The organism is Amycolatopsis sp. A133 (genome assembly GCF_031082405.1).
Classification (GTDB): Bacteria; Actinomycetota; Actinomycetes; order Mycobacteriales; family Pseudonocardiaceae; genus Amycolatopsis.
In genome coordinates this window covers 228755-286425 of record NZ_JAVHJU010000057.1, presented here as the reverse complement: position 1 = coordinate 286425, position 57671 = coordinate 228755, and the positions used below count along the sequence as shown (strand labels likewise).

Annotated in this window: 38 protein-coding genes (2 of these 38 running past the window's edge); 21 read left to right on the top strand and 17 right to left on the bottom strand. The window is 74.1% G+C overall.

Annotation, left to right across the window (positions count from 1 at the left end):
* The 8 genes in view from Q5425_RS33765 to Q5425_RS33730 are tightly spaced (at most 34 nt apart) and all read left to right on the top strand, a layout consistent with a single transcriptional unit that may run on beyond the window.
* A protein-coding gene (locus tag Q5425_RS33765) for a type I polyketide synthase (protein ID WP_308676408.1) crosses the window boundary here: on the top strand, positions 1-6758 show its 3' portion. The gene continues 1237 nt to the left of window position 1, outside the view; 6758 of the gene's 7995 nt are visible here — the last part of the coding sequence; the start codon falls outside the window, past its left edge; its stop codon occupies positions 6756-6758.
* A gap of 28 nt (positions 6759-6786) precedes the next feature.
* A complete protein-coding gene (locus Q5425_RS33760; RefSeq protein WP_308676407.1) occupies positions 6787-11421 on the top strand; it encodes an SDR family NAD(P)-dependent oxidoreductase in 4635 nt (1544 codons plus the stop codon).
* Between the two features lie 7 nt (positions 11422-11428).
* Positions 11429-20452 (top strand): SDR family NAD(P)-dependent oxidoreductase, encoded by a 9024-nt coding sequence (locus Q5425_RS33755; RefSeq protein WP_308676406.1) that lies wholly within the window; start codon positions 11429-11431, stop codon positions 20450-20452.
* A 34-nt stretch (positions 20453-20486) separates the two neighbouring features.
* On the top strand, positions 20487-21329 hold the full coding sequence (locus tag Q5425_RS33750) for a 3-hydroxyacyl-CoA dehydrogenase NAD-binding domain-containing protein (protein WP_308676405.1): 843 nt from the start codon (positions 20487-20489) through the stop codon (positions 21327-21329).
* A 30-nt stretch (positions 21330-21359) separates the two neighbouring features.
* The gene (locus Q5425_RS33745; protein WP_043787964.1) at positions 21360-21611 is read left to right on the top strand and encodes an acyl carrier protein; all 252 of its coding nucleotides are present in this window, start codon (positions 21360-21362) and stop codon (positions 21609-21611) included.
* A 3-nt stretch (positions 21612-21614) separates the two neighbouring features.
* The gene (locus tag Q5425_RS33740; RefSeq protein WP_308676404.1) at positions 21615-22757 is read left to right on the top strand and encodes an acyl-CoA dehydrogenase family protein; all 1143 of its coding nucleotides are present in this window, start codon (positions 21615-21617) and stop codon (positions 22755-22757) included.
* Entirely contained in the window at positions 22754-23827 is a 1074-nt protein-coding gene (locus Q5425_RS33735) for an HAD-IIIC family phosphatase (protein WP_308676403.1), read from the top strand. The genes Q5425_RS33740 and Q5425_RS33735 overlap by 4 nt, the downstream gene beginning before the upstream one ends.
* Positions 23824-24570, top strand: a complete 747-nt coding sequence (locus Q5425_RS33730) for an alpha/beta fold hydrolase (RefSeq protein WP_308676402.1) — start codon at positions 23824-23826, stop codon at positions 24568-24570. Before Q5425_RS33735 ends, Q5425_RS33730 begins: the two co-directional genes overlap by 4 nt.
* A 127-nt stretch (positions 24571-24697) precedes the next feature.
* On the opposite strand, the gene Q5425_RS33725 is transcribed toward Q5425_RS33730, so the two are convergent.
* Entirely contained in the window at positions 24698-25276 is a 579-nt protein-coding gene (locus Q5425_RS33725) for a hypothetical protein (RefSeq protein WP_308676401.1), read from the bottom strand.
* A 199-nt stretch (positions 25277-25475) separates the two neighbouring features.
* Here Q5425_RS33725 and Q5425_RS33720 point away from each other — a divergent pair, with 199 nt between their 5' ends.
* From Q5425_RS33720 to Q5425_RS33710, 3 genes are read left to right on the top strand one after another with little or no spacing between them, the layout of a single operon-like run.
* Positions 25476-25898, top strand: a complete 423-nt coding sequence (locus Q5425_RS33720) for a helix-turn-helix transcriptional regulator (RefSeq protein WP_308676400.1) — start codon at positions 25476-25478, stop codon at positions 25896-25898.
* Complete coding sequence (locus Q5425_RS33715; protein ID WP_308676399.1) at positions 25895-26455, top strand: ImmA/IrrE family metallo-endopeptidase; 561 nt, start codon at positions 25895-25897, stop codon at positions 26453-26455. The genes Q5425_RS33720 and Q5425_RS33715 overlap by 4 nt, the downstream gene beginning before the upstream one ends.
* Positions 26452-27630 (top strand): MAB_1171c family putative transporter, encoded by a 1179-nt coding sequence (locus tag Q5425_RS33710; RefSeq protein ID WP_308676398.1) that lies wholly within the window; start codon positions 26452-26454, stop codon positions 27628-27630. The genes Q5425_RS33715 and Q5425_RS33710 overlap by 4 nt, the downstream gene beginning before the upstream one ends.
* Before the next feature lie 14 nt (positions 27631-27644).
* Here Q5425_RS33710 and Q5425_RS33705 read toward each other — a convergent pair whose 3' ends face one another.
* From Q5425_RS33705 to Q5425_RS33685, 5 genes are all read right to left on the bottom strand, one after another.
* On the bottom strand, positions 27645-30638 hold the full coding sequence (locus Q5425_RS33705) for a beta-ketoacyl synthase N-terminal-like domain-containing protein (protein WP_308676397.1): 2994 nt from the start codon (positions 30636-30638) through the stop codon (positions 27645-27647).
* A 29-nt stretch (positions 30639-30667) separates the two neighbouring features.
* The gene (locus Q5425_RS33700; RefSeq protein ID WP_308676396.1) at positions 30668-31429 is read right to left on the bottom strand and encodes an ABC transporter permease; all 762 of its coding nucleotides are present in this window, start codon (positions 31427-31429) and stop codon (positions 30668-30670) included.
* Entirely contained in the window at positions 31413-32252 is an 840-nt protein-coding gene (locus Q5425_RS33695) for an ABC transporter ATP-binding protein (protein ID WP_308676395.1), read from the bottom strand. Before Q5425_RS33695 ends, Q5425_RS33700 begins: the two co-directional genes overlap by 17 nt.
* An 88-nt stretch (positions 32253-32340) precedes the next feature.
* Positions 32341-33891, bottom strand: coding sequence for an acyl-CoA ligase (AMP-forming), exosortase A system-associated (locus tag Q5425_RS33690; RefSeq protein ID WP_308676394.1), 1551 nt, complete (start codon positions 33889-33891; stop codon positions 32341-32343).
* On the bottom strand, positions 33884-34156 hold the full coding sequence (locus Q5425_RS33685; protein ID WP_308676393.1) for a phosphopantetheine-binding protein: 273 nt from the start codon (positions 34154-34156) through the stop codon (positions 33884-33886). Before Q5425_RS33685 ends, Q5425_RS33690 begins: the two co-directional genes overlap by 8 nt.
* Before the next feature lie 188 nt (positions 34157-34344).
* Here Q5425_RS33685 and Q5425_RS33680 point away from each other — a divergent pair, with 188 nt between their 5' ends.
* Positions 34345-35340: a LuxR C-terminal-related transcriptional regulator gene (locus Q5425_RS33680; protein ID WP_308676392.1), complete on the top strand. Its 996-nt coding sequence runs from the start codon at positions 34345-34347 to the stop codon at positions 35338-35340.
* 171 nt (positions 35341-35511) lie between these two features.
* On the opposite strand, the gene acpS is transcribed toward Q5425_RS33680, so the two are convergent.
* The 11 genes from acpS to Q5425_RS33625 are packed head-to-tail and all read right to left on the bottom strand — an operon-like array spanning position 35512 to position 45935.
* Positions 35512-36171 (bottom strand): holo-ACP synthase, encoded by a 660-nt coding sequence (gene acpS / locus Q5425_RS33675; protein ID WP_308676391.1) that lies wholly within the window; start codon positions 36169-36171, stop codon positions 35512-35514.
* The gene (locus Q5425_RS33670) at positions 36168-36929 is read right to left on the bottom strand and encodes a hypothetical protein (protein WP_308676390.1); all 762 of its coding nucleotides are present in this window, start codon (positions 36927-36929) and stop codon (positions 36168-36170) included. The genes acpS and Q5425_RS33670 overlap by 4 nt, the downstream gene beginning before the upstream one ends.
* The gene (locus Q5425_RS33665; RefSeq protein ID WP_308676389.1) at positions 36922-38061 is read right to left on the bottom strand and encodes an acyl-CoA dehydrogenase; all 1140 of its coding nucleotides are present in this window, start codon (positions 38059-38061) and stop codon (positions 36922-36924) included. The genes Q5425_RS33670 and Q5425_RS33665 overlap by 8 nt, the downstream gene beginning before the upstream one ends.
* On the bottom strand, positions 38058-38666 hold the full coding sequence (locus Q5425_RS33660; RefSeq protein ID WP_308676388.1) for an acyl-CoA dehydrogenase family protein: 609 nt from the start codon (positions 38664-38666) through the stop codon (positions 38058-38060). The genes Q5425_RS33665 and Q5425_RS33660 overlap by 4 nt, the downstream gene beginning before the upstream one ends.
* Complete coding sequence (locus tag Q5425_RS33655; RefSeq protein WP_308676387.1) at positions 38663-39610, bottom strand: 3-oxoacyl-[acyl-carrier-protein] synthase III C-terminal domain-containing protein; 948 nt, start codon at positions 39608-39610, stop codon at positions 38663-38665. Before Q5425_RS33655 ends, Q5425_RS33660 begins: the two co-directional genes overlap by 4 nt.
* Positions 39610-40473, bottom strand: coding sequence for a hypothetical protein (locus Q5425_RS33650; protein ID WP_308676386.1), 864 nt, complete (start codon positions 40471-40473; stop codon positions 39610-39612). The genes Q5425_RS33655 and Q5425_RS33650 overlap by 1 nt, the downstream gene beginning before the upstream one ends.
* Before the next feature lie 3 nt (positions 40474-40476).
* Positions 40477-40743 (bottom strand): acyl carrier protein, encoded by a 267-nt coding sequence (locus Q5425_RS33645; RefSeq protein WP_003100549.1) that lies wholly within the window; start codon positions 40741-40743, stop codon positions 40477-40479.
* Positions 40740-42041 (bottom strand): type III PLP-dependent enzyme, encoded by a 1302-nt coding sequence (locus Q5425_RS33640; RefSeq protein WP_308676385.1) that lies wholly within the window; start codon positions 42039-42041, stop codon positions 40740-40742. Before Q5425_RS33640 ends, Q5425_RS33645 begins: the two co-directional genes overlap by 4 nt.
* On the bottom strand, positions 42038-43381 hold the full coding sequence (locus Q5425_RS33635) for an ATP-grasp domain-containing protein (protein WP_308676384.1): 1344 nt from the start codon (positions 43379-43381) through the stop codon (positions 42038-42040). Before Q5425_RS33635 ends, Q5425_RS33640 begins: the two co-directional genes overlap by 4 nt.
* Positions 43378-44337, bottom strand: coding sequence for a ketoacyl-ACP synthase III family protein (locus Q5425_RS33630; RefSeq protein WP_308676383.1), 960 nt, complete (start codon positions 44335-44337; stop codon positions 43378-43380). The genes Q5425_RS33635 and Q5425_RS33630 overlap by 4 nt, the downstream gene beginning before the upstream one ends.
* Positions 44338-44357: 20 nt before the next feature.
* Positions 44358-45935: a condensation domain-containing protein gene (locus tag Q5425_RS33625; RefSeq protein WP_308676382.1), complete on the bottom strand. Its 1578-nt coding sequence runs from the start codon at positions 45933-45935 to the stop codon at positions 44358-44360.
* Between the two features lie 602 nt (positions 45936-46537).
* Here Q5425_RS33625 and Q5425_RS33620 point away from each other — a divergent pair.
* The 9 genes from Q5425_RS33620 to Q5425_RS33580 form a co-directional block, all read left to right on the top strand.
* Positions 46538-47059 (top strand): hypothetical protein, encoded by a 522-nt coding sequence (locus Q5425_RS33620; RefSeq protein ID WP_308676381.1) that lies wholly within the window; start codon positions 46538-46540, stop codon positions 47057-47059.
* A complete protein-coding gene (locus Q5425_RS33615) occupies positions 47056-47511 on the top strand; it encodes a hypothetical protein (protein ID WP_308676380.1) in 456 nt (151 codons plus the stop codon). Before Q5425_RS33620 ends, Q5425_RS33615 begins: the two co-directional genes overlap by 4 nt.
* Positions 47504-47950 carry a hypothetical protein gene (locus Q5425_RS33610; RefSeq protein ID WP_308676379.1) on the top strand — a complete coding sequence of 149 codons (447 nt, stop codon included), beginning with the start codon at positions 47504-47506 and terminating at the stop codon, positions 47948-47950. The genes Q5425_RS33615 and Q5425_RS33610 overlap by 8 nt, the downstream gene beginning before the upstream one ends.
* Complete coding sequence (locus tag Q5425_RS33605; protein ID WP_308676378.1) at positions 47938-48519, top strand: hypothetical protein; 582 nt, start codon at positions 47938-47940, stop codon at positions 48517-48519. Before Q5425_RS33610 ends, Q5425_RS33605 begins: the two co-directional genes overlap by 13 nt.
* The gene (locus Q5425_RS33600) at positions 48516-51683 is read left to right on the top strand and encodes a S41 family peptidase (RefSeq protein ID WP_308676377.1); all 3168 of its coding nucleotides are present in this window, start codon (positions 48516-48518) and stop codon (positions 51681-51683) included. Before Q5425_RS33605 ends, Q5425_RS33600 begins: the two co-directional genes overlap by 4 nt.
* Positions 51680-52393, top strand: coding sequence for a 4'-phosphopantetheinyl transferase superfamily protein (locus tag Q5425_RS33595; RefSeq protein ID WP_308676376.1), 714 nt, complete (start codon positions 51680-51682; stop codon positions 52391-52393). The genes Q5425_RS33600 and Q5425_RS33595 overlap by 4 nt, the downstream gene beginning before the upstream one ends.
* A gap of 107 nt (positions 52394-52500) precedes the next feature.
* A complete protein-coding gene (locus Q5425_RS33590; RefSeq protein WP_308676375.1) occupies positions 52501-55344 on the top strand; it encodes a type 2 lanthipeptide synthetase LanM family protein in 2844 nt (947 codons plus the stop codon).
* 30 nt (positions 55345-55374) lie between these two features.
* A complete protein-coding gene (locus Q5425_RS33585; protein ID WP_308676374.1) occupies positions 55375-55596 on the top strand; it encodes a hypothetical protein in 222 nt (73 codons plus the stop codon).
* Positions 55597-55707: 111 nt separating this feature from the next.
* Positions 55708-57671 carry the 5' portion of an AAA family ATPase gene (locus tag Q5425_RS33580; protein WP_308676373.1) on the top strand. It continues 967 nt past the right edge of the window, so only the first 1964 of its 2931 coding nucleotides appear in the window; it begins with the start codon at positions 55708-55710; its stop codon lies beyond the right edge, outside the window.

The window sequence follows — 57671 nt, the reverse complement described above, 5'->3', positions numbered from 1 at the left end:
TGGTGGCCGAAGCCCCGGTGGTCCCGCTGCCCGGCGACGTCGCCGCCGGGGACGTCCCCTTGGTGCTGTCGGCCCGTTCCGCCGCTGCCTTGCCCGCGCAGGCCCGCGCGCTCGCCGGCCACCTCGCGGAGCACACCCACGGCGACGTCGCCCGGTCGCTGCTGCGCACCCGCGAGCTCTTCGAGCACCGCGCGGTCGTGTTCGACGACCTCGCGTCGCTGGCCGCGGGCACTCCGTCGGAGAACGTCGTGACCGGGCGGACCGTCGACGGCGCTGACGTCCTCGTGTTCCCCGGGCAGGGTTCGCAGTGGCCCGAAATGGCCCGCGCGCTGCTGCGCGACTCGCCCGTGTTCGCCCGCCGGCTGGCGGAGTGCTCGGCGGCTCTCACCGAGTTCGTGGACTACGACCTGCTCGGCGATCTGCGCGACGGCACCGCCGACCTCGACCGCGTCGACGTCGTCCAGCCCGCGCTGTGGGCGGTGATGGTGTCGCTGGCGGAGCTCTGGCGCGACGCGGGCCTCACGCCCTCGGTCGTGGTCGGGCACTCGCAGGGCGAGATCGCCGCCGCCACCGCGATCGGCGCGCTCTCGCTGGCCGACGGCGCCCGGGTGGTGGCCTTGCGCAGCCGCGCGATCGCCGGGATGCCGCGCGGCGGCGGGATGCTGTCGGTCGGCGCGGCCGAGGACACCGTCCGCCCGCTGCTGCCCGCCGGGGTGTCGGTCGCCGCGGTGAACGGGACGCGGTCCGTGGTGCTGTCCGGCCCGGCCGGGGCGCTGGCGGAGCTGCACACGACGCTCACCGGGGACGGGTACCGCGCGAAAATCCTGCCGGTCGGCTACGCGTCGCACTCCGCGGCGGTGGACCCGCTGCGGGAGGAGATCCTGCGGCTCCTCGCCCCGGTGCGGCCGGTGCCGGCTTCGGTCACGTTCGTCTCCGCCCTCACCGGCAAGCCGTTCGACACCACGGGGCTCGACGCCGGGTACTGGTTCGAAAGCCTGCGCCGCCCGGTCCGGTTCGCCGAGGCGACCGCGGGAGCGCTGGCCGCCGGCGGCGCGCGGTTCATCGAGTGCAGCCCGCACCCGGTGCTGCTGGGCAGCGTCGAGGAGACGGCCGAAGCGCACGACCGGCCCGTCGCCGTCGTCGGCACGCTCCGCCGCGACGACGGCGGGGGCGACCGCCTGCGCCGCAGCTTCGCCGAGGCGTTCGTCGCCGGGGCCGGGGTGCGCTGGAAGGTCCCCGGCGACCGTCTGGTGGACCTGCCGACGTACGCGTTCCAGCGGACGCGCCACTGGCTTGGCGAAGAAGCCGCCACCGCGCCGGTCGCCGTCGATCCGGCGCAGGTGACGGACCTGGTGCTCGCCACAGCCGCGGCCGTGCTCGGCCACGCCGACACCGCCGGCATCGATCCCGCGTGCACGTTCAAGGACCTCGGCTTCGACTCGGTGAGCGTGGTCGAGCTGCGCACCCGGCTGCAGGCCGCCACCGGGCGCAAGCTGCCGACCACGCTGCTGTTCGACTTCCCGACGCCGGGCCACCTCGCCGCGCACCTGCGCGGCCGGTCGGAGGACGCCGGAACCGCGCCGGAGGCGGCGCCGCGGCCGGGCGACCCGATCGCGATCGTCGCCATGGGCTGCCGTTTCCCGGGCGGCGTCACCTCCCCCGCCGAGCTGTGGGACCTGGTCTCCGCCGGCGGCGAGGCCGTCACCGAGCTGCCCGCGAACCGCGGCTGGGACCTCGACACGCTCCTCGGCGACAGCGCGGGGCCCGGTTCGTGCGCCACCCGCTTCGGCGGGTTCCTCCACGACGCCGACCGGTTCGACCCCGCGTTCTTCGGCTTGAGCCCCCGTGAGGCTCTGGCCATGGACCCGCAGCAGCGGGTGCTCCTGGAAATCACCCAGGAGGCGATCGAGCGCGCCGGGGTCGAGCCGGGCGCCCTCGCCGGCACCGACACCGGCGTGTTCGTCGGCGCGATGGCCATGGACTACGGCCCGCGGCTGCACGAGCCGACCGGGCGGGTCGACGGCCACCGCCTCACCGGCACCTCGCCGAGCGTCGCGTCGGGCCGGATCGCCTACACCTACGGGCTGCGCGGGCCCGCGCTCACGGTGGACACCGCGTGCTCGTCGTCGCTGGTCGCGATCCAGCTGGCCGCCGACGCGCTGCACCGGGGCGACTGCTCGCTCGCCCTCGCCGGCGGTGTCACCGTGATGGCCGCCCCCGGCAACCTCGTGGACTTCACCCGCCAGAACGGCCTTTCGGCCGACGGCCGCGCGAAGGCGTTCTCCGCGAACGCCGACGGCACCGCCTTCGCCGAGGGCGCGGGCATGCTCGTGCTGGAGCGGCTGTCCGACGCCCGCCGCCACGGCCACCCGGTGCTGGCGCTGCTGCGCGGCGGCGCGACCGGCTCCGACGGTGCCAGCAACGGCCTGACCGCCCCGAACGGCCAGGCGCAGCAACAGGTCATCCGCCGCGCGCTGGGTGTCGCCGGACTGTCTGCCCGGGACGTCGACGTCGTCGAGGCGCACGGAACCGGGACCGCGCTGGGCGACCCCATCGAGGCGCACGCGCTGCTGGCCACCTACGGGCAGGACCGCGAAACGCCGCTGTGGCTCGGTTCCCTCAAGTCCAACATCGGCCACACGCAGGCCGCGGCCGGCGTCGCCGGGGTGATCAAGATGGTCGAGGCGCTGCGCCACGACACCATCCCCCGCACCCTGCACGCCGACGAGCCGAGCCGGCACGTGGACTGGGCGAGCGGCCGGGTCGAGGTGCTGTCGGCGGCTCAGGTCTGGCCCGACCACGGCCGTCCGCGGCGGGCTGCGGTGTCGAGCTTCGGCATCAGCGGGACCAACGCGCACGTGGTGCTGGAAGCCGCGCCTGCTGAAGAGCCGCCGACGCCAGCCCCTTCCAGCGCCGAGCTGGGAGGTCAGGCCGCCGACATCCCCACCGCGCCGGCGCCCGCCGGGCCGGTGCCCGCCCAGTCCGAGACCGAAGCCGCGCCCGCCGCAGCGCCGACCCCGGCGGCCGCCGGGCTGCTGGTCTGGCCCCTGCACGCCCACACCGACACCGCCCTCCGCACCCAAGCCGCCCGAATGCGTGCCTACGCCGAAACCGCGGCCGACAACGACCTTGCCGCCACCGCGGCCTTGCTCGCCCGTCGCCGTCCGGGCGCCTGCCGCGCGGTCGTCGTCGCCGACGGCCGGGCCGAGCTGCTGGCGGCCCTCGCCGCCCTCGCCGAGGGTGCGCCGCACCCCGCACTGGTTGCGGGCACCGCCGCGGGCGACGTCCGGCCCGTGTTCGTCTTCCCCGGCCAGGGCGCGCAGTGGCCGGGGATGGCCGCCGAGCTGCTCGCCGCGGACGCGGAGTTCGCGCGGCTGCTCACCGACGCCGCCGAGGCGCTGCGCCCGCACACGGGCTGGTCGGTGCTCGACGTGCTCACCGGCGCCGCGGGCGCGCCGGACCTGGAGGGGACCGAGGTCGTGCAGCCGGTGCTGTTCGCCGTGATGGTCGCCCTCGCCGGACTGTGGCGGGCCGCCGGGGTCGAACCGGCCGCGGTGGTCGGCCACTCCCAAGGCGAGCTGGCCGCGGCGGTCGCCGCCGGGGCGCTGCCGCTCGCCGACGCCGCCCGGATCATCGCCGTGCGCAGCAGGCTCCTGACCGCCGAGCTGGACGGCACCGGCGGGATCCTCGCCGTCGGCCTGCCCGTGGCGCAGGTGCGGGAGCGGCTCGCGCCGTGGACCGGGCGCCTGTGGGCGGCCGTGGACAACGGTCCGGCCGGCACCGTGGTCGGCGGCGAACTGGCCGCGATCGAGGAGTTCGCGGCCGCCTGCGCGGACGTCCAGATCCGGCGCACGCCGGTGGCGTACGCGGCGCACACCCCGCACGTCGAGGCGGTCCGCGACGCCCTGCTCGCCGCGATCGGCGAGCTCGCACCCGCCGACACCACGACCACGATCTGCTCCTCCTGCACCGGCGGCTTCCTGCCGGGTTCGCAGCTGACCGCGGGCTACTGGTACCGCAACCTGGCCGAGCCGGTCCGCTTCGACGCCGCCGTGCGCGCCTTCGCCGGGTACCGGCGGCCGCTGTTCGTCGAGGTCAGCCCGCACCCCATCCTCGCCGGCGCGGTGCAGGAGATCCTCGCCGACGCGGCCATCGACGGCACCGCCGTGGGCACGCTGCGCCGCGGGGAAGGCGGGCCACGGCGGTTCTTGCTCTCCCTCGCCGCGGCCCACGTGCGGGGCGCCACCGTGGACTGGGCGCGGCTGCTCGGGCCGGTCACCCGCCACCCGGACGTGCCGACCTCGGCGTTCGACCGCCGGCGCTACTGGCTCACCGACCGTCCCGGCGGCCTGCTCACCACCCCCACCCCGGTCGCCGACGGCGACGGCCTGGTCGCCACCGGGCGGCTCTCGCTCACCTCGCTGCCGTGGCTGGCCGGGCACGCGGTCCGCGGCACGGTCCTGTTCCCCGGCACCGGGTTCGCCGAGCTGGCCCTCGAAGCGGCGGACGGCCGCGGGAGCATCGAGGACCTGACGCTGGAAGCGCCGCTGGTGCTGCCCGCGTCGGGCGCGGTCGAGGTCCAGGCCGGTCTCGGCGGCGCGGACGAGCGCGGCCGCCGTCCGCTGACCGTCCACTCGCGACTAGGCGATGGGCCGTGGACGCGGCACGCGACCGGCACGATGAGCCCGGAGCAGGCTCCCGTCGCTCCCCTGCCGGTCTGGCCGCCCCTCGGAGCGGAGCCGGTCGACCTCGAAGGCGCGTACGCGCGACTGGCCGAACGCGGTTACGAGTACGGGCCGCCGTTCCAGGGGCTCACTGCGCTGTGGCGTGCCGGCGACGACCGGTACGTCGAGGTGGAACTGGCCGCCGAAGGCGAGTTCACCGCCCACCCCGCGGTGCTCGACGCCGTGCTGCACGCGCTTGTCCTCGACGGCACCGAGCTGCTGCTGCCGTTCTCCTTCGGCGGCCTGCGGATCACCTCGCCGCTGCCGGGTTCGGTGCGGGCCCGGCTGTCCGGCTCGGCCGCGACCGGTGTCGAAGTCACCCTCTACGACACCACCGGCACCCCGCTCGGCGGCGTCGAGTCGCTGCTGCTGCGGCCCGCTTCCCAGGCCGCCACCACCGCGGAGCTCTACCGCGTCGAATGGACGCCGGCGTCGGTGGGCGACGGTACCGACCGGGAGTGGACCGTGATCGGCACGGAACTGCCCGAGGTCGTCCCGCCCGTCGTGCTCACCACGGCGCACGAACTGCCCGCCGTGCTGGACCTCGTCCAGCGCTGGCTGCTCGACCCGCGCTGCGACGGCTCGAAACTGGTGTTCCTGCAGGACCCGGGCTCGCCCGAAGGCGCGCCGGTGTGGGGCTTGGTGCGCTCGGCGATCGCCGAGCACCCCGGCCGCTTCGCCCTCGCGGGCGCCCGGCCCGGCGCCGCGCTTTCGGCGGCGCTCGAGGCCGGTGAGCCGCAGTTCGCCGTGCGCGACGGCGTGGTGCTCGTGCCGCGGCTGGCGCGGTACGCCGCCGACTCGTCCACAGCAGACTTCGGGGCCGGCACCGTGCTGGTGACTGGCGGCACGGGCGGGCTCGGCGCCCTGATCGCCGAGCGGCTGGTGACCACGCACGGCGTCCGTGACCTGCTGCTGGTGTCGCGCCGCGGCGGCGACGTCCCGGCGCGGCTGGCCGGGCTGGACGCCCGCGTCCGGGTGGTGGCGGCCGACGTCGCCGACCGGGCCGCCTTGGCGGCCGTGCTGACGGGCGAAACGCTCACCGGGGTGGTCCACGCGGCCGGCGTCCTCGACGACTCCACCCTCACCGGGCTCACGAAGGCGCAGCTCGAGACGGTGGTGCGCCCCAAGCGCGAGGCCGCGTGGCTGCTGCACGAGCTGACCGCGGAGCAGCCCCTTGCCGCGTTCGTGCTTTTCTCTTCGATCGCCGGCGTGCTCGGCAACCGCGGCCAGGCCAACTACGCCGCCGCCAACGCCTCGCTCGACGCGCTGGCGGAGCACCGGGCGGCGCGCGGGCTGCCGGGCGTGTCGATCGCGTGGGGGCTGTGGGACACCGCCACCGGCATGACGGCCACGATGACCGCCACGGACCGCGCGCGGCTCACCGGCGTCCGGCCGATCACCGAGGCACAGGGGCTGGCCGCGTTCGACGCCGCGCTCGGGCTGTCCGGCACGGTGGTGGCGTCCGCTTGGGACACCGCGGCGCTGCGCGCGGCCGGCGAAATCCCCGCTGTGGTGCGGAGTCTCGTGCCGGTGCGGCGCTCCCCCGTCGTCGTCGAGGCCGGGCCGGCGTCCGGGTTGGCGGGACAGCTCGCCGGGCTGGAGCGCGAAACCGCAGCCGCGACCGTGACCGGCTTCGTCCGCATGGAGGTCGCGACGGCACTCGGGCACCGGTCACCGGCGTCGGTCGACGTCGCGAAGCCGTTCAGCGAGCTGGGGATCGACTCGCTGACGTCGGTGGAGCTGCGCAACCGCATCGCGGCCGGCACCGGCTTGCGGCTGCCCGCGTCGCTGCTGTTCAACCACCCGACCGTCGAGCTGCTGGCCGCGCACCTGCTCGGCGAGCTGCTCCCGCCGCCGCCGGACCCTTCGCAGCGGCTGCGCGAGGTCCTCGGCGAAGTCCTGCCGGACGCGGGCGCCGAGGAGCGCGCCCGGCTGGCGGACGTGCTGCGGGAGGCGCTCGACGGGCTCGGCGTGTCGCCGGCTCTCGACCTGGCCTCCGACGACGAGCTCTTCGCCTTCATCGACAAGCAGTGACCTTTTGCGAACGGATAGGGGTTCGGTTATGACCGGCGAAGACAAGCTTCGCGACTACCTGAAGCGGGCGACGGCCGAGCTCGCGGGCGCGCGCAAGCGGCTCGCCGAGTACGAGGCCCGCGAGAGCGAGCCCATCGCCGTCATCGGCATGTCGTGCCGGTTCCCCGGCGCCCCGGACGTCGACGCGTATTGGAAGCTGCTGCGCGAGGGCCGCGCCGCCGAAGTCGGCGACGTGCCCGCCGGCCGGTTCGACCACCTGCCCGACACCCGCCGCCGTGGCGCCTTCTTGTCCGAAGTGGACGGCTGGGACGCCGGCTTCTTCGGCTACGCGCCGCAGGAGGCACTGCGGCTGGACCCGCAGCAGCGGCTGCTCATGGAGCTGGCGTGGGAGGCGATGGACGACGCGGGCACGCCGGCGCCGCGGCTGGCGGGCAGCCGCACCGGCGTGCTCCTCGGGTTTTCCGACGCCTTCCAGTACGGCCAGGTCGAGGCGGAGCGCGAAGGCACCGGCGTGTACGCCGACCCGTACATGGGCCAGGGCAGCCTCGCCAGCGTCGTCGCCGGGCGGCTGGCCTACCACTTCGACCTGCGCGGCCCGGCGTTCTCCCTGGACACGGCGTGTTCGTCGACGCTGGTCGCGGTGCACCTGGCGGCCCGGGCGCTGCGGGCGGGCGAATGCGACTACGCGCTGGCGGGCGGCGGATTCCTGGCCTTGCACCCGTTCCTGTACGTGTACAGCAGCCGCAACGCACTGCTGTCGCCGACCGACCGCTGCCACACGTTCGACAGCAGCGCCGACGGTTACATGATGGGCGAGGGCGGCGGGATGGTGGTGCTCGCCCGGCTGTCCGACGCCCTGCGCGACGGCCACCGCATCCGCGCGGTGATCCGCGGCTCGGCGGTCAACCAGGACGGCCGCAGCAACGGGCTGACGGCCCCCAACCGCGGCGCCCAGGTGGAGGTGATCCGCCGGGCTCTTTCCGACGCCGGTGCCGCACCGGACGACGTGGACTTCCTGGAGGCGCACGGCTCGGGTACGCCGCTCGGCGACGAGATCGAGCTGGGCGCGCTCGGCGACGTGTTCGGCGGCCGTCCGGCCGGCCGGCCGCTCACCGTGGGGGCGGTGAAGACCAACATCGGCCACACCCACACCGCGGCGGGGATCGCCGGGCTGATCAAGACGGTGCTGGTGCTGGAGAACGGCGAGCTGCCGCCGAACCTGCACATGACCGACCCGGCGGAGCAGGTGCTGGCGAACTCGGCGGTGCGACCCGCGACGGAGCTGGCCCCGCTGCCGGACCACGGGCGTCCGGCGGTGGCGGGGGTGAGTTCGTTCGGCTGGTCGGGGACGAACGCCCACCTGGTCCTGGAGGCCGCACCCCCTGCTGAGGCGCGGCCGGCTCAGGCGCGGCCGGAGAGTGTGGAGCCGGTCGCCGAGCTGATCCCGGTCTCGGCCGCCTCGGCAGCCGCACTGCGCGCGCAACTCACCCGCCTCGCCCAGCTCGCGGCTGATGCCCCGCCAATCACGAGTGATGCCCCGCCAATCACGCGAGATGCCCCTCCCGTCACGCGAGATGCCCCTGCAATCACGAGTGATGCCTCTCCAGCCACGAGTGATGCCCGTTCAGACACGCGAGATGCCCCTGCAATCACGAGTGATGCCGCTCCAGCCACGCGAACCGACCGTTCAGACACGCGAACCGACACCGCAGACCCGCAAACCGACCGTCCGGGTACGCAAACCGACCGTCCGGGCACCTCGGCGGCCCCGGCCACGAACCCGACCCTGGCCGACCTCGCTCACACCTTGCGCGAAGGCCGCGCCCACCTGGATCACCGCCGGGCCGTCGTCGCCACCGGTGTCGAAGATGCCGCCCGGCAGCTGGCCTCCGTCGCCTCTGTTCCCGGCGTGCACCGCAAGCCCGGCCAACCGAAGGTCGCATTCCTGCTGCCCGGTGTCGGGGACCAGTACCGCGGCCTGGCCACGCAGCTCTACCGCGACGAGCCCGTCTTCGCCGCCGCCGTCAACGACTGCTGCGCCATCGCCGCCGACCGGTGCGGGGTCGACCTCCGCGCCGCCTTCTTCGCGGAGCCACTCGCCGCCGAAGCGTCGTTCTTCGGGGCCGGGCCCGTCGATGAGCTCCTCGACCACGCCGAGGTTGCCCACCCCCTCCTCTTCACCGTCGAATACGCGCTCGCGCAGCTGCTCGCCGACCGAGGTGTCAAGCCCGGCCTGCTCGTCGGCTACAGCCTCGGCGAGTACGTCGCCGCCTGTCTTGCCGGGGTCTTCACCCTGGCCGACGCCCTGTACGTGGTCACCGGACGGGCCCGGCTGATCGGGCGTGCGCCGGCCGGGCGGATGCTCGCCGTCGCCGCCTCCGCCGGCCAGGTCGCCGCAGCGCTCGGTGAGACGAACGTCGACGTCGCCGCGCTCAACGGTCCGCAGATGACCGTCCTCAGTGGAGCACCCGAAGCGGTCGAAACCGCCGCCGGGCAACTGAAAGAAGCCGGGCTCGCCGCGCGTGCCCTGCGCTCGGCTCACCCGTTCCACTCCAAACTGCTCGAACCCGCCCGCCACGAGCTGGCCGAACTGGTCGCCTCCGTGCCCCGGCAGGCACCGCGGATCCCGATCGTCTCGAACGCGACCGGCACCGTCCTCACCGACGCCGAAGCCATCGACCCGCAGTACTGGGCCGGGCACCTCTGCCGCCCGGTGCGGTTCGCCGACGGCGTCCGGCACTGCGCCGGCGAAGACGTCGACGCCTACGTCGAGCTCGGCCCGGGCCAGACCCTCGGCGGCCTGGTCCGCCAGAACCAGGCCGACGCCCGCCCCACCGTCCTCGGCACGCTGCCCGCGCCTTGGCCCGTCGAGAACCGCCCCGCCGAACGCACCGCGCTCCTCGACACCCTCGCCCGGCTGTGGGAACTCGGCGTCGCCGTCGACTTCACGGCCCTGCGACGGGGCGGCCGGACCGTCAGCCTGCCCGGCTACCCCTTCCAGCGCACCAAGTTCTGGCCGCCGGCCACCCGCACGCAAGCCGGCCCCGTCGAAGACGCCGAAGACGCCGGCCGGATCTACACGCCGGTGTGGCGCCTCGACCCGACCCGGCCCGCGGCCACCCCGCAAGGCTCGCTGATCACGACGAACGCCGAGCTGGCCACGCTGGCCGGTGCAGCGGGCATGACCGTCGGCACCGACCCGGCGACGCTGCCCCAGCCGGTGCACGTGGTGCACGAAGGCGGCTTCGACGACCTCCTGCGGACCGTCCAGGCCCTGGACGGCCACGACGTCCGGCTGCTGACCGTCACCACCGGCGCGGCCGAGATCACCGGCGGCGACCTGACCGACCCGGACGCCGCGCTGGTGCACGGCCTCGGCCGCGGTGTCCGCGCCGAGTACCCGGGCCTGCGGTGGCGTGGCGTCGACGTCGAACCCGGCACCCCGGCCGAGCACCTCCTGGACGAACTGGCCCGGCCGTGGCCCGAAGACACCGCGACAGCACCGGTGCTCGCGGGCCGGCGCGGCGGACGCCGCCGTCTCCAGGAGTACACCGAGATCACCCTCGACGAGGTCACCCCGGACTGGGGCGGCACGCACGTGATCACCGGCGGCACCCGGGGCCTCGGCATGATCGTGGCCAAGCACCTCGTCCGCCACGGCGCCCGCAAACTCGCCCTCGTCAGCCGCACCGGCGACGCGTCACCGGGCGACCTCGCGGAACTGCAGAACGCCGAAGTGCTGACCATCAAGGCCGACGTGGGTGTCCCGGAGCAGCTGCGGGCCGCGCTGGCCGAAGCCAAGGCGCAGTTCGGCGAGTTCGACTCCATCGTGCACGCCGCGGGCCTGCCGGGCGGCGGGCTCGCGCAGCGCCGGACCGCCGAGGACATGCACCGGACGCTCGCCCCGAAGGTCCAAGCGGTCGGGCCGCTCCTGGAAGCGCGGCCCCGGCGCCTGGTCCTGTTCTCCTCGATCGTCACGGTCGTCGGGGGGATCGGCGAAGCCGACTACTGCGCGGCCAACAGCGTCCTCGACGCCCACGGCGCCGCACTGTCCACGGCGGACACGCAGGTGGTCACCGTAGCCTGGGGGCACTGGCAGCACGACGCTTGGGCCGACGCGGCCACCGGGGAAGCCCGCCTCGCCTACCGCCGCCGTTACGGCTTCACCGCGGAAGCCGGGTGCGCGCTGCTCGACAAACTGGCCGGCCACGGCGTCCGGGGCACCGTCGTGGCCCTGCGCCAGGACCTGCCGGCGGCCCGCCGCGAGCTGGCCGCGCTCAACGACCTCGGCGGGCTGCTCGAAGCGGCCCCGGCGCCGGCCACGCGGTACCCGCGGCCGCCGCTGCGCACCGAGTACGCCGCCCCGCGCGGCGAGCTCGAGACGGACATCGCCGGCGTCTGGGGCGAGTTCCTCGGCATCGACGCCGTCGGTGTGCACGACCCGTTCTTCGACCTCGGCGGCAACTCGCTGGTCGGCATGGCCATGGTGGCCGCGCTCGAGAAGCGCCTCGGCTTACCGATCGCCCCCGCCGTCCTCTTCGGCCACCCCACCGTGGCCGCCTTCGCCGCCGCACTGACCGACACCGACTCCCCCGCCCCGCGGGCGGCCACCACCGGATCCGCGCGCGGCCGCCGCCGCCGCCTGGCCGGCACCCGGAAATGAGGACACCGTGACCGACACCAGCAGCGAGTTCTCCCCCACGGACATCGCCGTGGTCGGGATGGCCGGCCGTTTCCCGGGCGCCGACGACGTCGGCGCGCTCTGGGAGACCGTCCGCGCCGGCCGCTCCGGCATCACCCGCTTCACCGACGACGAACTCCGGAAAGCGGGCGTGCCCGCCGACCGGCTCGGCGATCCGGCCTACGTCAAGGCGGGCGCCGTCGTCACCGGCGTCGAGGAGTTCGACGCGGGCTTCTTCGGGATCAACCCGAAGGAGGCCCAGATCCTCGACCCGCAGCACCGGCTCTTCCTGGAGCACAGCCAGCACGCCCTGGAGGACGCGGCGTGCGACCCGGCGCGGTTCGACGGCGCGATCGGGGTGTTCGCGGGCTGCGCGTGGAGCACATACCTGACCCACAACCTCACCCCGGCGAACGCGGCCCGCGAAATGGGCGAAATCGCGATCGCCCTGGGCAACGACAAGGACACCCTGGCCACCCGGGTGTCGCACACGCTCGGCCTGTCCGGCCCGGCGTTCAGCGTGCAGAGCGCGTGCTCGACGTCGCTGGTCGCGGTGTGCGTCGCGGCGAGCAGCCTGGCGAACTTCGAATGCGACGTCGCCCTCGCGGGCGGGGTGTCGATCGGCGTGCCGCACCGCGTCGGTTACCTCTACCAGCAGGGCGGCATCGCGCCGCCGGACGGCGAGTGCCGCGCGTTCGACGCCGCGGGCCTGGGCGCCCCGCTCGGCGGCGGCGTCGGCGTGGTCGCGCTGCGCCGGCTGGAAGACGCGCTCGCCGACGGCGACCGCGTGTACGCGGTGCTGCGCGGCTGGGCGGTCAACAACGACGCCGGCCGCAAGGTCGGCTTCACCGCGCCCGGCGTCGAGGGCCAGGCCACGGTGATCGCCGAGGCGCTCGCCGCCGCCGGGCTGGAGCCCGCGGACATCGGGTACGTCGAGGCGCACGGCACCGGCACCGCCCTCGGCGACGCCGCCGAGATCGCCGCGCTGCAGCAGGTCTTCGCGGGCGAGTCGCTGCGGATCGGCTCGGTGAAGACGAACGTCGGGCACCTCGACCGCGCCGCCGGCGTGACGAACCTGATCAAGGCCGCCCTCGCGCTGCACCACGAGGAGATCCCGCCGACGCGCAACCTCGGCACGCCCAACCCGCAGCTCACCGGGGGTGGCGCCGAGCTGACCGTGGTCACCGAGCGCACGCCGTGGCCGCGCACCGACACCCCTCGCCGCGCCGGGGTCAGCGCGTTCGGCATCGGTGGCACGAACGCCCACGTCGTGCTGGAGGAGGCGCCGCTGCCCGTGCCCGCCGCGGCCCCGGCCGGGCCGGAACTGCTGGTGTGGTCGGCCCGCTCGGCCGCCGCCGCCGACGCGGCCACGGCGAACCTGGCCGCACACCTGGAAAGCTCCGGCGACGCGCTCGCCGACGTCGCTCACACGCTCCAGAGTGGACGGACGACGTTCGGGCACCGGCGGGTGCTGGTCGCCGGTTCGGCGGCCGAGGCGGCCCGGCTGCTGGCTTCGGGAGCGGTGTCCGCTTCGAGCGACGCCGGAACCGGCCGCCGCGTCGGGTTCCTCATCGCGGGCACCGGCGAGCAGTACCCGGGCCTGGCCGCGGAGCTGTACAAGACGGCGCCGGTGTTCCGGGCCGAGCTGGACCGCTGCCGCGCGCTGCTGGACACGTCCGTTTTGGACAAAATGCTCGGCGAGCGGGAAGGCTCCGGCGGGTTGGCCGCGTTGCTGGGCCGAGCGGACGGCGGCGAGCGCGCGGGCGACCGCACCGAGGTGCTGCACCCGGCGCTGTTCGCCGTCGAGTACGCGCTGGCGCAGCTCGTGCGTTCGTGGGGCGTCGAGCCGTCGGTGCTGGTCGGTTACAGCCTCGGTGAGTACGTGGCCGCGTGCCTGGCCGGGGTGCTTTCGCTCGAGGACGCCTTGGCGTTGGTGACGCACCGCGCGAAGCTGATCGCGGCGCTGCCCGGCGGGGCGATGGCGGCCGTGCCGCTGCCTTTTGCCGAGGTGCGTGCCCGGATCGCGGGCACCGGCCTCGACATCGCGGCGCTGAACGGGCCGCAGCTGACCGTCGTGTCGGGTACCGCCGAGGCGATCTCCGGGCTCGGTGCGTCGCTGGCCGCCTCGGGCGTGCCGTGCCGGCCGCTGGCCACCACGCACGCTTTCCACTCCCGTCAGCTCGCCCCGCTGCGGGACGAGCTGACCGCGTGGGTGGCCGCTCACATCACGCTTTCCGCGCCCACGATCCCGTATGTCTCCAATGTGACCGGTGAGCTGGTCACCGACGCGCCCGAGCCGGCCTACTGGGCCGAGCACATGTGCGCCCCGGTCCGCTTCGACGACGCGCTGGCCACCGTGCTGGCCGACGAGGACACGGTGCTGCTGGAGCTCGGCCCGGGCCGGTCGCTGGGTGCGATGGTGCGCGGGCACCGGGCGTGCGCGCCGAAGCGCTGGGCCTCGGTGATCCCGACGCTCCCCGGCGCCGACGACCCCGCCACGGCCACCACCGCGCTCGCCGAAGCAGCCGGGCGGCTGTGGCTGGCCGGGGTGGACCTCGACTGGACCGGCGTCCGCGGCGGTCGTGCCGCGCGGCGCGTGGGCCTGCCGGGGTACCCGTTCCAGCGCTCGCGCTACTGGATCGACGCGCCGGGCACGGTGACCCCGGAGGTCCCGCGCCTCACCGCCGAACCCGACGGGCACGTGCAGCTGCTGACGCCGTCGTGGCGGCCGGAACCGGCGCCCGCCTCCGGGACCACGGGCCGGGTCGCGATCCTGCCGGACTCCGGCGGCGTCGCCGCGGCGCTCACCACGCTGCTCGGCGAGGTGGTCGACGTGGCCGAGGCGGACACGGTGGTCGACCTGTCGGTGCTCGACCTCGACGACGACGTGGCCGCGGTCCACGCGGTCTCGCGCACCCTCGCCGCGGCGGCGGGCGACGGATCACGCTCGGTCCGGGTGCTGGTCGCCACCCGAGCGGGACAGGCGGCCGAGGCCGGCTCGGGGCACCCGCCGGGCCGATCCGGCATCGCCGCAGGAGCCGGGGGCCGAAGGGAAATCGCCGAAGCCGGCTCGTCCACGCCGGACCCGGCCCGACCCGCGGCAGCCGAACCACGCCCGTCCACGCCGCGCCCGGCCCAGGCGGCCGTGGCCGTGCTCCCGGTCGTCGCCAACCAGGAGTACCTGAACCTCGACGCCGGCACCGTCGACCTCGACCCCAGCTACCACCCCGCCGAAGCCGCCGCCCTCCTCGCCGCCGAACTCCGCTCCGCCGCCACCCCGCTCGTGGCCTACCGCGGCGACCAGCGGCTCGTCCCCGGCTACCGTCCCGCCGCACCCTCCGCCCCACCGGCGATCCGCCGGGGCGGCAGTTACCTCATCACCGGCGGGCTCGGCGGCGTCGGGCTCACCGTGGCCGAGCACCTCGTCACCCGCGGCGCCCGCCGTCTTGTGCTCGCCAGCCGCAGCGGGGGCACCGATGCCGCCGTGGCTCGGCTGCGCGCGCTGGGCGCCGACGTGCACGCCCCTCGCGTGGACGTCGGCGACCCGGCCGCGGTGCGGGCTTTGCTCACCGAAAGGTTCGACGGCATCGTCCACGCCGCCGCGGACTCCGATCCGGCCGGCTTCGCGCCGCTGTCCGAAGTGGACGAGGCCGGGATCGCCCGGCACTTCGCCGCCAAGGTCGGCGGGGCCCGGGTGCTGGCCGCGGCCCTCGACGAGCTCCGGGAAGCCGACCGTCCCGAGTGGACACTGTTGTTCTCGTCCACCTCGGCACTGCTCGGCGGGGTCACCTTCGGCAGCTACGCCGCCGCCAACGCCGCGCTGCTGGCCGAAGCCCACGGCCGTCCCGGGTGGGTCGCTGCCGCTTGGGACACCTGGCCCGGCACCCTCGAACGGCTCGACGCCAGGTTCGGCGCCTCCATGGCCAAGCACGCCATGACCCGCGCGCAGGCCCTGACCGCGTTCGACCACCTCACCGCCCACGCCGGCCCGGCCGTGATCGTCGCCGCCGGGGGGCTCGACGAGCGTCTTCCCGGCACCGCAAAACCCGCGGCACAGCCGACCGCCGACCGGTTCCCGCGGCCCGACCTGCCCCAGCCCTACACCCCGCCGATGACCGCCACCGAACGCGGCCTCGCCGAGGTCTGGTCGTCCGTGCTGGGCGTGGAACCCGTCGGCACCCGGGACAACTTCTTCGACCTCAACGGCAACTCGCTGCTCGCCCTGCAGATGCTCGCCCTGGTCAAGGAGCGCTTCGGCGTCGCCATCCCCACCGTCACCCTGTTCGAGCTGCCGACCGTCCAGGCGCTCGCCGCCACCCTCGACGACCAAGCACCCGCGCCGGTCAAAGCCCCGGTGGTCGTCGCGGACCCGGACGACGACGAGCTGGACCGGCACATCGCCATCGTCGGCATGGCCGGGCGGTTCCCCGGGGCGGGGACCGTGGACGAGTTCTGGCGCAACCTGTGCGACGGCGTCGAGTCGATCACCTTCTTCAGCCCCGACGAGCTCATCGCCGCCGGTGTCGACCCGGCGCAGGTCCGCGACCCGGCCTACGTGCCGGCGCGGCCCGTGCTCGACGACGTCACCGGGTTCGACGCCGCGTTCTTCGGCCTCAGCCCCCGCATGGCCGCGTTGACCGACCCACAGCAGCGGCTGTTCCTCGAGGTCTGCTGGGAAGCCCTGGAGCAGGCCGGGTACGCGAGGCCCGGCGACCGCGGCCGGGTCGGCGTCTTCGGCGGCTGCAACCTCTCCACGTACCTGCTCGGCATCGCCGGGCAGTTCACCTCCGACGCCGACGCCAGCATCTACGAGCTGGTGATGGGCAACGACAAGGACGCGCTCACCACGACCGTGTCGTACCTGTTCGACCTGCGCGGCCCGAGCATGGCGGTGCAGACCTTCTGCTCGACGTCGCTGGTCGCCGTGCACACCGCGATGCGCAGCATCCGGGCCGGCGACTGCGAAATGGCGCTGGCCGGCGGCGTCTCGGTCCGCGTGCCCGACCGCATCGGGCACCTGCACTCCCCCGGCGGCCAGGAGTCACCCGACGGGCACGTGCGCACCTTCGACGCCCAGGCCCACGGCAGCATGTTCGGCGACGGCGCCACCGTCGTCGTGCTGAAGAAGCTCGGCGCGGCCCTGCGCGACGGCGACCACATCTGGTCGGTGATCCGCGGGTCGGCGATGAACAACGACGGTGCCCTCAAGGTCGGCTACACCGCGCCGAGCGTGGGCGGCCAATCGCGGGTCATCGCCGACGCGATGGCCGACGCCCGCGTCGCCGCCGAAGACGTCGGCTACGTCGAGGCCCACGGCACGGCGACCGAGCTGGGCGACCCGATCGAGGTCGCCGCGCTGACCCGCGCGTTCGGGGACACCGCCGAGAAGCAGTACTGCGCCCTGGGCTCGGTGAAGCCGAACGTCGGGCACCTCGACCGCGCCGCGGGCACGGCCGGGCTGATCAAGGCGTCGCTGGTCGTCCGCGAGGGCCTCATCCCGCCGACGCTGCACTACACCGCCCCGAACCCGGAGATCGACTTCGCGCACAGCCCGTTCCGGGTGGCCGCCGAGCTCGCGCCGTGGACCACCGACGGCGGCCGTCCGCGGATCGCCGGGCTCAACTCGCTGGGCATGGGAGGCACCAACGTGCACGTCGTCGTCGAACAGCCGCCCGACCGGCCCGCCGCGGTACCAGGCGACCCGGACACCGAACGCCGCTACCAGGTGCTGCCGGTGTCGGCCCGTACCGCCGAGGCCGCGGACACGGCCGCCCGGCGCCTCGGCGAGCACCTGGCCGGCACCCCGGACGCGCGGCTGGCCGACGTCGCCTTCACGCTCCAGGAGGGGCGCAAGACGTTCGAACACCGGCGCACCGTCGTCGCGTCCGATGTGGACAGCGCGGCGGCGGCCCTGACCGGCGCCCCCGCAGCCCGCGTCGAACCGGTGCAGGACCGGCCGGTGGCGTTCCTCTTCGCCGGTGTCGGCGAGCAGTACCCCGGCTTGGTGGGCGAGCTGTACCGGCGCGAGCCGGTGTTCCGCGCCCACCTCGACGAGTGCCTGGTCCACCTCGACGCCGACGGCGACCTCGTCACCGGCGCCCGGGGCGGCGGCCCCGGCCTGGCCGCGCTGCTCGGCCGCGCCGGTGACGAAGACCCGCGCGCCGGACGGCTGCAGCAGACCGAACTCGCGCAACCGCTCATGTTCGCCGTGGACTACGCCCTGGCGCGGACGCTCATGGACTGGGGACTGCGGCCCGCCGCGATGCTCGGCTACAGCCTCGGCGAGTACGTCGCCGCGTGCCTGGCCGGGGTGCTCTCGCTCGAGGACGCCCTGGCGCTGGTCGCCAAGCGCGCGGAGCTGATCGCCGCGCTGCCGGGCGGGTCGATGGCTGCCGTGCCGCTGTCGGTCACCGAACTGGAGGCGCGTTTCGACCTCGCGGGCATCGACATCGCCGCCGTGAACGGCCCCGAGCTGGTCGTGGTGGCCGGGGAGACCGCCGCCGTCGAGCAGCTCGCGCAGGACCTGCGAGCCGCCGACGTCCCGTGCCGTCCCCTGCGCACCAGCCACGCGTTCCACTCGCGGATGCTGGCGCCGGCCGCGGCCGAGCTGACCGCGTGGATCACCGCGAACGTCACGCTCAACGCGCCCGAGCTGCCCTACCTGTCCAACGTGACCGGCGACCACGCAACCGCCGAACTCGTCACCGACCCCGCCTACTGGGCCCGGCACATGGGCGAGACCGTCCGGTTCACCGACGCGGCCGCCGAGCTCCTGGCCGACGAGCACCTGGCCGTCGTCGAGATCGGCCCCGGCCCGTCGCTCGGCGCGCTGCTGCGCGGGCTCAGCCCGGCGAGCCGCTGGCCGATGATCACCGCCACGCTGCCCGCCGCCGACGACCCGCGGCCGGCCGACGAGGTCCTCACCGACGGCCTCGCCCGGCTGTGGCTGCTCGGCGCGGACTTCGACTGGTCCGCCTACCACGGCCGCGGCACGGCGACACCGGTCTACCGCGGGACCGCCCCGGGCCGGGTGCCGCTGCCGACCTACCCCTTCCAGCGGCAGCGCTACTGGATCGAGGCGGCCCCCGTCTCGGGTGCCACCCGGATCGAAACGCCCGCGGAGGGCCCGCTGGAGGAGTTCGACCGGATCCCGCTGCTGCCCGAGGAGCAGTGGATCAACCTGCCCACGTGGCGCCAGACCTCGGCCGCGCCCGCCGCGCCGCAGCCCGCGTCCTGGCTGGTGTTCGCCCGTGCCGGCCGCGCCGAGGACGTCCTCGACGGGATCCGCCGCACCGGCGACCCGGTGACCGTGGTCCGGCCGGGCGCGGGGTACCGGCCGGGCCCGGACGCCACCGTCCGCCCCGGCGACGTCGGCGACCTGCTGGCCCTGCTGCGCGACCTCAAGCGCGGCGGGACCCGCCTGGATCGCGTCGTCCACCTGTGGAACCTCGACGACGACTCCCTGTTGCTCGGCCTGCACACGCTCGTCGCGCTGGCCCGCGCCGCCGGGGAGCTCGGCCTCGGCGGCTGGACGCTCGACCTCGCCGCCACCGGCACCCAGCGCGTCCTGCACGACGGCGAGCTCCGGCCCGACGCGGCCACGCTCACCGGCCCGAACCTGGTCATCCCGATGGAGTACCCGGGCGTGCAGACGCGGCTGATCGACGTCGACGCGGCCGCCGGCGCCGCCGCGGTGGTCGCCGAGCTCCATCGACCCGCCCCCGGCCGCACGGTCGCGCTGCGCGGTTCCCGGCGCTGGGTGCCCGGCTACGAGGTCCTGGCGCCGCAACCGATCGACCAGGCGAAGGACGTGCTGCGCGAGCACGGCGTCTACCTGATCACCGGCGGCCTCGGCGGGATCGGGCTGGCGATGGCCGAGCGGCTGGCCCGCGACAGCCACGCGAAACTGGTGCTGTTCGGCCGCCGCGGCCTCCCGCCGCGCGAGCGCTGGGCCGGGATCGCCGACGGCACCGACGAGGTGCCCGGCACGATCCGCGACCGCGTCAACCGCGTCCTGGAAGTCGAGACGCTCGGCGGGCAGGTGGTCGTCGTCGAGGGTGACGTCGCCGAGGAGGCCGACGTGCGGCGCGCGGTCGCCGTGGCCCTCGGGGAATTCGGGGCGCTGCACGGCATCCTGCACACCGCGGGCGTGCCGGGCACCGGGCTGATGCAGTTCAAGGAGCCCGGCGACGCCGACCAGGTCTTCGCCCCGAAGCTGCCCGGCTCCCGGGCGCTCAGCGCGGCCACCGCCGACCTGGACCTCGACTTCGTCGCGCTGTTCTCCTCGATCACGTCGGTCACCGGCGGTGGTCCCGGCCAGGTCGACTACTGCGCCGGCAACGCGTGGCTCGACGCCTACGCCGCCTGCCACGACGGCCGCACGGTGTCGATTTCGTGGGGCGAATGGACCTGGAACGCCTGGGACGAGGGGCTTTCCGGGTACGAGGAAGACATCCAGACCTACTTCCGCGAGCACCGGGCCAAGTTCGGCATCGACTTCGAGCAGGGCTGGCGCACGCTGCTGCGCGCGCTGGCCTCGGGCGAACCGCACGTCGTGGTGTCCACCCAGGACCTCCCGGCGGTGACGGCGGTAGCGGCCCGGTTCAGCGTCGACGCGGTCACCTCGGCCGCGCACGGCGGCTCGACGGCCGACCGGCACCCGCGGCCGGAGCTCGTCACGCCGTTCCAAGAGCCCGAAGGCGACGCCGAACGCGCGGTGGCCGCGGCGTGGTGCGACTCGCTGCGCCTGGACCGGGTCGGCGCGTCGGACAACTTCTTCGAGCTCGGCGGCACGTCCCTGCTCGGCATTTCGCTGCTGGCGACGCTGCGCACGGCGTTCCCGGACGCGGAACTGCCGCCGCACATCATCCACGAGGCCCCGACCGTCGCCGCGCTCGCGAAGATCGCGGCCGGCGGCCCGGCGGCCATCGAACCCGCACCCGACAGCCAGGCGCAGGGACAGCTGCGCCGCTCCGGCATCAAGGCCGCGGCCGCCCGACGGCGCCGGGCCTGAAACCCGAAGTCCTCACACCAGAAAGGGAACAATCATGGCAGTCACGGGAGTGGTGGGCGCCGGCGTCATGGGCATCGGCGTCGCCCAGGACTTCGCCGCCGCGGGCCACGAGGTCGTGCTGGTCGACACCGGCGAGCGCATCCTCGACGAGGCCCGGGCCGCGATCACGCGCAACTGCCGGCTCAGCCGGCTCATGGGCGGGCCCGCGCTCGACGCGGACGAGATCCTCGCCCGGATCACCACCGCGGTCGGCCTGGCCGCGCTGGACAAGACCGAGATCCTCGTCGAGAACGTGACCGAGGACTGGGCCATCAAGGCCGCCGTGCACGCCGAGCTCGACGAGGTCTGCGGCCCGGACACGGTGATCATCGCCAACACCTCGGCCGTCCCGATCACCCGGATCGCGTCGGTCGGCAAGAACCCGGGCCGCGTCATCGGCGTGCACTTCATGAACCCGGTGCCGCAGAAGCCCGTCGTCGAACTGATCCCCGGCTTCCACACCACGCCGGAGACGATCCTGCGCACCCGCGCGCTGCTGACCAGCATCGGCAAGCGCTGGGTCGATGTGAAGGACGCGTCGGGCTTCGTGTCCAACCGCGTGCTGATGCTGACGGTCAACGAGGCCGCCTACCTCGTCCATGAGGGCGTCGCCACGGCGGAGTCGGTCGACGAGGTCTTCCGCGGCTGCTTCGGCCACCCGATGGGTCCGCTGGAGACGGCCGACCTGATCGGCGTCGACACGATCCTCTACAGCGTCGAGGTGCTCTACGAGCACTACGCCGACTCCAAGTACCGCCCCTGCCCGCTGCTCAAGCAGATGACCGACGCCGGCCTGCACGGCCGCAAGAGCGGCCGCGGCTTCTACACCTACAGCTGAACCCCTGAACCCACCGAAGGAGAACCTGCCATGTCCGAGACCACCGGCGACATCCTCGCCTTCATCACCGGCCGCTTCCCGCAGGCCGCGATCACCGAAACCGAGGACATCTTCTCGCTCGGCTACATCAACTCCCTGTTCGCCATGGAGCTGGTGATGCACCTGGAGAAGACGTTCGGCGTCACCATCCCCAACGACGAGCTGCGGATCGACAACTTCCGCACCGCGGCGGCGATGACCGAGCTGGTCGGCCGCCTGCGCCCGGCCGCGACGGTGGGCTGAGCCGTGCCGGAGGTACTGACCGCCCCGGTCCGCGCGCCCGGCCGCGGGTCCGCGCGGGCCTTCGTGGACGAGCACGTCGTGCCCTTCGCCGACGCGTGGGACAAGGCCGGGCGGATCCCCGAGGACCTGCTGGACAAGCTGGCCGAAGCCGGGCTGTGGGCGCCGTTCCTGCCGCCCGCGCTCGGCGGCGCCGGCACGGACATGGTCACGCTCGGGGAGATCCACGAGGAGGTCGGCCGCGGCTGCTCGTCGGTCCGCAGCCTGCTGACCGTGCACACCATGCTCTCCTGGGCGTTGCTGCGCTTCGGCACCGAGGCGCAGCAACACCGCTGGGGACCGGACCTGGCGAGCGGACGCGTCCTCGGCGCGTTTTGCCTGTCGGAGCCCGGCGCGGGCAGCGACACGGCCGCGATCACCACCACCGCCACCCCCGACGGCGACGGCTGGCGGCTCGACGGCCTCAAGAAGTGGACCACCAACGGGCAGCGCGCGGACCTGTTCCTCGTCTTCGCGAAGGGCCCGGCCAGCACGGTCGCGCTGCTCGTGCCGCGTGACACGCCCGGCGTCACGGTCACCCCGATCGACGACATCCTCGGGACCCGCTCGTCGATGCTGGCTTCCATCGGCTTCGACGGCGTCCGGCTGGGCGCCGACGCACTGCTCGGGCCGAGCGGGTTCGCTTCCGGCATGGTCCTCACCGGCACGCTCGACCTCGGCCGCTACAGCGTCGCGGCCGGGTCGGTGGGCATCATCCAGGCCTGCGCCGACGCGTGCGCGGACTACACGACCCGCCGCACCGTCGGCGGCACGCCGCTCAAGGACCTGCCGCTGATCCAGGCGAAGCTGTCGGACATGGTCACCGACGTCCGCGCGGCCCGGCTGCTGCTGGCCGAGGCCGGGCGGCTCAAGGACCGCGGCGACTCGGCGACGATCATGGCGACCTGGGTGGCGAAGTACTTCGCCTCCACCGCGGCCGCGAAGCACGCGTCAGAAGCTGTGCAGGTGCACGGCGCGAACGGCTGCAGCGGGGACTACCCCGTCGCCCGGTTCTACCGGGACTCGAAGGTCATGGAGATCATCGAGGGCAGCACCGAGATCCAGCGGATGACCATCGCCGCCGAGGCCTACCGGAAGCAGGTACCGTGACCAGTCTCATCGAGCCGGCTACCGTCTCCGGCACGAAGCCGGTGCAGGGCAAGATCAAGTGTGTGGTGTGGGACCTCGACAACACCGTCTGGGACGGGGTCTTGCTCGAGGACGGCGACGTCCGGCTGCGGCCCTGGGTGGTCGAGCACGTCAAGCGGCTCGACGCGATGGGCGTGCTGCACTCGGTCGCCAGCAAGAACGACCACGAAGCCGCCATGGCGAAGCTGCGCGAGTTCGGCCTCGACGAGTACTTCTTGTTCCCGCGCATCTCGTGGAACGCGAAGTCGGTGTCGATCGGCCAGCTCGCGCAGAAGCTCAACCTCGGGCTGGACGCGTTCGCGTTCGTCGACGACCAGGAGTTCGAGCGCGCCGAGGTGGCGTTCGCGCTGCCCCAGGTGACCACTGTGGACGTTCTCGAAGCCGACGAGGTGCTGCGGCGCCCGGAGTTCGCGCCGCGGTTCGTCACCGACGAGTCGGCGCAGCGGCGCGGGATGTACTTCAGCCAGCTCGCGCGCGACGACGTCGAGGCGGATTTCGCGGGCACTGGGGAGGACTTCCTCGCGAGCTTGGACCTGCGGTTCAGCATCGCGCCGGCCCGGCGGGAGGACCTGCAGCGGGCGGAGGAGCTGACGGTCCGCACCAACCAGCTCAACTCGACCGGGCGGACCTACTCCTACGACGAGCTGGACGCGTTGCGCTCGTCTCCGGAGCACGTGCTGCTCGTCGCGTCGCTGACCGACAAGTTCGGCTCCTACGGCAAGATCGGCCTGGCGCTGCTGGAGAAGGGGTCGCCGGACTGGCGGCTCAACATGATGCTGATGTCGTGCCGCGTGATGTCCCGCGGGGTCGGCACGGTGCTGCTGGGCCACGTGATGCGCCTGGCCCGCGCCGCGGGCGCCGGGCTGCGCGCGGATTTCGTCGAGACCGGCCGCAACCGGATGATGCAGATCACGTACGCGTTCAGCGGGTTCCGCGAGGTTTCCCGCGACGGCGCGCACGTGGTGCTGGCCGCGGACCTGGACGCGATCCAGGAGCCGCCGGCGTACGTGACGCTCGAGGTGGAGTCGTGACGACGGCCGTGGCGAGCCGCTGGCTGCCGTTCCCCGTGACCGCGGGGAACGTGCGGCTGTACTGCTTGCCGCACGCGGGCGGCTCGGCGTCGGCGTTCCGCTCGTGGATCGGCCGGCTGCCCGGGGTGACGGTGTGCCCGGTGCAGCCGGCCGGCCGCGAGACGCGGCAGAAGGACACCCCGCACACGTCGATGCCTGCGCTCGTCGCCGACCTGGCGGATTTTGTGCTGTCGGACGACTCGCCGTACGCGGTCTACGGCCACAGCCTGGGTGCGCTGGTCGGGTTCGAGCTGGTGCGGGAGATCGCCCGCCGCGGCGCTTCTCTCCCGGTGCACCTGGTGGTGTCGGGCTGCCCGGCCCCGCAGTGGCTGACCCCGGACGACCCGATCGTCGCGGGCATGGGCGACGCGGAGATCGTGGCGCTGCTGCGCAGCCTGGGCGGGACGCCGGAGGTGTTCCTGAACGACCCGCGGGTGCTGCGGCTCATCCTGCCGCCGATCCGGGCGGACCTGACGGTGAAGAACACGTACGCGTATGTGGGTGGTCCGCCGTTGGAGCTTCCGGTGACGGCGCTGGCGAGCACGGCCGACGTGCGCGCGAGTGTCGAGTCGGTGCTGGCGTGGCGGGAGCAGACGGTCCGGCCGTTCCGCGGCCACGTCCTGGAGGGTGGGCACTTCGCGGTGCTGGAGCAGGAGGACGTGACCCTGGCCCACTTGGCCGCCGCCCTCCGCCCGTGGTCGTAGCGCCCCAATGTGGCGTTGGTTGCGTTCAACGCACCCAATGTGGCGCTTGAGACCTGACCCCCCTGAACGTGGTGGGCCCGCCGCCAATACCCCTGGCGACGGGCCCATCACCTCTGCCGGAGACCCGTCAGCACGACCAGGCGTCGTTCTCCACCAGGTAGATCCGGAACCCCTCCCACAGGTCGGGGGCCGTGGCACGGGCGCGGAGCGTGCCGTCGCCGCCGATGTCGGCCGAGACGTACCGGTCGTTCACCGCGGACGTGATGTTGATGTTGCTGTTGTGGGAGTCGACATCGTAGTAGCTGTAGATGTGGAACTTCTCCCACGAGTCCACCCACGGGGCTCGCGCGTACAGGGTCCCGTCGCCTCCCGTGTCGGCGGAGACGTACTTGCCTTCGGACGACAGGAGGGTGTAGTCGTAGCCGACGCCGCGAAGGGTGAACCTCTCCCAGGTTCCCAGCCCGTTGTCGCCATTGGTCCGAGCGCGCAGCCTCCGGTTGTCATTCCCGAATTCCGCGGCGACCCAATAGAAGCTCGCGTTCGAGCGCAGGTACACCGTCCGGCAGTTCGATGCGGACGCGTGCCACTGGGTGCCCGTGACCCGCACGGACGACTGCGCGGCCGCGGAGGCCGGTTGCGCGAGTGACAGCACGGTCAGCAGGCTGAGTGCCACCGCCGCAGCGATCCGCGATCTTTTCCCAGACATCAAAAATTCACTCCTGTTCTGTGGGTTACAGGGGAGAATCCAACCGGGAAGCGCGCGTCGAGAGCGGACGCGCTCCCCCACGCGCCCGCAGACCCCCCTCGGCTCCAGGGCACCGGACCGGCACCCGAGGAGCGATGTCCGGAATACTAGGGATCGACCGGAAGACGCGTCAAGTAAAGTTTACTGAACAGGTTGGACGATGGCCGAACCGCACCCGCAGCGCACTCTGGACCAGGCGCTGACCACCCTGATCGCCAAGAAGGCGGCTCGCGACGGCGAGCACACCGTCACCGACCAGGCCATCGGCGAGCACATCGGGAAGTCGCGCACCACGGTGTGGAAGCTGCGCACCGGCCAGGAGCGGAACCCGAAGATCGAGACGCTCGAAGCGCTCGCCCGGTTCTTCGGCGTGAAGGTGACCTACTTCCTCGACGACGACAAGGCCGCGGTCGCCGACGAGCAGCTCGAGTCACTGGCCGCCGCGCAGCGCCTGCAGGAAGCCGCCGATCGTGGCGGCGTCACGGGCATCAACGCCCGGCTCGGCAGCCTGTCCCCGGAAAGCCTGCTCGCGGTCGCCCGGCTCATCGAACAACTGGACGAACCGGACGCTCCCGCCTCATGACGGATCCCCTCCGGGACGCGGGGGCGAGCCTGTCCGCCGTGCGGCGCGCGATCGAGTGCGTGCTGGACGAACTGACCTGGCCGGCCCCGTTCGACCTGAACGCACTGCTGGAGCAGATCGCCGGCCGGGGCGGCAAGCGCGTCGCGCTGCTGGCCACCGCGCTGCCCCGAGACGGGGCGGGCGGCTTGGTCATCGAGCGCGCCCGGGACCTGGTGATCGTGGTCGACGAGACCCTGCCACCCCTGCAGCGGGAGCACGTGATCATGCACGAAGCGGCCCACATCCTGTTCGGGCACCGCGGGACCTCGGTCGGCGACCTGACGCAGGAGGAACTGGACGAGCTGGATCCGGAAGCGGTGCGCGGTGCGCAGCGGTTCGCCAAGCGCGAGGGCTACTCGGCCATCGACGAAAAGGTGGCCGAGATCGCGGCGGCGCTGATGTCCTCGCGAGCCGCCGCCGTCCGGCGCCGGGGCGGCCGGCCGCTCCGCTCCGACGCCGTCGCCGAAGCCAACAAGCGGTTCGAGGAAGCCCTTCTCGCCCGGCGGCCCCGCTCGTGATCTTCCTCGACAGCACCGTCCTCGCCGCGACGGGCGCGACGGCCGCCTGGTTGCTCTTCCTCCGTGCCGTGCTGCGCAATCCCCGCAACGACGCGCTGCTCTGCGCGTGGCTGTGCGCGCTGCTCGTGGCGTTCGGCCTCTACCTCGGCCTGCTCGAATACGGCGCGGAAGCCACCCGTCCGCTTCCCCTCTGGGCTCGGATTTCGGCAACCACACAACACGTCTGCACCGTCGTGGGGCTGTATTCCGGCTACTGCGCCTACGCCTTCCTGGTCCACGAGCACCGGGAAGCCGTGCGCCACACCGTCCGGCAGGCCTGGGTGCTCGCGGCGACCCTCACGCTCATGGTGCTCCCGGCGGTGCTCGCGGACCCCGGCGACTTCACGGCCGCGCACCTGGGGCACTACGGCGAAAGCTCGCTCGCCGGCGGCTACCTGGTGGTGTTCACGATCTACGCCGGGATCATCGTGGGTGCACTGGCGAAGACGTCCTGGACGTGGTCGCGCCGGGCCGACGACCGCTGGATCCGCCGCGGGCTGCTGGCGGGCACCGCGGGATTGCTCGCCGGCGTGCTCTACTTCCTGCTCCGCGCCGGGTACCTGGCGCTCGCGGTCACCGGTCACCAGCCCGCGGCGAAGGAAGGCTCGCTCATCGGCTGGCTGCTCGCGGTCGCCGTGCCCCTTTCCCTGTGCGGGCTGACCGCACCGGTCTGGGGACCGCGGTTGTCGCAGGTCAGAGGCTGGTGGTGGGCCTATCACGCGCACCGCCGCCTGCGCCCGTTGTGGGCCGAGCTCACCGGCGCCTTCCCCCACGTTCGCCTGTCCCTCCCGCCGTCGCGGCCCGGGTGGTCGCCGCTGCACCGTCACGTCGACCTGCGGCTGCATCTGCGGGTCATGCAGATCTGGGACGCCCGGCGCGCCCTGCTCGGCTACTGCCGGGACGCCGACTACCGACGCGCGCTGAGCGAGTCGACGCTGCCCGAGCCACGCAGGGCGGCCCACGCCGAAGCCGCGATGCTCGCCGCCGGGCTGCGCCGGTTCCGCACCGGCCAGTCCCCCGGCGAGCCGGGCGGAAACCACGCCGAGCCCCGCGTCCGGGACGCCGACCTCACGGCGGATGTGGCCTGGCTGGTGCAGGTCTCCAGGTCACTACCCGTCACCGGACCGGCTGATTGACGGTCAGGCATCAGTCAGCCCAGCTCGGCGATACCGGCAGCGAGCAGCCGGACCGTGGGGAGTTCCATGACCGCCGTCGCGGGGAGGTTCCAGCAGGCGGCGATGCGGACCGCGCCGGCGGACCGGCCGCCCAGCTCGAAGAAGTTGTCGTCCGCGCCGATCTCGTCGTAGCCCAGCGCGGCGGCCCAGCGGGCCGCCACCTCCTGCTCGAGGCCCGGCTCCGGCTCGACGAATGGCGTGCCCAGCGCCGGCCGCGGCCGGACCGAAGCCGACGTCTGCACCGACTCACCGGCCTGGATCGGCCGAACCAGCGGAACGCCGGAGAGCACGACCTCCGTCAGGTGGTCGGCGGCGGCCACCGCGGCGAGGACCTCCGGTCCGGGGTCCGAAGTGGACACGACCGTGGTCCACCGGCCACGCCCCGCGAGCCGGGCCACGCGGGCCTGGGCCGCCAGCGCGCGTCCGGCGGCATCCGGCCGGACGACGAGGATCCCCCGCCGGCCGCCCAGGTCCGGGACGTCGTGGTGCACCTCGGCTTCGGCGTGCCCGGTCAGCTCGCACGGCTCGTGGTGCAGGCGCCACGACTGGTCGCCGCGCACCGCCAGCGAAGTCTCCCGGTGCAGCACCGCCGCGAGGACCTGGTCGACATCCGCAGCCGCGCCGACGTCGACGTGCCGTGCGGTCAGCGCCGTGAGCGACGCGTGTTCGGGGGTGGTCAAGTCGGGGCCGAGGACGCCGACCGCGCCGGACGTCAGGGTGACCATCCCCGGCCACAACCCGGCCGCCACCTCGACGTCCCCGGGTGAACCGCCCAGGGCGAAGCCGTGCACCACCGTTCGCGGGACCACGACCAGCGAACGCAGCAGCGCAGGCAAGTCGCCCGGGCCCACGACGAAGTCACCGGTGTCGAGCGCGGCGAATCGAGGACCCGGCCGCACGGTGGTCACTTCGGAACCGGCCAGCGTGATCCGCTCGGCCAGCGCCTCGCCGACCGGATCGGCGGCGAACACCAGCCACGGCCCCGCCGCCCGCACCCGCCGCTCCAGGCCGGTCACCGGCTGCGGGTCGAGCCGCCACGAAGGAACGTACGCAGCCGAACGCGGGGCCGAAGCCGGATCGACCCAGAACCGCTTGCGCTGGAACGGGTACGGCGGCAGCTCGACCCGGCGGCCCGCACCGCGGTGCAGGGCCGGCCAATCCACCGCGCAGCCCGCGAGCCACAACCGGGCCAAAGTCGCGAGGACCCACTCGTCGGCCGAGCCGCCCTCGACGTCGATCGTGTCACGGGCGCTCTCGTCCAGCCGGATCCCCAGCCGGGTCAGCCCGGCCGTCAAGGCCGACAGCGCACCGGCGCGCGTGGGGGCCGGCGCGGGCACGTCGTCCCCGGCGAGAAGGCGGTGCACGGAAGCGGCCGTCGCGGCCCAGCCCGAGCCGGTGCCCGCGACCAGGCGGAACCGCGGGTCCCGGCGGCGCGTCTCGCCGTCGATCCAGCGGCCGGGGTCGGCCAGCGCCACCACGGCGTCCGGAACGTCCCGGCACACCACGGCCCGGCGGAGCGCGAAGTGCCCGCGCGAGACCTGAAGGGTGAAAGCGACGTCGGCGAGGTTCGAGTCCGGATGCGAGGCCAGGTGGGCGCGCAGCCGCGAGGTCACCTCGTCGAGCGCGGCAGCGTCACCGGCGGAAAAAGCCAGCAAGCAAAGGCCGCTCGAAGGCCGGGGTTCCCGGGACGGTGGCTGTTCGAGGACGACGTGCGCGTTCGTCCCGCCGACGCCGAACGAGCTGACACCGGCGCGCCGCGGCGTGCCGTCCGCGGGCCACGGGCGGTCGGCGGGCAGCACGGTGAAGCGGTCGCCGAGCGCCGGGTTGGGGGTGCGGAACCCGGCGGTGCCCGGCAGGACGCCGTCGCGCAGGTTCAGCGCCGCCCTGATGAGCGAGGTGACGCCGGAGGCGCGGTCGAGGTGCCCGATGCTGGGCTTGACCGAGCTCAGCACGCACGGCGCCGCGCGGCCGGCCCCGAAGACCCGGTTCAGCGCGGCCAGCTCGATCGAGTCGCCCAGCGGCGTGCCGACGGCGTGGCACTCGACGTACCCGACCGTCTCGGGTTTCACCCCGGCCACGGCGAGCGCGGTGTCGACCACCGCGGCCTGCCCGGCGACCCCGGGCGCGGGGTACCCCGCGCGGTCACGGCCGTCGTTGTTGACCGCGGAGCCGAGGATCACCGCGTGCACGACGTCACCGTCGGCGAGGGCGTCCTCCAGGCGTTTCAGCGCGACGACGGCGGCGCCCGACCCCATCACGGTGCCGTTCGCGGCGGCGTCGAGGGCACGCACCCGGCCGTCCGGCGAAAGGATGTCGCCGTCCGAGTGAACGTGGCCGCCGGTCTGCGGCAGCGGCAGCGCCGCACCGCCGGCCAGGGCCAGGTCGCACTCGTAGGTCAGCAGGCTCTGGCACGCCAGGTGCACCGCGACCAGCGAGGTGGAGCAGTAGGTCTGCACGGTGATCGCCGGGCCGCGCAGGCCCAGCTTGTACGACACGAGCGACGTGAGCGAATCCCGCTCCACGCCCGCGGAAAGCAGGGGCTTGCCACCCGGTTCCGCGGCGAGGCCGGGAAGGTTGTGCGTCAAGTAGTCGGGGTACGCACAGCCGGCGAACAACCCGACGGGCACGCCGGGATCGGTCGGCCGGTACCCGGCCCGCTCCAGCGCTTCCCACGAACATTCCAGCAGCAGCCGGTGGTGCGGCTCCAGGGTCTCCGCCTCACGCGCGCTCAGCCCGAAGGCGGCGGCGTCGAACGTCTCGACGCCGCCGGCCACCGGCCCGCCGACGCGGACGTGGCCCGGGGTGCCCGGGTCCACGCCCGCGTCGGCGAGTTCGGCGTCGGTCAGCTCCCGCAGGCCGGGCACCCCGGCCGCGAGGTTGCGGCGCAGCTGCTCGACGTCGGCGGCGCCGGGGAACCGGCCCGCCATCCCGACGAGCGCCACGGCCGATTCGTGTGCCGGTTCCGTCACAGCAGGTCCTTTCTCGGGGAGCCGCCAGGTCAGAGCAGGTGGCTGCGGCCCCAGCCGTGGGCGAGGCGGTAGGTGGCGAACGCGCCGGTGGCGATCCCGATCCCGAGCACGATCAGGCCCGGGCGCAGCATCGCTTCGGCGTTGCCCGCCACGGCCGCGCGGATGAGCGACAACCCCCAGTAGCCCGGGGAGAACGGCGCGATCGCCTGCGCCCACGACGGCATCAGCGACACCGGCAGCAGCGAGCCGCCGAGCGAGCTGATGGTGATCGCGCCGAGGTCGACGGCCACGATCAGGTCACCGCGGCTGCGGACCACAGTGGACAGTGCGGCCCCCATGGCCAGCAGCATGAAGCCCCACAGGCACATCGCCCCGAACACGAGGCCGGGCGACACCGGGAACGGCATGCCGACCACGAGCCAGCCGTAGATGATCAGCACGCCCTGCTGGATCAGCAGCACGACGAACACCGGGACGGCCTTGCCGATCAGCAGTTCCGCACGGGCGGCGCGGCTGGCGCGCAGCCGGTCCCACGTGCGCCACTCGCGTTCGACGAAGATCGCGTTGCCCACGATCGCCATGGCGAACACGGAGAACATGACCAGCTGCCCGGTCACGGCTTCGACGGCACCGGTGCCCAGCGCCTTCACGTACAGCGGCTGGAAAAGCACCATGAAGATCATCGGCGTGATCAGGTAGCTGATCAGCTGCGAGGGGTCGCGCAGGCGCAGGGTCGCGTTGTAGCGGACGAGGGCGCCGGCCCGGTAGAGGGAGTCAGTGCGCGTCGACATCGGTCACCGCCAGGGAGTGGTAGAGGTCGTCCAGGCTGGGGTTGCGCAGCTCGACGGATTCGACCGGTCGCGACACGGTGGGCAGCAGCTCCAGCAGCGTGCCCGTCGGGTCGGTGGTCGAGACGGTCAGCTGGTCGTCGGCGGTGCGCACGCGGACCTCGCCGGGCAGGCCGGACAGCAGCTCGTCGGCGCCGCCGCGCGCGATCACCCGGCCCTCGGCCGCCACCGCGATCGTGGCCTGCAGGTCGGTCAGTTCGGTCAGGTAGTGGGTGGTGTAGACCACTGCGGCTCCCTCGCCTGCTCGTTGCTTGACCACGTCGAGCAGCGCCTGACGGGTCTCGGGGTCGGCACCGGCGGTCGGCTCGTCCAGCAGCAGCAGCGCCGGCCGGTGCACCAGCGCCGTCGCGGCCTGCGCCCGCCGCTGCTGGCCACCCGAGAGCAGACCGCAGGTGCGGTTCAGGAAACCCTCCAGCCGCAGCGCGGCCGTGAGGTCGTCGATCGCCGTGCGCAGCGCGGCCCGGCGCAGGCCGGCGAGGCGGCCGTACAGCTCCAGGTGCTCGCGCACGGTCAGCGGGCGGTACAGCGCGATGTGCTGCGGGGAGATGCCGATGCGGCCACGGGCGCGCGTCGGCGACTCGCCGTCGACGAGCACCGTTCCGCTGTCCGGGCGCAGCAGCCCGGACACCATCTCGACGAAAGTGGTCTTGCCGGCGCCGTTGTGGCCGACCAGCCCGACGATCTCGCCCGCGGCGACCTCGAGGCTGAAGCCGTCGAGGGCCTGCACTTCGTCGTAGCGTTTCCGGAGGTCTATTGCTTGCAACATAGGGATCGCTCCTTGCGATTCACGGCTTTCGGACTGTCGCACGGGGACGGCGGGAGCGGTGGGCTCCCGCGGTGGCAGGAAACTGCCGTCATTCGCGGCCGGCGGGCACCGCGCTCAGCGCGTCGCGCAGGGCGACGCGGTCGAACTTGCCGTTGACCGACCGGGGCAGCCGCGGGAGCACCTCGATCCGGCGCGGCAGCATGTACACCGGCAGTTCCTTCTCCAGCGCGCCGGTGATCGCGTCGGCCGTCGGTTCCGGTCCCCCGGTGCCGGCGACCGCCAGCACGATCCGGTGGCCCAGCACCGGGTCCGGCACACCGAACGCGGCCGCCTCCCCCACCAGGCCAGTCGCGTACGCGGCCTCTTCGACCTCGGCGGGACTGACGCGGTAACCCGACGTCTTGATCATCTCGTCGGTCCGGCCGACGAAGTACAGGAACCCGTCTTCGTCGCGGTAGACGGTGTCGCCCGACCAGACGGCGATCTCCTGGCGCACCAGGCCGTCCGGGCCCGGGACCGGACGGAAGCGCTCCGCCGTGCGCGCGGGGTCGTTCCAGTAGCCGAGCGCCACGAGCGCGCCGCGGTGCACCAGCTCGCCGTGCTCGCCGGGGTGGCAGGGCGAGCCGTCGGGGCGCAGCACGAGGACTTCGGCGTTGGGGATGGCCTTCCCGATCGAACCGGGACGGCGGCCGGCCTCGGCCGGGTCGAGGTAGGTCGAGCGGAACGCCTCGGTGAGGCCGTACATCAGGAACGGCTGCGCCGCCGGGAAGAGCTCGCGCAGCCGCGTCAGCGTGGCGCCGGGCATGCGGCCGCCGGTGTTGGCGAAGTAGCGCAGCCGGGCGGTCGCCTCGGCGGGCCACTGCTGGGTCACCAGCTGCAGCCACAACGGCGGCACGCACGTCAGGCCCGTGACGCCGTGGCGGGCGCACAGCCGCACGATCTCCCGGGGCAGCAGGTAGTTCACCAGCACCACGTGCGCACCGGCGGCGAACGCCGTGGTGAGCTGGCTGAACCCGGCGTCGAAGCTCAGCGGCAGCGCGGCGAGCACGACGTCGTCGCGCGTGTGGCCGAGGTAGCCCGCCACGCTCTCGGCACCGGCGAGCAGATTGCGGTGGGAGAGCACGACACCCTTGGGGCCGCCGGTGCTGCCGGAGGTGTACATGATGGCGGCCGGGTCGTGGTCGATCACCTCGGCGGCACCCGGGACCGCGACCGGCTCGGCCGCGGCCAGCTCGTCCCACGCGGCCGAGCCGAACACGACGACCGGGGTGCGCTCCGGGACCGCCTCGCGGACCGTCGCCAGCCGCTGGGCGGTCGTCAGCACCACCACCGGCGCGCAGTCGGCGGCCACGTGGGTGACGTGCCGGGCCTTGAACAGCGGGTTCAGCGGCACCAGGACCGCGCCCGCGGCGGCGGCCGCGAACAGCGCGACCACGGTCTCGAGGCGCTTCTCCGCGTACACCGCCACCCGGTCCCCGCGGCGCACGCCGAGGCGGTGCAGACCGGTGGCGACCCGCGCGACGGCGTCGGCGAGCTCGGCGTAGGTCAGCGTCCGGTCCTGGTAGGTCAGGGCCGGGTCGCCGTCCGCGCCGCGGGCGAGGAGCCGGTCGAGCCGCACCGGGGCGGCCGCCTCAGACATCGGCGGGCTCCGGCACGACGTACTCCGCGACGGCGGCCCACAGGCTCCCCGCGGTGGCGAAGGTGTCCTCGGTGAGCAGCTCGTCCGGCAGCTCGAACCCGAAGGTCTCCTCCAGGTCGGTGACGAGCTGCACGACGCCCATCGAGTCGAGCCCGAGCGCGGCGAGGTCGTCGTCCTCGTCGATCCCGTCCCCGAGCGCGTAGGGCAGGTGCGCGATCAGGACCTGGAGGAACCCTGGCGGGATGGGGAGTGTGGGGTCAGGCATTTCGTCACCCTGTTTCGCTTTCGGCGGTCAACCGTGTCCTCCCGAGGACACCACCGGGCGAGCTCACCCGGCCATCACCGCGCTCTCATCGGGCCACCGCCCGGCGAGAGCGGCGTGAGAGTGCCCCGAGAAGAGCGGCTGCGACGGTGGAAACCGCAGCAGCCCAGCGGATCCGCCTTGGAGGCACGATGTCGACGGCCACTCTCCCGCCGCCCGGGGCGTTCTCCCTGCCCGAGCCCGACCCGGAAGCCGAGCTGTACCGGTACGCGGCGCGCTGCGGCCGGATCCCGTCCGTCGCCACCGCCGCGGCGCACCTCGGCCTGCCCGCCGACACGGTGCACGCGGCCGCGGTGCGGCTGGTGGAGCTGCACCTGCTGCGCACCGAAGCCGACGGCGGCCTCGTCCCGCGCGAACCGGAAGCGGCCGCGGAGCTGGTCGTCACCCCGCTGGAACGCGCGATGTACGAGCGGCGCGAGATGGCCGACCGGCTCCGCGAACGCATCGACGGCATCACCCGCGCCCCGGCCGGCGTCACCGGCCACGCGGGCGCGCTCGACCGGCTGGAAGGCATCGCCGAGATCCGCGGCCTGGTCAAGCTGGCGGCCGAGGTGTGCCGGGACGAGCTGGTGGTCCTGCACCCGGGCGAGGCGGCCGACGACCTGGTCGACGAGCTGCTGGACGCCTGCTACTCGGTGCTGGGCGACGGCGTCGGCGTCCGGGTGGTGTGCCCGCACCGCAGCCGCGCCGGCTACGCGGCCCGCGCCCGCCTGACGCAGCTCGCCGGCCGCGGAGCCCGCATCCGCACGCTCAGCCGCGTCCCGCAGGCGGCGGTGGTCTTCGACCGGTCCCTGGCGGTGACGGTGGACGTCACCGAGCTCTCGGCCCGCCGGGTGCGCGACCAGGGGATGGTGCGCTTCCTGCTCGGCCTGTTCGACCAGCTGTGGGACGGCGCAACGCCGTTCGCGGCCGAGGACCAGGGCTACAGCGGCGAGATCGCCCATGACCTGCAGCAGACGATCGCCCGGCTGATGGCCCAGGGGCTGACCGACGAGGTGGTGGCGCGGCGGCTGGGGATGTCCGTGCGCACGTGCCGCCGTCACATCGCCGCGATGCTGCAGAACCTGGACGCGGTGTCGCGGTTCCAGGCGGGAGTCCAAGCGGCTTCCCGGTTCACCCTCGCCTGACCCACCGAGCGCCCCAAGTGCCCCGAGCGCCCCAATGTGGCGTTGGTTGCGTCCAACGCACCGAACGCCACATTGGGTGCGCTGGACGCACCGAACGCCACATTGGGGCGCTTTGCCCGGTACACGAAGAGGGGCCTTCCGAAGCCGGAAGGCCCCTCCTCTCTGCCCGCCCTACCAGCCGGCCGCCGCGGCGACCACACCGTAGGTGCGCCGGAGATCGGTCATCCGGTAGATGCCGGCCTCCGGGATCCGGACGCCGTACCGGTGCTCGATCCGGGCGAGCAGCTCGATCACCACCACCGACGTGACCCCCAGGTCGCCCGCGAACGATGCCGCAGCGGCCACTTCGGTGGCGGGAACCGAGAACAGGTCGGCGGCCAGTGCCGCCAGTTCGTCGAAGCGGGCCGGGACAACGGACACCGCAGGCGAGGCCGCGCGCCGGAACGGGCGCGGCGGGCGGGCGCACCCCGCCGCCGCGACCGCGACCACCAGGTCGGCCTGGTGGCTCAACGTCACCACGATCTCCTCCAGGCCCGCTTCCTCCGCGATTTCCGCCGCGCCGCCGCCGAGGGTCACCAGCGGCGCTCCCCAGTCGTCGTTGGTGACCTCGATGTCACGCCAGCGCAGCCCCTGGCCGAACCCCCGGCCCAGCATCTTGCAGGTGGCCTCCTTGACGGAAAACCGCCCGGCCAGCCGTTCCAGGGACCGTTCGGCACCCATCCGGGCGGCTTGCTCGAGCTCCACCGGGGTGAAGACCAGCGTCCGGTACCGGTGGTGCGCCGCGACCTCCGCGAACCGCGGGATCGACATCAGGTCCACGCCGATCCTCATCCACTCCGCCCCCCGAGCAAACTCGCCGTGGGCGCCACCGACGCGGGGACCAGCCGCAGCGCGGCGACGTCCACCGCGAGCAGCGACAGCCAGCCCTCGCGCAGCGGGCCGCGCGTGTGCAGCAGGACGCGTTCGCCGTCGGTGACCACGCCTTCGGCCAGCGCCGCGCAAAAGGCCAGCCACGCGTCGCACGGGCCGCGGCCGGTGAACCGGTGGTCACCCGTCAGCGCGGGTTTGCCTTCGCCGCAACCGGAAACCGCCAGCGGGGAACCAGCGCCGCGCCGCAGCCGGACGCCGACCGCGGCGAACCGCGGGTGGCCGGCCGCCTCGTCGGCGAACAGCGGCTCGTCGCAGACGACCGCCGTCGCCTCGGTTTCGACCGCCCACTCCAGCAGCCCGAAGACGGCGGTGCCGCCGAGCTCGTCGAGGTGTGTGAGGCCGACGTCCTCGCCCGCCCAGCCGCTGCGGTGCACCAGCCCGGCCAGCGCCGCCACGTTCGGGTCGCGAAGCGGCCCCGACCGGACGAAGAACAACGGCTGCGGCAGCGCGGGCGGCCCCAGTGCGGCGAGCACCTGCGCCGCGACGTCGACGTCGTCGTCCTCCGGGATCCGGACCATCAGGCGGGACAGCGGGATGCCGGCGGCGGCCAGCCGCTCCGGCGGCACCAGGTCGGCGGCTCCGGGCAGCGCCGCGAGCGGCACGTACTCCTCGCGGCGGGCGGCGGCGAACGCGATCGTGTCGATCCCGAGGTCAGGCATCGGCGTCTCCCGCCTGGTACCCGCGCGCCACGTGGAGGCGGTGGATGTTGCTCGTGCCCTCCATGAATTCGAACGCGTGCACGTCCCGCGTCCACTTCTCCAGCAGCGGGTGCTCGATGAGCCCGGCCGGGCCGAGCGCGGCCGACGCCCAGTGCGCCGTGGCCACCGCCAGACCGACCGCGCCGAGCTTCGCGGCGCTGGAGAGGTAACCGCGCTCGGGGTCGCGGTCGATCCGCGCCGCGGCCTCGTACACCAGCTCGCGCCCCGCTTCGGCGCGGGCGAGGGCGAGCTGGCCGCCGGGGGCGTTCTTGCGGTGCTCCAGCACGTACTCGACCATCGCGAGCGCGGTGCCCACGGCGGACGCGGCGATCCGCACCCGCATGTGGTTGAACGTCGTGATGGCGGCGAAGATCCCCCGCCGCGTCACCGGCAGGTGGTCGCCCAGCATCCGACCCGCGGGGATGGTGACGTCCGAAAAGGACAACCGGCTGATGTAGGCGCCGCGCAGCCCGATCATGTCGAGCTTCTCGCCCTGCCAGCCGGGTGCCGGGACCTCGACCAGCGCCGCGCGGATCGACAGCGCGCCGCGGCCGGTGCGGCCGAACACCACGCCGACGCTGCCGCGGGCGGCGTTGCCGACGTAGCACTTGCCGCCGTTGAGCCGCCAGCCCTCGCCGTCGCGGTCGAAGCGGGTCTCCATCGCGGTCGCGTCGTTGCCGCGGCTCTCCTCGGTCATCGCGAAGAACGACCAGCGGCGGCCGCCGTGCATCCGGGTGAAGAACCACTCCTGCTGCTCGGGCGTGCCGAGCAGCTCGACGAACACCCCGGCCAGCCCGGGTGACGGGCAGGCCAGGATCGCGCCGACGTCGCCGCGGGCCAGCTCGATCAGCCCGGCCACGTTCTCCAGGCACGAGCCGCGCTCCATCGCCCGCAGCAGCGGCGTCGACGGCAGGGACTCGCGGTACTGCGGCGGGGTGTCGGCCTGCCGCACCATCTCGAACACGGGCGAGCCGTAGTGCTCCTCCATCGCGTCCGGGTCGGTGTCGATGGCCAGGGCCCGCGACCGCAGGTCCGCGGCCGCCTCCCGGCTCAGGTCGCGGACCGCGCGGACCCGTTCGCTCAGCTCGATCATGCCGGTTCTCCTTCCGGTTCCCGGTCCACCCAGGTGCCGGCCACCAGTGCCGAGACGTAGAGCGACCGCGCGGGTGAGGTGGCCAGGAAGCCCGAGGCCCCGAGGTGCTGGGCCACCCGCCAGCCCAGTTCGTCCAGCTCGCGGTGCACGTCGGCGACGGCGGCCGGGTGCCGCTGCGAGCGCACCTGGGCGCGCAGGCGTTCCACCGCGGCCATCACGTCGCCGATCGCGCCGGCGATCAGCTGCTTGCGGATCAGCGGTTCGTCGCCGGAGGTGCGCTGCGACAGGTGCTCGACGACGTGGTCGAGCACCGAGCGCAGCACCCCCAGCCGAACGGCGGCCAGGTGCCGGCCGAAGTCGGCCAGCTCGTGGGCGTCACGCTCTTCGCGTGGACGGCCCGGGCAGGCGAGGAAAACGATGTCCTCGCGGTCGGCCAGGCTGTGCGTGCGCACTTCGGCGCCTTCGGGCACGGCACCGGCGGGCACGGCCGCGTACCGGCCGGGGGCCAGCCGGTCGGCCGGGGTGGCGGGCAGGGCCCGCGCGAGTCCGGCGGCGAGGCCGTCACTGCGTGCGGTCCGCTCGCATTCGAGCAGGCTGGTGGTCACTTCTCCTCCACGACCTCGACGATCACCGACTGGAAGTAGGCGCCCTGGCCCACGGAGACCAGGGCGCAGCGCTCACCGGGGCGCAGCCGTCCGGCCGCGTCGGCGTGCTGCAGGGCGAGCAGGGAGTCGACCCCGAAGTTGTGCCCGCGCTCGGCGACCAGCTCCAGGGGGATCCGGTCCATCGGGAACCCGGAGAGCCCGCTGAAGGTGCGCCAGAACATGCGGTTGGACAGGTCCGGCAGCACCCAGTCCACATCGGACAGACTGAGGCCGGCGTCCCGGGCCGCGGCGCCCACGACCGCCACCGCCTGCTCGCAGCACACCTTGCCGAAGAGCGCGAACTCCTCCTTGGTCATGCGCAGGCTGCGGTGGAACCGCGGGTCGCGGGCGCTCGCGCCGCCGAGGTAGCGGTAGCGCGACGGGCCGCGGGACACCACGAGCGCCGTCGCGGTGTCACCCGCGATGGTCGTGCCCGGGATGTAGCGGCCGCGGTCGCTCGCGCTGCCCTGGTCGCCGCCGAGGACGAGCACGCGGTCCGCCGGCCCGGCACCGGGCCGGGCCAGGTAGCGCCGGGCCAGTTCGACCGAGCGCAGCACCGACGTGCAGTTCACGTGCGACACCCCGAAGAACGGGACTCCCGGCAGGCCGAGCGCGTCGCGCAGCCGGTCCGGGAACGTGCCGCACAGGTCCAGCTCGGCGATGAGCAGCGTGTGGCCGTAGAGCACGAGGCTCGCCGTCCCGCCGCCGAGTGCGCCCCGCCCGGCCTCGGCCAGGTGGTCCGCCATCCGCTCGCCCGGCGCGAGCACCGGGCTGTCGCGCAGGCCGTAGATGCGGCCGAACATGCGCCGCTCCAGCGGTTTGGCGCCCGACCGCACGAGCACGTCGTCGACGGCCTCGACGCGGCCGGGCAGCCGCACGGCGACCCGGGACAGCCCCGTGTCCATCAGTTCTCCCTCCCCGGAACGAGCAGGCAGCTGCAGAACGTGCCGCCCGCGGGCTCGAAATCGGCCAGCAGCACCGGTTCCGCCAGCGGCCAGCGACGGGCGAGGCCCGCCCACACGCCGGTGCACCACAGGTCCGGGACCGCTTCGACGCGGCCGGCGTACGGGGTGCCCGCGAGCCGCTGGGCGAGTCCCGCGCCGGCCAGCACCGCCACGCCCGGGTGCCGGTAGAGCACGTCGGCCAGGGCGAGGGTGGCGGTGTGCGGCCCGGTCCCGCCGAGCCGCACCTCCTCCAGCTCGGTCACGGCGACGTCGCCGGTGGCGCCGGCCCGCAGCAGCACCGCGGCGTCGGGCCGGTGCGTGGCCGGGTGGCCGCTGTCCCACAGCACCGCGTTCTGGTCGAAGACCAGCAGCGCCGCCGAGGCCGCCTCGCCGAGCCGGCACATGCCGTCCAGCAGGCGCAGCGCGGTGAACGCCGCACCCGGTCCCGGCCCGGCGACCGAGCACGGGGCCGGGTTGCCGGGCAGACGTCCGGCGAGGTAGCAGCCGGCGACTTCGGAGTGGTACAGGTCGGGCGAATGGTAGGCGAGCACCACCGCGTCCAGCGGCGGTAGCGGAGCCCCCACGTCTTCCAGGAGGGCCTCGGTCATTTCGATGAACCCGTTGCCGGTGCGGGCCAGGAAGTCCTCCTGGTCGGCGGCGGCGCCGAAGGTCTCGACCATGAGCCGGGCCAGTTCCGGGCGCATCCCGAACACCGGCTTGGCGCGCTCGGTGAACACCCGGTGCGTCACGCCGGTCAGGTGCACCCCGGCCGGGCGCGGGGGTACCGCGGCCCGGCCCGGCGGCGCGAGCGTTTGGAGGGACATGACTCAGACCGCCGCGGCGGCCCTGGCGAAGGCCGACTCGATGTAGTCGGTCAGGCTGCCGACCGTGCGGAAGACCTCCGGGCCCAGCTCGTCCGGGTCGATCTCGAGGCCGATGGTGTCCTCGAGGCTCATCAGCAGCTCGATGACGCTGGTGGAGTCGAGCGCCAGGTCCTCGAACAGGCGCAGCTCCGGGGTGACGCCGCCGATCTCCTTGTTGAGCACGGCGGACAGGGCGATCTCCAGGTGGGCGACGATCTCGGTGCGGTTCATCTCGGCTCACTTCCCGTGCTGGTGGTGGTGTCGGGCTGGTGCAGGTGCTGCTTGCGCAGCAGGTCCGCGGGCTCGTCGCGGTCGCGGACCAGGAAGGCCGCACCCCCGCGCACGAGCACCTCGGCGGGGAACCCGTGGCTGAGGAACAGCCCGGGTGAGGCCGACGGCCCGTAGGCGCCGGAGTTCAGGACGCCGACCAGGTCGCCGGAGCGCAGGTCGGGCAGTTTCACCTGCTTGAGCAGGGTGTCGTTGGGCGTGCACAGCGGACCGGTGACGGTCCACGGGCGCGGTTCGACGGTGTCGTCGGTGTCTTCGCCGGCCGCGCGCGGGGTGAGCAGCACGGCCGGGAAGTTGCGCTTCACGAACGACCCGATGCCGACGGCCGCCATGTGGTGGTGGGTGCCGCCGTCCGCGACGGCGAACCGCTCCCCCATGGACTCCTTGACGTACCGGACGCCGAGCACGTAGACCCCGGCGCGCCCGGCCAGGAACCGGCCGGACTCCATGATCAGCCGCGTCGCCGGGTGCGCCCGGTGGAACTGCTCGAGCATCGGGTTGATCTCGGCAGCGACGTCGGCGGCTTCGAGGTCGTCCTCGCCCTCGAAGTAGGCCACACCGAGACCGCCGCCGATGTCGACCGCTTCCAGCCGGATCCCGGTCTCCGCGGCGACCCGTTCGGCCAGGTCCAGGGCGTAGCGGGTGTTCTTGCCGATGACCTCGGCGTCGAGGATGCGGGTACCCATGTAGACCTGGATGCCGGCGACGTCGGCGTGGCGGTACTCCGCCAGCCGCGGCCCGGCGGCGAGGACCTGGGCCTCGTCGATGCCGAACTGGCGGGGCTTGCCGCCCATGGTCAGCCGGGAGCCGCTGATCGCGCAGGTCGGGTTGATCCGCAGCAGCACCCGCTGCCGCTTCCCGAGTTCGGCGCCGAGCCGGTCGATGTCGTCGAGCTCGTCGAACGACTCGCAGACGATCGCGTAGACGCCGGTTTCCAGGCAGGCCCGCAGTTCCTGCTCGCTCTTGCCGGGGCCGAGGAAGATGATGTCCTCCGGCCGCGCCCCGGCCTTGAGCACGGTCTGGAGCTCCACGATGGACGAGACCTCGGCCCGCGCGCCGCCGCCGTGCAGGGCGGCGAAGACGCTGATGTTCGGGTTCGCCTTGAGGGAGTAGAACACCTCCAGCGCGGGGTGCAGCACGGCGCGCAGGCCGGTGATGGTGGCGTGCAGGACGTCGCCGTCGTAGACGTACAGCGGCGTGCCGAACCGCTCGGCCAGGTCTTGGTAGTCGATGTCGGTCATGCGGTTTCCCCTGCCATGGCGGCGAGACGGCGCTCGGCCTCGGTCCGGACGGCGAGGGCCTCGTCGGCCGAGTCCCCGACGCAGATCGCGTAGAGACGGCCGTGGAAGGAGCCCTCGCCGGTGTTCGCGGCGTTGAGCGTCGCGAAGTTGTTGACGAGCACGCCGGTGTCGCCGGCGCCGGTGAAGAACAGGTCGCCGAGTGCGCTTTCCACCTCGGCGAAGGTGTGCTCCCGCTGGAGTTTCAGCGAGAAGGTCGCCGCGATGGCGTGCCGGCCCTCGGGGATGAACTTCTCCGCGATCCGGCTCTGGTAGGTCGACATGTTGAACCGCGCGTTGATCTCCAGGCACGGGTAAAGCGTGCCGTCGGCAGCGAGCATCGCGTCGACACCGACCATCCCGAAGAAGCCCTCTTCGTGCAGCGCGCGGCCGATCTTCTCGACGGCTTCGGCCAGCTCGCGGGCCGCGACCGGCGGCAACTCCACCGGGAAGCGGTGGCCCTGGTGGACGCCGTTCTTCAGCACGGCCGCCTTGACCGTCTCGAACCGGACGCCGCCGGTGCGGGAGACGACGAACTGGTAGTTGAGGTCCTGGGCGTGCTCGATCCAGGACTCGACGACCAGGTTCGCGGGCGCGTCGGCCCCGCGGCGCTCGATCAGGCGCAGCAGGCGGTTCGCGCCGCGCTCGTCCTCGACCACGACCATGCCGCGCCCGGAGACGCCGAGCGACTCCTTCACCACGACCCGGCCGCCCGGCGCCAGCTGCGCGGTGAGTGCGTCACGCAGCTCGCCGACCGTGTGCACCACCCGGCCGGGCACTTGGCGCAGGCCGAGCGCGTCGACCAGGCGACGGCTGAACACCTTGCCGTTCACCGCCTTGCAGATCTGCGCGGTCGAACCGGCCAGCGGCAGCCCGGATTCCTTGGCCAGTGCCTCTTCGGACGCCGAGATGCCCAGCGGCATGAGGTAGGTGTAACCGTCGGCCAGCTCCCGCAGCTTGCCCAGGAGCTCCGGCGAGCCGAGCGCGTCTTCGGTCACCATCGCGTCCGGGTCGTTGTGCTCGGCGATCAGCGTCGAGCCGTCGGCGGCGCCGATCCGCGCGAGGTAGGCCGCGAACGCGGGGTCCATGGGTGCCTTCAGCACCACCAGGTCGCCCTCGCCGGCGAGCAGCGCGCCCATCTCCTCCATGCGGTTGACCGTGGCCCCCGCGAACGAGATGCCGGCGCCGGGCAGTTTGGGCTCGCCCACCGCCCAGCTGCGTTCCACCTCGAAGTTGTTGACGAAGACGAACCGCGCCCCGGCGTCGCCGGTGAGGTCCTTCTTCAGCCGTGCCACGAAATTCATCCCTGGTTCCCTTCTCCGATCTCGACGACGGCCGCCGCGAAGGTCGCCCCGAGGCCGGCCGAAGCCAGCAGCACGAGGTCCCCCGGATCGACCCGCCCGTCCGCGCGCGCCGCCGCCAGGTTGATGAACGGGTCGGAGCTGTAGCAGTGGGCGTACTTCCCGACGTTGTCGAGGAACACGCGGTCCCGCGGCACGCCGAGCGCGCCCGTGATGCGTTTCCACGACAGCTTGTTGACGTTGTGCGGCAGGATGGCGGCGATGTCCGCGGCGGCGACCCGTGCGTCGTCGAGGGCGTCCTGCATGACCTGGGCGAGCGCGTCCGGGTAGAGGTGCTTGTACTGCAGCTGCAGGGCCTCGTCGCAGTCGATGCCGCGGTAGAACTCGCCCAGCACGGTCAGCGCGCGCCCGAGGACGCGGTCGCCGCGCGGGTCCGGACCGAGCAGCACCGCGGCGGCGCCGTCACCCTGGATCGTGGTGTCGCGGATCAGGCGGGCCTCGTGCATCAGCACCTTGTCGCCGGTCAGCACGAGCACGCGGTCGCCGGGGGCCGCGGTCGCCAGCAGCGACCGGGCCACGTGCAGGGCGTGGATCCCGACCACGCAGTTGAGGTGCGAAAGGCTGAACGCGGTCGCGCGGTGCAGCCGCAGCCGCGTGCGCACGTCCTCCAGGAGACCGGGCGTGGCGACGGCGACGTGCTGCATGGTGTGCGCGTGGACCAGGAACCGGACCGAGTCGCGGTCGGTCCCGGCCAGCACGCGCTCGCCGGCGCCCGCCAGCAGGTCGGCCAGGTCGAGGCCGTCCGCGACGGCGACGCGGTCCAGGCCGAGGAAGCGGGTGAAGAAGCGCAGCTGGGTCGCGTCGAGGCCGAGCGGGCCGGCCAGCTCGGCGACCGGCAGGCTCGTCTCCGGCACGAACGACGCCACGCGTTCCAGGCGGGGTGCTTCGAGCAGGGACATGGTTTCCTCCGATCTCGGGCTCAACCGCGGGCCGGCACGAGCTCGTGCGCGAGCGCGGACAGGGGGCGGGCGGTGGTGAACGGGACGAGGCCGGCCGACCAGCCGCGTTCGTGCAGGGCTTCCACCACGCGGGGCAGGCGCAGCACGCGCCCGCCCGCCCCGGTGTAGCTGCGGGCCGGGTCGACCTCGCCGAGGCCGTTGACCTGCGCGACGACGTCGGTGAGCACGCGCTCGGCGGGCGCGGTTCCGGTTCGCTCGGGTTCGGCTCGGATCCGCTGTGGCTTCGGCGGGGTGAAGCCGATGAGCGCGGCGGCCTCGCTGACGCGCAGGTCGGTGCCGGCGTCGCGGTGGGCCTCGACGAGCCGCGCGTAGCCGCGCAGGAACCGTTCGACGGCCTCGGCGTCCATCACCGCGTCCAGGGCCTGCAGGGCCAGCGTGATGCCGTCGGCCCATTCGTAGACGCGCAGGTAGCTGTCGGAGCCGGCCCGCGCCCAGTCGTCGGGGGCCGCGTTGACGGCGTACCGGTCACGTTTGGTGCGGCACGACCGCGGCGCGTTGTCGAGGAAGTTCAGCTCGGCGACCACACGCACGCCCTCCTCGGCAATCAGCTCGTACACGCGGTCGTAGGGCACGTGCGCGTGCGCCATCGCGTGGCTCACGCGGGCGGCGGATTCCTTGACCACGGTGGAGAACAGCGGATCGCCGTCGAGGTCGGCGAGCACCGGCGTCGGGTAGGACAGGCACGTGACCGCGCCGCCGAAGCCGCTGGCGTCGCGCTGGCTGGTGTACATCCGGTGCGCGACCAGCGTTTCACCGGTGTACGCGGCGAGCGTGACGGCATAGGCGGCGAGGTGCACGGCCGAGGGCCACACGTGCTCGCGCGCGGCGATCGCCCGGGCGGCCGACAGCAGTGTCGGAACGGTGTAGGAGGCGCTGTGCGCGGCCTCCGAAGCCTTGCGGCGCGTGGAAAAGACGTCCGCGGGAAGTTTCCGGACGATTTCACGCCAGTGGTTCAGCGCGGGCTCGAGGTCAGCCTCGGTGCGGCTCTCCTCGAAACGGGCGAGGTCCACCGGCTGGTGTTCGACCGGGTTCAGCACCGCAGGGCGGCCCTCGGTGCGCGCGGCCAGGAGCTCGTCGAGCTCGGCGGCCAGGCGGTCGAGGGCGACGTCGTCGAAGGCCAGGTGGTTGAAGACCAGGTGCAGGCGCACCAGCCGGCCGCCGGCGGTGACCACGCAGGCCCGTAGGGGCCACTCGCGGGCCAGGTCGAACGGGGTACGGGTGAGCCGCGCGATGACGTCCACGGCGTCCTCCGTGGTCGCCTCGGTGACCGGCTGCGGTGCCGGCGGCTGCACGAGCTGGCGCGGCCAGGCGCGGCCGTCCGCCGCAGTGCCGGTGAGGTCGTAGACCGTGCGCAGCACCTCGTGCCGGCGCACCAGGTGGGTCAGGGCCGTGCGGACGGCCGCGACCGTGCAGCCCGCGGGCAGCGGGTAGCTGGTGCCGATGTGCGCCTCGTACCGGGACGGCGCCGGCACCCGCAGGTACCGCAGCAGGTGGTGGTGCTGTCCCCAGCAGAGGTTCGCGCTCTTCGCCTCGGGCATCCGGGGCCTCCAACCGTGAATCGTCGTACGCCGATGGTGGGCGGTGCGCGGCGGAAATGGTTAGCCCCTGGCGGTGACACGTTCTCCGTGGCACGAACATGACACCGGCCGGTGCGGAGTTTTCCTTGACCCGCACGGGTTTGTCGGTGAATCTGGGTTGGCCCCGCCGGGACCGCGTCCCGGATTTGCGGGGGAAATCCCACCGAAGGAATGAGGAGCACCCATGTCGAAGGAAGCCTCGAAGGTCGCCAGCAAGGTCGCGTCGAAGGTCGCCAGCAAGGAGGCCTCCAAGGAGGCGTCCAAGGAAGCGTCGAAGGTCGCGTCCAAGGAGGCCTGACCTCCCGGCGGGCCGGCGGAGCTTTCACGTGAAAGCTCCGCCGTCCCGCCGAACCCGGCACTTTCACGTGAAAGTGCCGTCTTGTGGCCACCGCGGGCGCGGCACTTTCACGTGAAAGTGCCGTTCCCGCGGCTCCCCCACGCCACTTTCAGTACGAAAGTGACGTTCCCGCGAACCCCGAGACCCGTAGCTTTCACGTGAAAGCTCCGCGCTCGGGAGCGCGGCTCGCACCGAACTCCGCCATCCCACCAGCCCGGGAGGGGCCATGACCTCGATCGCGCTCGCCACCGCGCCGGCGGAGCGTGCGCTGCCGCGCTGGTCGGCCCGCGCCTACGCGGACGCCGACCGGGCGGAAGTGCTCGTGTTGTTCGCCGACCCCGGTTTCTTCTTCCGGACCGACCGGCCCGACACGCGGCCGGAGTGGGAGATCCTCCAGCTCCTCGGCGACGACACGCGCGTTCTCCGCGCCGACGGCGAACCCATCGGCCTCTACGCGCTGGAACACGAGGGCAGCGAGCACGGCTGCCACTACCTCCTGCACCTGCGCCTGCGGTCCGGCGCTCCGCCGCACTGGTGGTGCGACGCCTACCGCGAGATCGTGCGGGCCCTGCGGTGGCGCCGCGAACTCGTGCGCCTGTCCGTCCGGTTCCCCGAGTTCGACCCGGCTGGTCTCGCCTTCGCGCGTGAAGCCGGACTCACCGAAGAGGGCACGCTCGCCGGCGTGACCACCCACGAAGGCCGTCGCCGCGGCACGGTCTTCTTCTCCCAGGTCTGGGCGGAGTCATGAAACTGCGTGGATACCGCGGCACCGACCGCGACCTGCTGCGCGGGCCGTGGCTCGCCGGCGAGCTGCTCGGGCTGCCGCTCGGCGGCTGGCCCGCGCTCGCCGACCCGACGGAGGTCCCGCCGCCCGCCGGCCACGACGAAGAACTGTGCGTCACCGACGGCGCCTTCGTCCGCTACACCGGCATCGACTGGGTGCACCGGCGGGCCCGCGTCGAGATCGGTGTCCACACCGGACTGTCCGACCCCGCCGGATTGCTCGAAGCCGCTGTGCAGCACGGCTTCACGGGTTTGAACCTGCGTCGCCTGCACGGCTGGGTCACCCCGGCGACCCGGCCCGGCACCGAGGCACTGGCCGCGGCCGGGTTCCGGCGCGAAGCGGTCGTCCCGGCCGCCACCTGGTTCGACGGCGCACCCGCCGCGCGCGAAATCTGGGGGACGATCCGCCATGACTGAGCTGAGACCGCTTTCGCCCGCCGAGGCCGCACGGGGACTGCGCCGCGCGGGGACCGCCGCGCGCGGGTTCCTCGGCACCGACCCGGTGACCCAGAACGACGCCTTGCTGGTGCGCGAACTCACGCGCCGCGAAGCCCAGGTGTACGCCGCGGGCGGCGCGCTGGTCGGCTGCGTGCCGAACCGGGCGCAGCCGCGCCAGGCCTACGTCTCGAGCACGTCCGCCGGGCCGGAACCGGTGCGCGCCCTGCTCGAGCACCTCGCCGGCTACCAGCGCCGGACGTCGTTCGTCGCGCTGGTCTCCGAAGACGGCACCGACGGCGCCGCCGCGTTCCTCGGGGCCGGGTTCGCCCGCACCGGCGTGCTACCCGGCCACCGCTACGCCGGCCACGCCTTCCACGACGTCCTGGTCCTGGTGAAGGAGGAGCCATGCCGATCGTGACCGTCCGGCACTTCACCGAAGAGGACATCCCGCTGCGCACGGAACTGCTGCGCGAAGCGCGGTTCACGGCCAACCTCACCGACTTCGCCGTCGGCGCGGGAGACGACGGCCTGATCGCCCGTCAGCACCGCACCATCACCGAGGAGCACCGCACCAAGCGGATGTTCACCCTGTGCGGCCCCCGCGGCCGTGTGATGGGTTTCGCGTGGATCACCTCGATCGACTGGCGCGCGCAGCGCTGCGAACTGTCCTTCGGCGTGCTGCCGCGCGACCGCGGGCTCGGCGCGCTCGCCGTCTACGCCGTGCACAAGCACCTGCGCGACGAGCTCAACATGCGGGTGATCGTCAACCAGGTGCTCACCCACAACACCATGTTCCTCTCCGCCGAAGCGCTCGAGGCCCAGCACCAGGTCCGGTGCGAACGGGACTCCTACACCGTCGGCGAATGGCGCACGGCGTGCTACTGGACACTGTCCGATGAGGACGTCCGGAAGCACGAGGCGTCCGCCGGGCAGCGACGGCGCGAGCTGGCCGAGCGGATCCGCGCGCGGATCGAGGCCCGGTCGTGACCGGGCGGGCCGGGTACCTGCGCACGCCCGCGATCTCCGGCGGCACCCTCTATTTCGCGTGCGAGGACGACCTGTGGTCGGTGCCCGCCGAGGGCGGGCGCGCGCACCGCCTGACCGCGGGCCCCGGCGAAGCCCGGCGGCCGCGGATTTCCCCGGACGGCACGGAAATCGCGTTCGTCGGCACCGACGACGGCCCGGCCGAGGTGTACGTGATGCCGGCCGCGGGCGGGCGGCCGCGACGGCTGACCTACCAGGCCGGCCGCTGCGTCACCGTCGGCTGGCACCCGCACACGGGCGAAGTGCTCTACGCGACCGACGCCGAGCAGCCGTCCGGCTTCGGGGCCCGCCTGTTCTCGGTGCCGTCCGGCGGCGGTCCCGCGCGGCCGCTGCGGCTCGGCCCGGCCGACACGATCGCCTTCGGCGGCTCCCGCGTCGTCGTCGGCCGCAACACCGCCGATCCCGCCCGCTGGAAGCGGTACCGGGGCGGCGGCGCGGGCGAGCTGTGGTACGCCGAGCAGGAAGCCGGGCCGTTCACGCCGCTCGTGGCGCTGCCCGGCAACGTCGCCGACCCCTGCTGGGCCGGCGGCCGCGTCCACTTCATCAGCGACCACGAGGGCATCGGCAACGTCTACTCGTGCCGGCCCGACGGCACCGACCTGCGCCGCCACACCGACCACCACGACCACTACGCGCGCGGGCTCACCACCGACGGCACCCGGCTGGCCTACACCGCGGGCGCCCGGCTGCACCTGCTCGACGCGCTCGGCGCGCGGCCGGTGGAGGTGGACCTGGGCGGCGCCGCCCCGCAGCGCGGACGGCGGTTCGCCCCCGCGGGCGAGTACCTCGACGGCGCGCGCCTGTCCCCCGACGGCACCCGGCTCGCGGTGACCGCCCGCGGCAAGGCGTTCACCTTCGAGCACTGGTCCGGGCCGGTCCGCGGCCACGGCAGCGCCGACGGCGTGCGCTACCGGCTGCTGCGCTGGCTGGCCGGCGGGCGGCAGCTCGTCGCCGTGGCCGCCGACGAGAGCCCGGACGAGCGGATCGTGCTCCTGGACGCCGAGGGCGGCGAGGACGCTCCGGTGCTCGTCGCCGGCGGCGTCGGGCACATCACCGAGCTGACCGCTTCCCCCGCGTCCGGGCTCGTCGCCTTCGCGACCAGCCGCCAGCGCGTGTGGCTCGTCGACACCACCGACGTGCTCCCCCGGCCCCGGCTGCTCGACGCGAGCAGGCACGAGCGCATCGAGGACCTCGCGTGGTCGCCCGACGGCCGGTGGCTGGCCTACACGTTCCCGGAGTCGCCGCGCACGTCGTCGATCAAGCTCGCCGACACCGCGTCCGGGCGGACCCACCGGGTCACCGAGCCGGTGGTGCGGGACGCGCGCCCGGCGTTCGACCCGTCCGGGCGGTACCTGTACTTCCTCGGCCAGCGCGACCTCACGCCCGAGCTGGACCAGGTGCAGTTCGACGTCGGGTTCCCGTTCGGCTCCCGGCCCTACCTGATCACGTTGCGGGCGGACGAGGAGTCGCCGTTCGAGACGCGGGCCGCCGTGCCCGGGCAGGCGCTGCCGGCCCCGCGCGGCGACGGCCGGGTGGCGGTCGACCTCGACGGGATTTCCCGGCGGGTGGCGGCGTTCCCCGTGCCCGAAGGCCGCTACAGCGACATCGCGGCGCTGCCCGGCCGGGTGCTGCTGCTGTCCGTGCCGCTCGCCGCGCCCGATCCGGCGCACCCGGATTCCGGCGGCGAGGGCACCGTGTCGCTGGTGGACCTGGGGACGGGCCGGGTCACCGACGGCTGCCTCGGCGCGGTCGACGAGCTGGACGTGCGCGGCGACGTCGTGCTGCACCGCACCGACAGCCGGTTGCGGGTGCTGCGCGCCGACGCCGCCGGCGACCCGCCCGACGGCGACGAACCGGGCCCGGCCACCGGCTGGGTCGACCTCGGGCGCGTCAAGGTCCCGTTCGACCCGTCCGCGGAGTGGCGGCAGATGTTCCGCGAGGCGTGGCGGCTGCAGCGCGAAGGCTATTGGGACGCGCGGATGTCCGGTCTCGACTGGGACGCCGTCTACGCCCGGTACGCGCCGCTCGCGGAGCTGGTGTCGTGCCGCGCCGAGCTGTCGGACCTGATCTGGGAGCTGCACGGCGAGCTCGGCACCTCGCACGCGTTCGAGCGCGGCGGCGAGTACCGCGCCGGGCCGGACGAGGCGCAGGGCTTCCTCGGCGTCGACTGGGACACCCCCGCCGACGGCTCGCAGTGGCGGATCGCGCGGATCCTGCGCGGCGACGCGTGGAACCCGAAGGCCGGCTCGCCGTGCGCCCGGCTCGGCGCCGACATCCGCGCGGGCGACGCCGTGGCCGCGGTCAACGGACGGCGGGTGGGCCCGGCGGGTCCCGGTGAGCTGCTGGTCGGGCAGGCCGGCCGGGAGGTGGAGCTGACCGTGCGGCGGGCCGGCGCCGAACACCGCGTGGTCGTGCGGGCGTGCGCGAGCGAGGCGCGGGCGCGGTACCTGGACTGGGCCGAGGGCAACCGCGCCTACGTGCGCGCGGTGTCGGGCGAGCGGCTGGGGTACCTGCACGTGCCCGACATGACGCGCGCCGGGTACGCCGACTTCGTCCGCGGTTTCCTCACCGAACTCGACCGTGACGGCCTGATCGTGGACGTCCGGTTCAACACCGGCGGCCACGTGTCGCCGCTGCTGCTCGACCGGCTCGCCCGGCGCCGAACCGGCACCGAGCACGGCCGCTGGAGCGGGATGGCGCCGTACCCCACGGAGTCACCGCGCGGCCCGATGGCGACGCTGCTCAACGAGCACACCGGGTCCGACGGCGAGATCTTCGCCCACGTCTTCCGCGCGCTCGGCCTGGGCCCGCTGATCGGCAGGCGCAGCTGGGGCGGGGTGATCGCGACCTGGCCGCGGCACCGGCTGGTGGACGGCACGGTCACCACCCAGCCCGAATTCCGCTACCGCTTCGGCGACGCGGGTGGGTCGCTGGAGAACCACGGCGTGGAGCCGGATCTGGCGGTCCTGCCCGCCCCGGACCGGCTCCTGCCTGGCGAGGACGACCAGCTCGCGGCGGCCGTCGCGCACCTGCTGGCGGAACTGGGCTCGCCGTCGGACGAGCTGCCCGTGCCGCGGGCGGCCCTGCTGCTGCCGCAGGCACCGTGACCGGCCGGCCGGGGCACGTCGACGTCTGGCTCGTGCCGGTCCGCCCGAGACCGCAGTGGCTCGGGCTGCTCGACGACGCCGAACGCGCCCGCGCCACCCGGCTGGCCGCGACCCCGGCGGGGGACGTGTTCACGGCTTCCCGTGCGTTGCAGCGCCTTTGGGGTGCGGCCGTGCTCGGCGTCCCGCCGGCGGAGGTGGTGTTCGACCGGTCGTGCGAGCACTGCGCCGACCCGGGCCACGGCCCGCCCCGGCTGGCCGGCGCGCCGGCGTTCTCGGTGTCCCACACCGGGCAGTGGCTGCTGCTCGCCGTGGCGGGAGCGGGACGCATCGGCGCCGACATCGAGGACCCGGCCGCGGCGGCCGACCCCGCCGGGCTGGCGGCGGTGGTGCTGTCGGCGGCCGAGCACCGGGAGTTTTCGACCGCGGACCCGGCGGAGGGGCCGACCCGGCTGCTGACGGCGTGGACGCGCAAGGAGGCGGCGATGAAGCTGGCCGGGCTGGGCCTGGCCGCTGCGCCATCGCGAGTGGAGGTCTGGGGTCCGCTCGCCCGTTCGGGGGTATCGGGCTGGCCGCGCGAGCCGGTGCACCTGCGGTCACTGGCCGTTCCCGGCGGTCACGTCGCGGCGCTGGCCACGACCGTGCCGGTGCGCGCCGTGCACCGGCGTGACCTGGCCGAACTCGACACCCTGACGATCCCGGGAGGGCCCTGACCCGGCCACCGCCGGTGCCTCCCCCGCCGCCGCGCGGAGCAGGGGCGGTCAATCTGGGTAGCGAGTACCCATGTACGCGCATCTCCCGCAGTGCGAATCTCTTCGGCGTGAGCCAGACAGTAGAGCGCCCCGAGCAGGCCCCCCGCGAGGCACCGGCCTGGTGGACCGCCGCTCGCCTTCCGGGCGAGGCCGGTGGCGACCGGCCCGCCTGGGCGCTGCTCGCGGACCGCGTCCTGGCTTCCCTGCCCGCCGACGGTGACTGGCCCGTCCCCGTCGAGGCCGACGGTGATCGCGTCTTCCGCCACGCCGTGCTCCCCTTCGCCGCCGCCACGCGGGACCTGCTGGTGGCCCGGGAGCCCGCCGCGGAGCGCGTGTGGCCCGGTGTCGAGACCTGGCTCTGCGGGCAGCTCACGGCGCTCGCGACCCGCACCTTCGTGCTGGAACTGCACGCGGCGAAGAAAGCCGGCCGGCTGCGCGGTGCCACCGGACGCGACCGCTTCGTCGACTTCCTGCGCCTGCTCGGCAGCCGCGGGCACCTCGCCGGTGTGCTGGACCGCCACCCGCTGCTGGCCCGGCTGCTCGCCCGGACCTGCCTGCGCACCGCCGACGCCGTCGCGGAGCTGCTCGCCCGGCTCGCCGCGGACCGCACCGCCCTGCGCAGGGGCCTGCTGGCCGGCAGCGCGGCCGAGCTGAGCGAGCTGACGCTGGGGGCGGGCGACGTGCACTCCGGCGGCCGCGCGGTGGCCGTGCTCGGCTTCGCCGACGGGCGGCGGCTCGTCTACAAGCCGCGCCCGCTCGGCCTGCTCGCCCGCTGGGGCGACCTGCTGCGCTGGTTCGCGCAAGCGCGGCCCGGGCTCGCGCCGCGCCCGCTGGGCGTGCTGGCCCGCGACGGCTACGGCTGGGCCGAGTACGTGCCCGCGCTGCCGTGCGCCGACCAGGCGGGGGTCGAGCTGTTCTACCGCCGCCAGGGTGCGCTGCTGGCCCTCCTCTACGCCCTCGACGCCACGGACATGCACTGCGAGAACCTCGTCGCGTGCGGCGACCAGCCGATGCTGGTCGACGTCGAGACCCTGTTCCACCCCGCGTTCACCGCGCCGACCCGCAACGGGCCCGACCCGGCCGCGGCCGCGCTGCACCGCTCGGTGGCCCGCACCGCCCTGCTGCCGACGCTCATGCTCGGCGAGCACGGCGCGCTCGACGTGTCGGCGTTCGGCGGCGGCAACGGCGAGCCGAGCCCGGTGGAGGTGCCGCACTGGCTCGGCGCCGGGACCGACGACATGCGCCTCGCCCACGGTCCCCTGCCCTACGCGGGCGGGACGAACCGGCCGGTGCTCGCCGGGGCGGAAATCGACGCCGGGATGTACCGGCAGAGCCTGCTGAGCGGGTTCCGCGCCGCCTACGAGTCCCTGGTGGACCGCCGCGCCGAGCTCCTCGCGCCCGGTGGTGCGCTGGCGGCGTTCGCCGGCGAGGAAATCCGCCTGGTGATGCGGCCGACGCAGGTCTACGCGACCCTGCTGACCGCCGCGACGCACCCGGCGCACCTGACCGTGGGCGCCGCCCGGCCCGCGGCGTTCGCCTCGCTCGCCGAAGACGAGGCGAAGGCCCACCTGCCCGTGCTCGTGCCCCACGAGGTCACCGAGCTGTGCGACGGCGACGTGCCGGTGTTCACCGCGGCCGCGGACTCGGTCGACGTCACCACCGGCACCGGCGCGGTGCTGCCCGGCCTGCTGGCCGCGAGCGGCCTCGACCAGGCCCGGGCGAAGATCGCGCAGCTGTGCGCCGAGGACCTGCGCGAGCAGGAGTGGTTCGTGGAGGCCACGCTCGCCACCCGCCGCCCGGAGGTCCGCCACGCCTCGGGGGCGCCGCTGCCCGGCGCGGTCGCCGCCGTTGTGCCCGACAGCCAGCACCTGCTGGCGCTGGCCTCCGCGATCGGCGACGACCTCGTCGCCCGCGCCGCCCACGACGAGGGACGGGCCAACTGGGTCGGCCTCGAACTCCTGGACGGACGGCACTGGCTGGTGCTGCCGATGGGCGCCGGGCTCGCCGAGGGCTACTGCGGCACGGCGCTGTTCCTGGCCCAGCTGGGCCGGCTGACCGGCACCGCCCGGTACTCCGAGCTGGCCGCGAAGGCCGTGCGCACGCTGCCGGTGCTCGTCGAGGTCCTCGCCGAGCACCCCGAACTGGCGCGCGAAGTCGGTTCCGGCGGCTTCTTCGGCCTGGGCGGGATCTGCTACGCACTGGCCCGCCTGGCCGTCCTCCTCGGGGACAGCACGCTCGCCGCCTGCCTGCCCGCGGCGATCTCCGCGACCGCCGCCGCCGACGCGGCCGCACCCGCGGGTGTCGGCGAAGGCACCGCGGGCGCCCTCGCGGCGATGCACGCCGTGCACGCCGAAAGCGGACTGCCCGAAGCGGCCGCGCTGGCCGCCACGCTCACCCGGCGCCTCGCCGGTGCCCCGCGTCCCGCCGCCCCCGGCTTCCTGTGGGGCGCGGCGGGCGTGGACTGGGCCCTCGGCCGGGGCGGCCGGACCGCGGCGGAGCCGGTGCCCGGCGACCTGGGCTGGTGCTCGGGCCTGGCCGGCCAGGTCCTCGCCTCGACCGCCGGGCCCGGACCCGGCACCGCCGCGCAGACGGCGGACGCGTTCTCGGCCGCGGTGGCCGCCCGGCCGCCGTCGACCGACCAGTCGCTCTGCCACGGCGAGCTCGGCACCCTCGAAGCACTCGTGGTGCTGGCCGGGCAGGGGCACGAACCGTCGGTCTCCGCGTTGCGGAGGGCGGCCTCGCGCCTCGTGGGCGCCGTGGAGGGCCACGGGCTCCAATGCGGTACTCCGCACGGAGTAACGAGCCCCGGCCTGCTGACCGGAACCGGGGGTATCGGTTTCGGGCTCTTGCGGGTCGGTTTTCCCGAACAGGTGCCGTCGGTTCTGCTGCTGGAGCCGTCGGGCCGTCTCTGAGAAATTGCCGCGAAACACACCATCACGGGAGTGAAGATGCGCAAGGACACCACCGCCGGCGAATTCGACGCGACCCCCGCCGGCTCCGCGGTGGACAGCCCGCTCGGCGACGCCACGCCGGAGGCCGGCGCGGCCAGACCGAAGATCGGTGTCCGCGCGGGCATTCTCGCCGGGCTGACCCTGGGCGTGGCCGGCGCGGCGGTCGTCACGATGGACATCAGCACCGTGGTGAGCAACCACACGCACGCGTGACGTGCCCGGAACGGCACAAAGCGTGACAATATCCGAAATCTTGCCGTCCGAACAGTGGAATCTCCACCGGAAGACCGCCGAATCCGTAAGTCCGGTCTCTAAGGTTGGCGCATGCGCACCCGTGCCCCCGCTCTCGTCGGCCGAGCCACGGAAATCGACGAGATCGAACGGGCACTGCACGACGCTCGCCGCTCATCGGGATCGGCCGTTTTCGTCACGGGGGAACCCGGCATCGGCAAGACCCGGCTCGCCGCCGAAGCGGTGGGCCGCGCCCTCGACGCGGGCTTGGTGGTGCTGCGGGGACGCGGCAGCACCACCGGGCCCGCCGTGCCGTTCCGCGCGCTCACCGAAGCACTGCTGTCCCTCGCCCGCACCGGCGGCCACGAGCTGGTCGAACAGCTCGGGCCGTACCGGTCGGTGCTGGGCAGGCTGATCCCGGACTGGGCCACCGGCACCGCGGGCGACTCCTCGCTGGTGGTGCTCGCCGAGGCGACGCTGCGGCTCACCGGGCTGGCCGGTGCGGGCCGCGGCTGCCTGTTCGTCGTCGACGACCTGCAGGACGCCGACGTGGAAACCCTCGCCGTGGTGGAGTACCTGGCCGCCAACGTCCGAACGCAGCCCGTGGTCGTGCTGGCCACCCTGCGCGCCGAACCCTCGCCCGCGCTGGAGGCGGCCCACGCCGTCACCCGGCGCGGCGAGGGTTTCCTCATGCCGCTGGACAGCCTCGGCCCCGCCGAGGTGCGGGAAGTGGTGGCCTCGTCGCTCGGCGCCGAGCCCGGCCAGGTGCCCGCCGACGTGGCCGAGCGCCTGTTCACCGACAGCGCGGGCAACCCGCTGGTCGTCGAGGAACTGCTGCACAGCATGGTGGCGGCGGGCGAGCTGGTGAACGGCGCGGCGGGCTGGCGGTTCACCGGGCACAGCCGCAGCGCCGTGCCCTCCACGCTCGTCACGATCATCACGCGCCGCGCCGACCGCCTCGGCGAACGCGGCAAGCAGCTGCTCGCCATCGCCGCGGTGCTCGGCCGCCGGTTCCCGCTGTCGGTGGTGCAGCGGGTGAGCGAACTGGACGACCACAGCCTGTTCGGCCACCTGCAGTCCGCCGTCGCCGCCCAGCTGCTCATCGCCGACGAGCGCGGCGAGGACTGGTACGCCTTCCGCCACCCGCTCACCGCCGAAGCGCTGCTGACCCTGCTCAACCCGCCCGAACGCGTGGCGCTGTCGGCGAAGGCGGCCGACGCCGTGGTGGAGCTGCACCCCGATCTGCCGGGTGAGCTGTGCAGCCTGGCCGCGTCGCTGCGGCTGGGCGCCGGGGACCGCTGGGCCGCCGCCGACCTGTACCGCGAGGCCGCGCGCCGCGCGCTGGCCGAGGGCGCGCCGGGGTCGGCGATCGCCGTCCTCGAGCACGCCGTGAACCTGCTCGGCGACGACGCCGATCGCGGCGGCGAACAGTCTGGGCGGTACCGGGACCTGCTGGAACTGCTGCTGTTCGCGCTGGCCGAAGCCGGGCAGTTCGACCGGGCGGTGAAGGTCGCCGGCTCCCTGCGGCCCGCCGACGGCCGTGACCCGGCACGCCAGATCCGCGTCCACGTGCGCTTGGCGTGGGCGGCGCAGGTCGCCGGCCGCTGGGCGGAGGGCTTCGAGCAGGTCGCCGCGGCGCGGGCGTTGCTGTCCGGGGCGGGGCCGGCCGAGGAATCCGTGGCGGTGGACGCCGTGGACGCCTACCTGTCGATGTCCGGCCCGGCTCCCGACCGGGTGCGCCGCAGCGAAGAGCTGGCCCGCCGCGCGGTCGCCGGGGCCGAACGGATCGGCTCGCCCTCGACGGCGTGCCAGGCGCTCTACGCGGTGGGGTTCGTCGTGCGCGAGCGGGACATGGCCGAGTCCGACGAGTGCTTCCGCCGGATGCTCGACAGCGCCGCCGAGCACCGGCTGACGAACTGGCGCAACTACGCGCTGGTCGGCCTCGGCGGCAACACCTGGCTGTCCGAAGCGGACCCGTCCGGGCTGGAGACCGCGCGCGCCGAGGCGCTGCGCACCGGCGGGATCAGCCTGGCGTACAACGCCGAAGCCGTGCTGGG

Excerpts from the sequence above, each read along its gene's own strand:
- Q5425_RS33645 (WP_003100549.1), bottom strand. The coding sequence starts at position 40,743 with ATGAACCGCACCGAGATCGTCGCCCACCTGGAGATCGCCCTGTCCGCC.
- acpS (WP_308676391.1), bottom strand. The coding sequence starts at position 36,171 with ATGAGGATCGGCGTGGACCTGATGTCGATCCCGCGGTTCGCGGAGGTC.
- Q5425_RS33695 (WP_308676395.1), bottom strand. The coding sequence starts at position 32,252 with ATGTTGCAAGCAATAGACCTCCGGAAACGCTACGACGAAGTGCAGGCC.
- Q5425_RS33665 (WP_308676389.1), bottom strand. The coding sequence starts at position 38,061 with ATGATCGAGCTGAGCGAACGGGTCCGCGCGGTCCGCGACCTGAGCCGG.
- Q5425_RS33685 (WP_308676393.1), bottom strand. The coding sequence starts at position 34,156 with ATGCCTGACCCCACACTCCCCATCCCGCCAGGGTTCCTCCAGGTCCTG.
- Q5425_RS33700 (WP_308676396.1), bottom strand. The coding sequence starts at position 31,429 with ATGTCGACGCGCACTGACTCCCTCTACCGGGCCGGCGCCCTCGTCCGC.
- Q5425_RS33750 (WP_308676405.1), top strand. The coding sequence starts at position 20,487 with ATGGCAGTCACGGGAGTGGTGGGCGCCGGCGTCATGGGCATCGGCGTC.
- Q5425_RS33720 (WP_308676400.1), top strand. The coding sequence starts at position 25,476 with ATGGCCGAACCGCACCCGCAGCGCACTCTGGACCAGGCGCTGACCACC.
- Q5425_RS33760 (WP_308676407.1), top strand. The coding sequence starts at position 6,787 with ATGACCGGCGAAGACAAGCTTCGCGACTACCTGAAGCGGGCGACGGCC.
- Q5425_RS33745 (WP_043787964.1), top strand. The coding sequence starts at position 21,360 with ATGTCCGAGACCACCGGCGACATCCTCGCCTTCATCACCGGCCGCTTC.
- Q5425_RS33635 (WP_308676384.1), bottom strand. The coding sequence starts at position 43,381 with ATGAATTTCGTGGCACGGCTGAAGAAGGACCTCACCGGCGACGCCGGG.
- Q5425_RS33640 (WP_308676385.1), bottom strand. The coding sequence starts at position 42,041 with ATGACCGACATCGACTACCAAGACCTGGCCGAGCGGTTCGGCACGCCG.
- Q5425_RS33615 (WP_308676380.1), top strand. The coding sequence starts at position 47,056 with ATGAAACTGCGTGGATACCGCGGCACCGACCGCGACCTGCTGCGCGGG.
- Q5425_RS33610 (WP_308676379.1), top strand. The coding sequence starts at position 47,504 with ATGACTGAGCTGAGACCGCTTTCGCCCGCCGAGGCCGCACGGGGACTG.
- Q5425_RS33625 (WP_308676382.1), bottom strand. The coding sequence starts at position 45,935 with ATGCCCGAGGCGAAGAGCGCGAACCTCTGCTGGGGACAGCACCACCAC.
- Q5425_RS33630 (WP_308676383.1), bottom strand. The coding sequence starts at position 44,337 with ATGTCCCTGCTCGAAGCACCCCGCCTGGAACGCGTGGCGTCGTTCGTG.
- Q5425_RS33650 (WP_308676386.1), bottom strand. The coding sequence starts at position 40,473 with ATGTCCCTCCAAACGCTCGCGCCGCCGGGCCGGGCCGCGGTACCCCCG.
- Q5425_RS33620 (WP_308676381.1), top strand. The coding sequence starts at position 46,538 with ATGACCTCGATCGCGCTCGCCACCGCGCCGGCGGAGCGTGCGCTGCCG.
- Q5425_RS33715 (WP_308676399.1), top strand. The coding sequence starts at position 25,895 with ATGACGGATCCCCTCCGGGACGCGGGGGCGAGCCTGTCCGCCGTGCGG.
- Q5425_RS33690 (WP_308676394.1), bottom strand. The coding sequence starts at position 33,891 with ATGTCTGAGGCGGCCGCCCCGGTGCGGCTCGACCGGCTCCTCGCCCGC.
- Q5425_RS33725 (WP_308676401.1), bottom strand. The coding sequence starts at position 25,276 with ATGTCTGGGAAAAGATCGCGGATCGCTGCGGCGGTGGCACTCAGCCTG.
- Q5425_RS33655 (WP_308676387.1), bottom strand. The coding sequence starts at position 39,610 with ATGGACACGGGGCTGTCCCGGGTCGCCGTGCGGCTGCCCGGCCGCGTC.
- Q5425_RS33670 (WP_308676390.1), bottom strand. The coding sequence starts at position 36,929 with ATGCCTGACCTCGGGATCGACACGATCGCGTTCGCCGCCGCCCGCCGC.
- Q5425_RS33605 (WP_308676378.1), top strand. The coding sequence starts at position 47,938 with ATGCCGATCGTGACCGTCCGGCACTTCACCGAAGAGGACATCCCGCTG.
- Q5425_RS33680 (WP_308676392.1), top strand. The coding sequence starts at position 34,345 with ATGTCGACGGCCACTCTCCCGCCGCCCGGGGCGTTCTCCCTGCCCGAG.